The sequence below is a fragment of the Stenotrophomonas maltophilia group sp. LNF247 genome (assembly GCF_054083135.1).
The window spans coordinates 1-56344 of sequence record NZ_JBSRQL010000009.1 but is presented as its reverse complement, the minus strand read 5'-3'; the positions used below and the strand labels follow the sequence as shown (position 1 = coordinate 56344).

50 protein-coding genes (1 of these 50 cut by a window edge) are annotated in these 56344 nt (G+C 65.2%); 24 read left to right on the top strand and 26 right to left on the bottom strand.

Annotated features, from left to right (window positions below; translation table 11 throughout):
• A protein-coding gene (locus ACTXG9_RS10950; protein ID WP_111104535.1) for a TPM domain-containing protein crosses the window boundary here: on the top strand, positions 1-649 show its 3' portion. 764 nt of this gene lie to the left of the window's left edge; only the last 649 of its 1413 coding nucleotides appear in the window; its start codon lies off the left edge, out of view; its stop codon occupies positions 647-649.
• A 1-nt stretch (position 650) separates the two neighbouring features.
• Here the strand turns inward: ACTXG9_RS10950 and ACTXG9_RS10945 are convergent, their stop codons facing one another.
• From ACTXG9_RS10945 to ACTXG9_RS10935, 3 genes are read right to left on the bottom strand one after another with little or no spacing between them, the layout of a single operon-like run.
• A complete protein-coding gene (locus ACTXG9_RS10945) occupies positions 651-1322 on the bottom strand; it encodes a VOC family protein (RefSeq protein ID WP_111104532.1) in 672 nt (223 codons plus the stop codon).
• Positions 1323-1376: 54 nt separating this feature from the next.
• Positions 1377-2420, bottom strand: coding sequence for an alpha/beta hydrolase family protein (locus ACTXG9_RS10940; protein ID WP_428986930.1), 1044 nt, complete (start codon positions 2418-2420; stop codon positions 1377-1379).
• A gap of 49 nt (positions 2421-2469) precedes the next feature.
• Complete coding sequence (locus tag ACTXG9_RS10935) at positions 2470-3297, bottom strand: AraC family transcriptional regulator (protein WP_456115717.1); 828 nt, start codon at positions 3295-3297, stop codon at positions 2470-2472.
• Between the two features lie 201 nt (positions 3298-3498).
• Here ACTXG9_RS10935 and ACTXG9_RS10930 point away from each other — a divergent pair, with 201 nt between their 5' ends.
• A complete protein-coding gene (locus ACTXG9_RS10930; protein WP_111098647.1) occupies positions 3499-5901 on the top strand; it encodes a TonB-dependent receptor plug domain-containing protein in 2403 nt (800 codons plus the stop codon).
• Complete coding sequence (locus ACTXG9_RS10925) at positions 5901-7202, top strand: aminotransferase class V-fold PLP-dependent enzyme (RefSeq protein ID WP_111104526.1); 1302 nt, start codon at positions 5901-5903, stop codon at positions 7200-7202. The genes ACTXG9_RS10930 and ACTXG9_RS10925 overlap by 1 nt, the downstream gene beginning before the upstream one ends.
• A 128-nt stretch (positions 7203-7330) precedes the next feature.
• Here ACTXG9_RS10925 and ACTXG9_RS10920 read toward each other — a convergent pair whose 3' ends face one another.
• The 4 genes from ACTXG9_RS10920 to ACTXG9_RS10905 are packed head-to-tail and all read right to left on the bottom strand — an operon-like array spanning position 7331 to position 11203.
• Entirely contained in the window at positions 7331-8845 is a 1515-nt protein-coding gene (locus ACTXG9_RS10920) for an aminotransferase-like domain-containing protein (protein WP_111104523.1), read from the bottom strand.
• Positions 8846-8854: 9 nt separating this feature from the next.
• A complete protein-coding gene (locus ACTXG9_RS10915; protein WP_021201963.1) occupies positions 8855-9454 on the bottom strand; it encodes a DUF6436 domain-containing protein in 600 nt (199 codons plus the stop codon).
• A complete protein-coding gene (locus ACTXG9_RS10910; protein WP_021201962.1) occupies positions 9454-9732 on the bottom strand; it encodes a hypothetical protein in 279 nt (92 codons plus the stop codon). The genes ACTXG9_RS10915 and ACTXG9_RS10910 overlap by 1 nt, the downstream gene beginning before the upstream one ends.
• Positions 9733-9787: 55 nt before the next feature.
• On the bottom strand, positions 9788-11203 hold the full coding sequence (locus ACTXG9_RS10905; RefSeq protein WP_021201961.1) for an aminotransferase-like domain-containing protein: 1416 nt from the start codon (positions 11201-11203) through the stop codon (positions 9788-9790).
• A gap of 183 nt (positions 11204-11386) precedes the next feature.
• Between ACTXG9_RS10905 and cyoA the strand changes: the two genes are divergently transcribed.
• From cyoA to ACTXG9_RS10880, 5 genes are read left to right on the top strand one after another with little or no spacing between them, the layout of a single operon-like run.
• Entirely contained in the window at positions 11387-12292 is a 906-nt protein-coding gene (gene cyoA / locus ACTXG9_RS10900; RefSeq protein ID WP_010482114.1) for a ubiquinol oxidase subunit II, read from the top strand.
• Positions 12293-12297: 5 nt separating this feature from the next.
• Entirely contained in the window at positions 12298-14274 is a 1977-nt protein-coding gene (gene cyoB, locus ACTXG9_RS10895; RefSeq protein ID WP_006474876.1) for a cytochrome o ubiquinol oxidase subunit I, read from the top strand.
• Positions 14271-14906 carry a cytochrome o ubiquinol oxidase subunit III gene (gene cyoC, locus ACTXG9_RS10890; protein ID WP_005414759.1) on the top strand — a complete coding sequence of 212 codons (636 nt, stop codon included), beginning with the start codon at positions 14271-14273 and terminating at the stop codon, positions 14904-14906. Before cyoB ends, cyoC begins: the two co-directional genes overlap by 4 nt.
• A gap of 1 nt (position 14907) precedes the next feature.
• Positions 14908-15240 carry a cytochrome o ubiquinol oxidase subunit IV gene (gene cyoD / locus ACTXG9_RS10885; RefSeq protein ID WP_005411473.1) on the top strand — a complete coding sequence of 111 codons (333 nt, stop codon included), beginning with the start codon at positions 14908-14910 and terminating at the stop codon, positions 15238-15240.
• Positions 15241-15251: 11 nt separating this feature from the next.
• A complete protein-coding gene (locus ACTXG9_RS10880) occupies positions 15252-15932 on the top strand; it encodes an SCO family protein (RefSeq protein WP_180832738.1) in 681 nt (226 codons plus the stop codon).
• 106 nt (positions 15933-16038) lie between these two features.
• On the opposite strand, the gene ACTXG9_RS10875 is transcribed toward ACTXG9_RS10880, so the two are convergent.
• Together ACTXG9_RS10875 and ACTXG9_RS10870 are read right to left on the bottom strand one after the other, a co-directional pair.
• Complete coding sequence (locus ACTXG9_RS10875; RefSeq protein WP_180832739.1) at positions 16039-16617, bottom strand: DNA breaking-rejoining protein; 579 nt, start codon at positions 16615-16617, stop codon at positions 16039-16041.
• Positions 16617-18383, bottom strand: coding sequence for a S8 family serine peptidase (locus ACTXG9_RS10870; protein ID WP_049441989.1), 1767 nt, complete (start codon positions 18381-18383; stop codon positions 16617-16619). Before ACTXG9_RS10870 ends, ACTXG9_RS10875 begins: the two co-directional genes overlap by 1 nt.
• 309 nt (positions 18384-18692) lie before the next feature.
• Between ACTXG9_RS10870 and ACTXG9_RS10865 the strand changes: the two genes are divergently transcribed.
• Together ACTXG9_RS10865 and ACTXG9_RS10860 are read left to right on the top strand one after the other, a co-directional pair.
• Complete coding sequence (locus ACTXG9_RS10865; RefSeq protein WP_021201954.1) at positions 18693-19133, top strand: DUF2231 domain-containing protein; 441 nt, start codon at positions 18693-18695, stop codon at positions 19131-19133.
• Positions 19126-20436 carry a PQQ-dependent sugar dehydrogenase gene (locus ACTXG9_RS10860; protein WP_058978976.1) on the top strand — a complete coding sequence of 437 codons (1311 nt, stop codon included), beginning with the start codon at positions 19126-19128 and terminating at the stop codon, positions 20434-20436. Before ACTXG9_RS10865 ends, ACTXG9_RS10860 begins: the two co-directional genes overlap by 8 nt.
• Before the next feature lie 131 nt (positions 20437-20567).
• Here ACTXG9_RS10860 and ACTXG9_RS10855 read toward each other — a convergent pair whose 3' ends face one another.
• Positions 20568-21230 carry an exopolysaccharide biosynthesis protein gene (locus ACTXG9_RS10855; RefSeq protein ID WP_111098655.1) on the bottom strand — a complete coding sequence of 221 codons (663 nt, stop codon included), beginning with the start codon at positions 21228-21230 and terminating at the stop codon, positions 20568-20570.
• Between the two features lie 149 nt (positions 21231-21379).
• On the opposite strand from ACTXG9_RS10855, the gene yidA reads away from it, so the two are divergent.
• The 3 genes from yidA (at position 21380) to ACTXG9_RS10840 (ending at position 25405) form a co-directional block, all read left to right on the top strand.
• Positions 21380-22213, top strand: coding sequence for a sugar-phosphatase (yidA, locus tag ACTXG9_RS10850; protein WP_180876438.1), 834 nt, complete (start codon positions 21380-21382; stop codon positions 22211-22213).
• 381 nt (positions 22214-22594) lie between these two features.
• Positions 22595-24913, top strand: coding sequence for a TonB-dependent receptor (locus tag ACTXG9_RS10845; RefSeq protein WP_207048862.1), 2319 nt, complete (start codon positions 22595-22597; stop codon positions 24911-24913).
• 105 nt (positions 24914-25018) lie between these two features.
• Positions 25019-25405 (top strand): hypothetical protein, encoded by a 387-nt coding sequence (locus ACTXG9_RS10840; RefSeq protein WP_111104511.1) that lies wholly within the window; start codon positions 25019-25021, stop codon positions 25403-25405.
• A gap of 70 nt (positions 25406-25475) precedes the next feature.
• Here ACTXG9_RS10840 and ACTXG9_RS10835 read toward each other — a convergent pair whose 3' ends face one another.
• Both ACTXG9_RS10835 and ACTXG9_RS10830 read right to left on the bottom strand, forming a co-directional pair.
• Positions 25476-26141 (bottom strand): Abi family protein, encoded by a 666-nt coding sequence (locus tag ACTXG9_RS10835; RefSeq protein WP_111104506.1) that lies wholly within the window; start codon positions 26139-26141, stop codon positions 25476-25478.
• 163 nt (positions 26142-26304) lie between these two features.
• The gene (locus ACTXG9_RS10830; protein ID WP_111104504.1) at positions 26305-27804 is read right to left on the bottom strand and encodes a YifB family Mg chelatase-like AAA ATPase; all 1500 of its coding nucleotides are present in this window, start codon (positions 27802-27804) and stop codon (positions 26305-26307) included.
• A 539-nt stretch (positions 27805-28343) separates the two neighbouring features.
• On the opposite strand from ACTXG9_RS10830, the gene ACTXG9_RS10825 reads away from it, so the two are divergent.
• A complete protein-coding gene (locus tag ACTXG9_RS10825) occupies positions 28344-29267 on the top strand; it encodes an RHS repeat-associated core domain-containing protein (RefSeq protein ID WP_227852295.1) in 924 nt (307 codons plus the stop codon).
• A 587-nt stretch (positions 29268-29854) separates the two neighbouring features.
• On the opposite strand, the gene ACTXG9_RS10820 is transcribed toward ACTXG9_RS10825, so the two are convergent.
• Complete coding sequence (locus ACTXG9_RS10820; RefSeq protein ID WP_111104498.1) at positions 29855-30385, bottom strand: cold-shock protein; 531 nt, start codon at positions 30383-30385, stop codon at positions 29855-29857.
• A 45-nt stretch (positions 30386-30430) separates the two neighbouring features.
• Entirely contained in the window at positions 30431-30787 is a 357-nt protein-coding gene (locus ACTXG9_RS10815; protein ID WP_021201939.1) for a hypothetical protein, read from the bottom strand.
• A 642-nt stretch (positions 30788-31429) separates the two neighbouring features.
• Here ACTXG9_RS10815 and ACTXG9_RS10810 point away from each other — a divergent pair.
• The 3 genes from ACTXG9_RS10810 (at position 31430) to ACTXG9_RS10800 (ending at position 38752) form a co-directional block, all read left to right on the top strand.
• Complete coding sequence (locus ACTXG9_RS10810) at positions 31430-32032, top strand: DUF998 domain-containing protein (protein ID WP_111104450.1); 603 nt, start codon at positions 31430-31432, stop codon at positions 32030-32032.
• 457 nt (positions 32033-32489) lie between these two features.
• Positions 32490-34925: an RHS repeat domain-containing protein gene (locus ACTXG9_RS10805; RefSeq protein ID WP_146268438.1), complete on the top strand. Its 2436-nt coding sequence runs from the start codon at positions 32490-32492 to the stop codon at positions 34923-34925.
• Positions 34926-34936: 11 nt separating this feature from the next.
• Positions 34937-38752: an RHS repeat domain-containing protein gene (locus tag ACTXG9_RS10800; RefSeq protein ID WP_146268439.1), complete on the top strand. Its 3816-nt coding sequence runs from the start codon at positions 34937-34939 to the stop codon at positions 38750-38752.
• Between the two features lie 499 nt (positions 38753-39251).
• On the opposite strand, the gene arr is transcribed toward ACTXG9_RS10800, so the two are convergent.
• Positions 39252-39686, bottom strand: coding sequence for an NAD(+)--rifampin ADP-ribosyltransferase (arr, locus tag ACTXG9_RS10795; RefSeq protein WP_021201936.1), 435 nt, complete (start codon positions 39684-39686; stop codon positions 39252-39254).
• A gap of 126 nt (positions 39687-39812) precedes the next feature.
• Positions 39813-40064 carry a ubiquinone biosynthesis accessory factor UbiK gene (gene ubiK / locus ACTXG9_RS10790; protein WP_005419983.1) on the bottom strand — a complete coding sequence of 84 codons (252 nt, stop codon included), beginning with the start codon at positions 40062-40064 and terminating at the stop codon, positions 39813-39815.
• A gap of 155 nt (positions 40065-40219) precedes the next feature.
• Here ubiK and ACTXG9_RS10785 point away from each other — a divergent pair, with 155 nt between their 5' ends.
• Complete coding sequence (locus ACTXG9_RS10785; RefSeq protein WP_005411374.1) at positions 40220-40558, top strand: P-II family nitrogen regulator; 339 nt, start codon at positions 40220-40222, stop codon at positions 40556-40558.
• Positions 40559-40774: 216 nt separating this feature from the next.
• Here the strand turns inward: ACTXG9_RS10785 and ACTXG9_RS10780 are convergent, their stop codons facing one another.
• The 3 genes from ACTXG9_RS10780 to ACTXG9_RS10770 all read right to left on the bottom strand — a co-directional run bounded on the left by ACTXG9_RS10780 (position 40775) and on the right by ACTXG9_RS10770 (position 43103).
• Positions 40775-41584: a S1 family peptidase gene (locus tag ACTXG9_RS10780; protein WP_021201935.1), complete on the bottom strand. Its 810-nt coding sequence runs from the start codon at positions 41582-41584 to the stop codon at positions 40775-40777.
• A 94-nt stretch (positions 41585-41678) separates the two neighbouring features.
• A complete protein-coding gene (locus ACTXG9_RS10775; protein WP_258392476.1) occupies positions 41679-42326 on the bottom strand; it encodes a hypothetical protein in 648 nt (215 codons plus the stop codon).
• 117 nt (positions 42327-42443) lie between these two features.
• Complete coding sequence (locus ACTXG9_RS10770) at positions 42444-43103, bottom strand: RIO1 family regulatory kinase/ATPase domain-containing protein (protein WP_049417050.1); 660 nt, start codon at positions 43101-43103, stop codon at positions 42444-42446.
• Positions 43104-43538: 435 nt separating this feature from the next.
• On the opposite strand from ACTXG9_RS10770, the gene ACTXG9_RS10765 reads away from it, so the two are divergent.
• Positions 43539-44444, top strand: a complete 906-nt coding sequence (locus ACTXG9_RS10765) for an aspartyl/asparaginyl beta-hydroxylase domain-containing protein (protein WP_032954620.1) — start codon at positions 43539-43541, stop codon at positions 44442-44444.
• 122 nt (positions 44445-44566) lie between these two features.
• On the opposite strand, the gene speE is transcribed toward ACTXG9_RS10765, so the two are convergent.
• Entirely contained in the window at positions 44567-45421 is an 855-nt protein-coding gene (speE, locus tag ACTXG9_RS10760; protein ID WP_111104454.1) for a polyamine aminopropyltransferase, read from the bottom strand.
• Positions 45422-45612: 191 nt separating this feature from the next.
• On the opposite strand from speE, the gene speA reads away from it, so the two are divergent.
• Both speA and ACTXG9_RS10750 read left to right on the top strand, forming a co-directional pair.
• Positions 45613-47502, top strand: a complete 1890-nt coding sequence (speA, locus tag ACTXG9_RS10755) for an arginine decarboxylase (protein ID WP_021201931.1) — start codon at positions 45613-45615, stop codon at positions 47500-47502.
• A 44-nt stretch (positions 47503-47546) separates the two neighbouring features.
• On the top strand, positions 47547-47867 hold the full coding sequence (locus ACTXG9_RS10750; RefSeq protein ID WP_005411369.1) for a DUF6122 family protein: 321 nt from the start codon (positions 47547-47549) through the stop codon (positions 47865-47867).
• A 142-nt stretch (positions 47868-48009) separates the two neighbouring features.
• Here the strand turns inward: ACTXG9_RS10750 and ACTXG9_RS10745 are convergent, their stop codons facing one another.
• Genes ACTXG9_RS10745 through ACTXG9_RS10735 form a run of 3 tightly spaced genes read right to left on the bottom strand, consistent with a single transcriptional unit; the run spans position 48010 to position 50275 of the window.
• Positions 48010-49329: a sensor histidine kinase gene (locus ACTXG9_RS10745; protein WP_111104457.1), complete on the bottom strand. Its 1320-nt coding sequence runs from the start codon at positions 49327-49329 to the stop codon at positions 48010-48012.
• Positions 49326-49985, bottom strand: a complete 660-nt coding sequence (locus ACTXG9_RS10740; protein ID WP_111098669.1) for a response regulator transcription factor — start codon at positions 49983-49985, stop codon at positions 49326-49328. Before ACTXG9_RS10740 ends, ACTXG9_RS10745 begins: the two co-directional genes overlap by 4 nt.
• Complete coding sequence (locus tag ACTXG9_RS10735; protein ID WP_061480249.1) at positions 49985-50275, bottom strand: PepSY domain-containing protein; 291 nt, start codon at positions 50273-50275, stop codon at positions 49985-49987. The genes ACTXG9_RS10740 and ACTXG9_RS10735 overlap by 1 nt, the downstream gene beginning before the upstream one ends.
• Positions 50276-50426: 151 nt before the next feature.
• On the opposite strand from ACTXG9_RS10735, the gene ACTXG9_RS10730 reads away from it, so the two are divergent.
• On the top strand, positions 50427-50861 hold the full coding sequence (locus tag ACTXG9_RS10730; RefSeq protein ID WP_043401290.1) for a PepSY domain-containing protein: 435 nt from the start codon (positions 50427-50429) through the stop codon (positions 50859-50861).
• An 83-nt stretch (positions 50862-50944) separates the two neighbouring features.
• On the opposite strand, the gene ACTXG9_RS10725 is transcribed toward ACTXG9_RS10730, so the two are convergent.
• From ACTXG9_RS10725 to ACTXG9_RS10715, 3 genes are all read right to left on the bottom strand, one after another.
• The gene (locus ACTXG9_RS10725; protein WP_019661543.1) at positions 50945-51427 is read right to left on the bottom strand and encodes a hypothetical protein; all 483 of its coding nucleotides are present in this window, start codon (positions 51425-51427) and stop codon (positions 50945-50947) included.
• 126 nt (positions 51428-51553) lie between these two features.
• A complete protein-coding gene (locus tag ACTXG9_RS10720) occupies positions 51554-52762 on the bottom strand; it encodes an NAD(P)/FAD-dependent oxidoreductase (protein WP_456115718.1) in 1209 nt (402 codons plus the stop codon).
• 12 nt (positions 52763-52774) lie between these two features.
• Positions 52775-53269: a lipocalin family protein gene (locus ACTXG9_RS10715; RefSeq protein ID WP_021201924.1), complete on the bottom strand. Its 495-nt coding sequence runs from the start codon at positions 53267-53269 to the stop codon at positions 52775-52777.
• Positions 53270-53451: 182 nt separating this feature from the next.
• Between ACTXG9_RS10715 and ACTXG9_RS10710 the strand changes: the two genes are divergently transcribed.
• Complete coding sequence (locus tag ACTXG9_RS10710; RefSeq protein ID WP_021201923.1) at positions 53452-53700, top strand: hypothetical protein; 249 nt, start codon at positions 53452-53454, stop codon at positions 53698-53700.
• An 87-nt stretch (positions 53701-53787) separates the two neighbouring features.
• The gene (locus tag ACTXG9_RS10705) at positions 53788-56217 is read left to right on the top strand and encodes a DUF3772 domain-containing protein (protein ID WP_456115719.1); all 2430 of its coding nucleotides are present in this window, start codon (positions 53788-53790) and stop codon (positions 56215-56217) included.
• Positions 56218-56344 lie beyond the last annotated feature (127 nt).

Genomic DNA, 56344 nt, shown 5'->3' with positions numbered 1-56344 from the left:
GGTAACGGCAGTGATGGCCGCTGGGTTGGTTTCGGCGACGCTGCTGCTGCCGCGGCATGTGCTGCCTGCGCTGTTCTTCGTGCTGTTACCTGCTGTACCGGTGGCGGCGCTGCTGGGATGGTGCTGGCGTCGCAGCCGTGGTGTGCGCATCGTGCTGTGCGGCATGTTGGCCGTCAGTATCGGTTTCTTCGCGGTGATGCTGGTCCGTGGCCAGTTGCCGCCCAGCCTTGCCCTGCACACGTTGCTGAACCTGGCGGTCGCCCTTGCCGCCATGCTGGTGTTCTTCCTGGTGCAGGCCGGCCGCGCGCGCTGGCGCAGGAACCGCAACAGCTTCGCCGTGCGGCTGGTGGTACTGGTGCTGTTGACCGGCGCCTATGCGCTGGGCGCGCTGCTGGCCATCGACCGGGCCAGCGACGAGAACGCACGCGTGTTGGCGATGATCGTGTCCAGCGTAGGCACGCTGTTCCTGTACTTCATCTGGCTGTTCACCCTGCTGCCCGGCGAAAAAGCACGCAGCGGACGAAGGTCGTCCCAAGGTTACCGTTCCTCGTCCAGCACCTCGTCGTCGAGTTCGTCCTCGAGCAGTTCCGGCGGCTGGTCCGGTGGTGGTGGTCGCAGCGGCGGCGGCGGCGCTTCGGGCAGCTGGTAGCTCAGGCCGCCCACACCCGCCAGCCCAGCGCGGCATCGCGCAGTTCGCCGCTACCGTTCACATCACCCACCTGCAGCTGCACGCCCTGGGCACCGGGCAGGTCTTTCTGCTCGGGGAACCAGCGCCGGTCCGCAGCAACCACGATCAGCAGGCCTTCGTCGTCGCCCATCGGCGCGAACTGCGGCGACGGCGGGCTGATCGGCTGCAGGCCGAAGCGCTGGCTGGACTGTTCGCGCACCGCATCGACATCGTGGCTGGGCAGGCCAACCTCGCTCAGGCAGGTCAGCTCGCTGCCATGGAAGGCGCCTGCGCGCGTGCTGACTGGCAGACGGCGCCGGCCGATCAACTCGAGGATCAGGCCATCAGGACCGGTGAAGTACACCGACTGCGACTGCCAGCTGCTCTCCAGCGCAAAGTAATCCAGGCCCTCAGGATTACGTTGCAGCGGGGCCCGTTCGCGCAACCAGGCCATCGCCTCGCCGAAGCGGTTGTCCGGTACGTTGAAGGCCAGGTGCACGCCACCGACGGGGTAATCACCCGCCGGCTGCAGTTCGATGGTGCTCCAGCCGGTGTGCACATGGTTGCCGACCACGCGCTGCTGCAGCACATCATGGAAATACGCGGCCACGGAAGCGACGTCGGATACCGGCAGGGTGAGGTGCAGCAGGCGCATGATCGATTCTCCGTGGACGCGCCCACTGTAGCGCCGGGCCACGCCCGGCGGCCACTAGCGCAGTGAATGGTCGAAGAACCGCACTGCTGCGTCCACTGTCTGCGCGTGGGTCTTTGCCTTTGGCACTGACGTGCTGCAGAGGTCCTGCAGCCGCTGCTGCCCGGTCGGGGTGCATGCGGCGAGGAAATCGTAATGGCCGACACCTGGCAGCAGCTGCAGTGCAGCGCCCGCAATCACTGCACGCGCGGCCGCGCCATTGGTCTGTGGCGGCGCAACCGTGTCAGCCTCGCCAAGCACAATCGACACGGGCAGCCGCAACGAGGACAGCTGCTCGGGCGCGAAGGCCTGGATGATCGCCGGTGCCATCAGGAACACCGCGCGCACGCCGGGAATGGCGCGTGCGTCGTTGGCGTGGGACATCCACGGCGACAGCTCGGCCGACGCCGCAGCGGCAACACGCGCCTCCATCGTGTGCGTTGCCGCTTCCTGTTGAGGCCGGCAGACGCCGTCATCCGGATGCGCCGTGCAGAACGCCAGCAGTCGCTGCAGGTCCGGTTGCGCCCCAGCCGCCAACAGCGCGGTGTAGCCACCGGCCGAGAAACCGGCAACACCCAGGCGTTCAGGATCGACGTGCGGGCCCAGCACTGGATCGGCCTGCACGGCCGCCAGTGCCGCGCGCAGATCATCCGCGCGCAGCCAGGTCAACATGCTGCCATGGAGGGTCATCTGGTCGGCACCATTGTTGCCGGGATGATCGACTGCGATCACCAGATAACCTTTCCGTGCCAGCGCGGTGCCCAGCCAGCCCATCATGCGCGCGCTGCCGCCGTTGCCATGCGACAGCAGCAGTGTCGGCAGGCGAGCGCCTGCGGGCGGCGCATCCATCGCCGAGCGACCAACATCGAACAGGGGCGTGCCAGGCGGCCCGATGGTCACCTCGACTTCGCTGCTATCGGCCGGTGCCGGATACCACACCGTGTAGCGCAGGGTGCTGCGGTGCTGCGCATCGCGCACGGCGGCACTGGCCACCGTCGTGGTGCCATGGCGCTCGCCGGCTTTCCAGGTGTCGCCTGCGTGGGCGGAGAGCGCCGCTGCCATCAGCAGCAGCCCGACAATTGTGATGTTCACGCGCATCTTCAGCTCCATGTCAGCAGGGACGTTCGTCTACCGGCAGCCAGATCTCCACGCCGCCGTTGCCAGTGTGCTCGTTGAACCGGGCGTCGTAGCGCTCCAGGTCCGGCGCGTCGGCCAGGCTGAGGCCGGCGCTGGGCAGGTAGTGATCCAGCAACCAGAACCAGGTCGAGCGGATGGCCGAGATGTGCCCGCCGTGCCAGGCCACCAAGTAGCGTCGTGCGGGCACATCCACGCGCTGCCAGTGCGCGGGTACAGGGCCAAGTGAACCAATCGGCAGCGCGGCGATATAGTCGAAGCCGCCGTCGTCGTCGTTGTTGCAGCACACCCCAAAACTGACCGGGGCCGGCGCCGGCCATTCCCGGTTGAGCTGGGCCCACTGCCCGGGAATGGCACCGCCGCTGTTGCGGGTATGGCGCATGCCGATGCCGGCCAGCTGGAAGGCCGGGGTGTCGAGCAGCTGTGGCGCCTCAGCGCAGGCAACCGGCGCCTCGTCCACGCGGATCGCCTGCACCAGCGCCAGCCCATCGGTGCCCTGTTCGCGTACCCGTTCCGGTGTCTGCCCGAACTGTTCGCTGAAGGCACGGGTAAACGCGGCATGAGTGGTGTAGCCCGCGCCAATCGCCACCTGCAGGATGTCGCATGCGCCGTTGGCCAGCCGCTGCGCGGCCGTTGTCAAGCGGCGCCCACGCAGGTAACGGACCACCGACGTGCCGGTGCGGGCCTGGAACAGGCGCGACAGATGGAATGGCGACAGTCCCACCGCAGCGGCGATATCGGCCAAGGCCAGCGGCTGCTCCGCATGGGTTTCGATGTACCACACCGCCTTGCCTGCCGCACTCATCCTGTCGTTCCATGAATCCGATGCTGGACACAGTAGCGGATCGGCAGGCGCGGCGTTTAGCAGTTCTTGCGCCTGCGCGGACTCAAGCTGTCGCACTGACGTCATGCCTCCTTCACAGATCGCGCCGAGACTGCGCGCCTTGTCCAGCCCTGGGATATCCCTGCAGGTGCTGGCCCTGTCGCGTCCTCCCGGAGTCCTGCCGTGCATCGTTCGAAGCTTTCGCGTTCCATCCTCCTCGCCCTTTCCATGGCCAGCGCAGGAGGCGCGATCGCAGCGGAGGCCGATGCGGTCGATGCCGCAGGCGGCAGCCGCGCCGCGCCCACCCAGCTTGATGCAATGCTGGTCACCGGTACCCGTGCCTCCAACCGCACCCAGTTCGAAACACTGGCGCCGGTGGACGTGTTCAGCAAGGAAGACATCAGCTCCGTTGAATCCACCGACCTGAAGGACGTGCTTGCCCAGCTGGTGCCATCATTCGTGGTGCAGCGCCTGCCGATGGCCGACGGGCAGGTGTTCGTGCGTCCGGCCACCCTGCGTGGCCTGTCGCCGGACCAGACCCTGGTGCTGGTCAACGGGCGTCGCTTCCACCGCAGCGCGCTGCTCGGCAACCGTGGTGCACAGGCGGCCGACCTTGCACAGATTCCGACCAGCGCGATCAAGCGCATCGAAGTGCTGCGCGACGGCGCATCGGCGCAGTACGGCTCGGACGCCATCGCCGGTGTCATCAACATCATTCTTGAGGACGGCCCCGGCACCGGGATCACCGCCGGCTATTCGCAGTACGCGCAGGGCGACGGTGCCTCGCGCGACTTCAGTGCGCGCACCGGCTGGTCGCTGGGCGACTATGGCAGCCTGGTGCTGTTCGCCGAGTCGTCCAATTCAGACGCCACCTCGCGTACCCGCCAGCGCCCGGATGCGATCGCCTTCCAGGCTGTACATCCGGAGCTGGAGGTGCCCAACCCGGTGCAGCGCTGGGGCCAGCCGGAACTGGAGAGTCGCCGCGTCGGCTTCAACATGAAGGCCAACGCCAGCGACGCGCTGGAGCTGTATGCGTTCGGTCTTTACAGCCACAGCGATGGCGTCAGTGATTTCAACTGGCGCAATCCGGACACCACCACCGGCGCCTACCGCACCACCGTCATCTTCCCGGGCTGGAACCTGCGCTCGATCTACCCGGTGGGTTTCAGCCCGCAGTACGGCAACGTCCAGAACGACCTGCAGCTGGTCGGCGGCCTGCGCGGCGAGATCACACCGAAGCTGCGCTGGGACGTGAGCGCCTCGTATGGCCGCAACGCCATCGACTACAGCCTGAAGAACTCGATCAATGCCTCGCTCGGCCCGGCCAGCCCGACCGACTTCGATCTCGGCCGCCTGACCCAGACCGAGAAGAACGCCAACGCCGACTTCAACTATGAGTGGGACGTGGCCGCGCTGACCAGGCCGATCAACGTCGCCTTCGGTGGCGAGTTCCGCCAGGAGACCTACCAGGTGCGCGCCGGTGACCCGGCGTCATACGCGGTGGGGCCGGGCGCGGCTGCAGGCCTGGAGGCCAATTCCAATGGTGCGCCCGGTTTCTCGGCCAGCCAGGCCGGGCAGTGGAGCCAGCGCAGCAAGGCTGCCTACGTGGACATGGAGGTGCCGCTGGGCGAGCGCTGGAGCATCGGCGCGGCCAGCCGCTACGAGGACTTCTCCAGCTTCGGCAGCACGCTGGATGGCAAGCTGTCGGCGCGCTTTGCGATTACCCCGGACGTGGCCCTGCGCGGCACCGTGTCGACCGGCTTCCGCGCACCGACGCCGGCGCAGCTCAACACCACCAGCACCACCCAGGGGTTGGATACGCGCACGCTGCAGATCTTCACCAGCGGCCGCCTGTCGCCGAACGATCCGCTGGCGCAGCTGCTCGGTGCCAGGCCGTTGAAGCCGGAAGAATCACGCACCGCCTCGCTGGGCCTGACCTGGCGCACCGACCTGGGTCTGTCCGGCTCGGTGGATGTCTACCAGATCAAGCTCAGCGACCGCTTCAGCCAGTCGGCCAGTTTCGCCATTCCGGCCGGTACGCCCAATCCGCTGGGCTATACCTCGGTGAACTATTTCACCAACGACTTCGATACCACCACCACCGGCGTGGACGTGGTCGGCAACTACCTGCGCGACCTCGGCGCGGGCCGCATGACGCTGACCCTGGCCTACAACTACAACCGCACCCGCGTGGACAACGGCAGCACCTCGGTGGCAACCAATGAGACCCAGCGCGTGCTGTTCGAAGACCGCCTGCCCGAGCACAAGGGCAGCCTGACCGGCAGCTGGGACATCGGCGCCTGGTCGCTGATGGCACGCATGCGCTACTACGGCGCCTGGACCGATTCCAGCGGCAATGCGGTGGGCGATATCTACCAGCGCTTCGGCGCGATGAGCTTCCTCGACCTGGCTGTGGGGTATCGCATCAATGAGCATCACAGCCTGCGCGTCGGCGCCGACAATGTGTTCGACCGCTACCCGGATGAGGCCACTTTCCAGGCCAGTCGCGGCCTGGTCTACTCGCGCAACGCGCCGTACGACACCGACGGCGCCAACCTGTACGCGCAGTACCGGCTGAGCTTCTGATGGACCCGACCCGCCGCTTCCTGTTGCGTGCCGGCTCCTTGCTGCCGGCCGCAGCCGCACTTTCTTCACTGCCCGCCATGGCTGCCACGCGTTACGCTGCGTCCATGCAGATTCCCGCAACGACCGTGGCGCCGGACGTGCTGGCCCGCGATGAGAGCTACTGGGCCGCCGTGGCCAGCCACTTCGACATCACCGACGAAGTGAACCACCTGGAGAATGGCTACTGGGGCGCGATGGGCCGCGAAACGCTGGCCAGTTACCAGCGCCATACCGCTGAAGTGAACCGTGGCAACGCCTGGTATGGCCGTCATGCGTTCCCGGCGCAGTACATGGCGGTGCAGCGGCAGGTGGCCGGACTGCTGGGCGTGGGCGCGGATGAGATCGCACTGACCCGAGGCGCCACCGAGGCGATGCTGGCGCTGATCGGTGGCTACAACCGCCTGCGGCCCGGCGACCAGGTGCTGTACGCCGACATCGACTACGACAGCATGATCGGTGCGATGCGTTGGCTGCAGCAGCGCCGTGGCGTGCAGGTCGAGCGCATCGCGCTGCCGGTGGTGCCCGACCATGTGCAGATCCTGCAGGCCTACGAGGCCGCGTTCGCGCGGCTGCCACGCCTGAAGCTGGTGCTGCTGACCCAGGTCAGCCATCGCCATGGGCTGGTGCTGCCGGTGGCCGAAATCGCCGAACGTGCGCGGGCACGCGGCATCGACGTGATCGTTGATGCGGCGCACGGGTTCGGCCAGATCGACTACGCGGTGCCGCAGCTCAAGGCCGATTTCGTTGGCATCAACCTGCACAAGTGGATCGGCGCACCGGTCGGCGTCGGCGCGATGTATGTGCGCAAGGGCCGCGTTGCGGACCTCGACCCGTACATGGGCGAGACCGACGATGGCCGCGTGGGCAGCCGTGTGCACACCGGCACGGTCAACTTCGCCGCTTACCTGGCGCTGCCAGAAGCGATCGCGCTGCACCAGCGTATCGGCGCGGCCAACAAGCAGGCGCGCCTGCGCTACCTGCGCGAGCGCTGGACGGTGCCTGCGCGGCAGATGGCGCATATCGAAGTGCTGTCTTCACCGGACCCGGCGTTGGCCAGCGCATTGGCCAGCTTCCGCCTGCGCGGGCGCACCAGCGTGGCAGACAACATGGCGCTGCAGAAGCGCCTGCTGGACGAGCATCGCGTGTTCACCACCCATCGCGACGGGTTGGACTCCGGCGCCTGCGTGCGGGTGACGCCGTCGGTGTTCACCCGGCCGCAGCAGATGGATGCGCTGGTGCAGGCGCTCTCCGCCCTGGCCTGATCATGAACGGTAGTGCCGGCCGCTGGCCGGCAACCTCATGATCGTCGCCCACGAGCAGCTGCCGGCCAGCGGCCGGCACTACCGATCGGGTGGGTGCCGACCGTTGGTCGGCACATCCCATTCCACGCCTACCGCTCGATCGCCGGCAACGCATCGGACAACAACAACCGGTCAATCCGATGCAACGCACTCTCCAGCTGCCCTCGGTCCGCTGCCAGCCCCAGCGACAGACGCACGCCATACTGGTGCGAGACCCCCGGCGGACAAAACGCCGATGACGGCGCAATCGCCAGCCCCTGCAACTGGGCGGTACGCACCAGCGTGGCATCGGTCCACGGCGCCGGTATCCGGCACCACGCATGCAGCCCTTCCGCGCGCTGCAGCAGCGACGGTGCCAGCAGGTAACGCGCCATGCGCATTCGTTCGCGTGCCTCGGTGCGTACCTGGGCCAATAGTGATTGCGCCGAGCCATCCAGCAGCAGCTGGCTGGCCAGCGCCGACACCAGCGGATGCCCCATCAGTCGCGTCGCCCGCAACGCCGCCGTCATCGCCTCGGCGTGCACAGCGCTCGGGCATTGCACGAATGCGGTGCGCAGGCCGGGGCTGATCACCTTCGACAGCGTCGCCACGTAGAACACATGGCGCGGTGCCAGCGTTGCCAGGGGTATCGGTGCATCTTCGGCAAGGTGCCAGTACGGATCATCCTCGATCGCCAGCAGGCCTTCGCTCTCCAGTACACGCGCCAGCGCCTCGCGCCGCTGCAGCGGCAGGGTCAGCGCGGTCGGGTTCTGGCAGGTGGGGTTGAGATAGACCAGGCGCGCGCCGCTTTCGCGTGCCTGCCGCAGCAGCGCTTCAGGGCACATGCCGTGTTCGTCGCTGTCCACCGGCATCAGCCGACGCCCCAGCGCCGCTGCGGCCTGCAACAGGCCCGGATAGACCAGCGCATCGCACAGGATCGTATCGCCATCGCGGCCCTGGCTGACCAGGATCGCGGCCAACGCCACCTGCGCGCCTTCGGTCAGCAGCAGGCAGTCGTCATCCACGGCGCCCAGCATCGGCTGCAGCCAACGCGCCGCAGCATGGCGATCAGTGGGGTTGCCGCCACCCAGGTGATACGTCATCAGGTTCGGCGCGTCGCTGCGTGCAAGCACGGCGGCGGCACCACGGCGCAGCGTCTCTGCCAGCGCGTCGGCGTCGGGCACCGGCGGCACGTTCATGCTCAGGTCCACCACCTGGTCGAAGCCGGCCTTGGGCGGTGCGATGAAACTGCCCTGTGGCCCGCGCGCTTCGATCAGGCCGCGTTTGCGTGCTTCATCGAATGCCCGCGTTACCGTGGTCAGGTCGACGCCGAGCTGCTGCGCCAACGCGCGCTGCGAGGGCAGGCGTTGCCCCGGTGCAAGACCGCCGCGGCGCACCGTGCGCTCCAGCGAATTGACGATGCGCAGGTAGATCGGCCCGTTGTGCGCGAGCACGTCCTGCACCCATTCGCGGGCTGCGACATCCGGTCGCGGCATGTACGGAGCATGTCGGGGCGTATCGTTGCTTCCGACGGCGGGAGCCTGTCCATAACCATCGGTCGGTTCGGACAGGTGACCGCCGTTGTTGTTTGCGGCGGCCGAACCGGCCCGCGTCGGTGATGTCATTGCGCGTCCTCAGCGCTTGGCCTGCCAGGGGCAGTAGCAGCCCACGGCAAGCAGTCCTTTCGGGCGCACGGTTTCGCCGCGCACCAGTCTGTCCAGCAGCGGTTCGACGAAGCTGTTGGCCGAGTTGCAGACCATGCCGATGCTGTACGGGCCGGCATACGCCAGATGGCCGTGCCGGTCCCAGATCGCCACGGCAGGGCTGGCCGGGATGTGTTCGATACCGTCGATGGTCGGCAGGTTGATCACCTTGTTGCGCAGCGGCTCGGGCAGCGCGCCCTGCGTGCCAGGGCGGCGGATCGCGTAGAAGTCGATGCCGGCACGGCGGTACATGCTGATCAGGTAGCTCAGGTGCGCACCGGTCTCGCGGTTGCACACGCCGCAGGCCGGGTCCCAGAAATGCACCACGCGGATGCGGCCGGTATCTCCGGCCAGATCGGCCGGCAGGCGCAGCTGCGAGTCGTCGAAGACGATGGCCTGTTCGGTGAAGGTGGACTGCGCGCTGTAGCCGAAGTACTGCCACAGCGCAGCCGCCACGCCGGCCATGAACAGGCAGGCGAGGGCGATCATCGTCGGCAGCAGCCAGCGGCGACGCGGCGCGGCTGCGCCCATCAGGACGCGTCCCCGCCGAACTTGTGCACGTACTGCTTGCGCATCTCGCGGCAGGAGTCGGCCTGCGCGCGGCGCTGGATCTCGCTACGCGACGGATCCTCGCTGCGCTGCACGCACTGGTCGATGGCGTGGCGCTCGGCGGCCTTTACGTCCACGGTCTGCGGCTGCAGGCAGACCCAGGCCAGCGCGGCCAGCATCAGCACCACAAAGCCACCGCACCCGGCCATCACCAGGTGGAACTTCAGTTTCTCGGCGCGCATCGATGCACGTCCCTTCATCCATACATTGCATACAAAATATCATTTTGTATGGATTGGGCGCCATGCGTTCGGTTCAGACAATGGCGTTGTGCCGGGCCTCGGGAACTTCGGACAGGATCTCGTTCAGCTTGGCCAGCGCCCCGGCCAAAGCGCCCTGGTCGACCGCGCCGCCCAGCGACAGGCGGATGGCGTTGCCCGGCGGCGGCTCTTCCACGCTGAAGGCGTCCGAGCTGGCGATGCCCAGCCCCTGTTCCTGCGCGGCCTGGATCAGCCGGTACTGGTCCAGCCGTGGCGGCAGCGGCAGCCATACGTGCAGGCCGGCCGGGTGCGCCCGCGCGCGGGACGGCAGGTACCGCGCCGCAATCGCCTGGCGCTCGCGCAGCTCCTGCTGGAAGCGCCGTACCATGTCCTCGGCCTGGCCGCTGCGGATCCACTGTGAGGCCACCGCCACCATCGACTGGGTCGGCATCAGCGCGATCGCACGCAGGGCGTCCAGCACCGGTTCCATCGGTTCGCCGGCCGGCACCACCAGGTAGGCGGTGCGCAGGCCCGGTGCCAGGCACTTGGAAAGGGTGGAGATGTAGTAGACCGGGCAGCCGGCGTCGCGGTGGGCGGCCAGCGGCGGCGCGGCATCACCGGCCAGCAACCAGTAGGGATCGTCTTCGATCACGGTCAGATCGTGGCGCTTCGCCACCGCCAGCAGGGCCTGCCGGCGCTGCGCCGACATCGTTGCCGTGGTGGGGTTCTGGATGGTCGGCACCAGGTACAGCAGGCGCGGCCGGCGCAGCTGGCAGGCTTCTTCCAGCGCCTCGGGCAGCATGCCTTCAGCGTCCATCGCCACCGGCACCACGCCCCGCTGCAGCACGCGCGCGGCGGCCAGCAGGCCCGGGTAGGTCAGCTGTTCGGCGGCGATCAGCTCGCCCGGCTGGGTGCGGGCCAGGATCAATGCGCACAGCGCGGTCTGCGCACCGGGACAGATCACTACCTGGTCAGCGCCGACCGTACCCAGCATCGGTACCAGCCACTGTACGGCGGCGGCGCGGTCCTCGCGGGTGCCGGCGCCGACGTGGTAGCTCATCAGTTCGCCCTGGCCCAGCTGCTGGCCCACGTGCTGGAAGCCGGCCTCCATGCCCTGTGCGAACGGCGCGCTGCCCAGCAGCGGCGGGATGTTCATGCTCAGGTCGACCGAGGTGCTGCGGTTGCCGGCCGACAGCGCAATGAAGGTGCCGCCGGCGCCCTGCGCATCGAGCAGGCCGGCCTGGCGCAGCTCGGCAAAGGCACGGGTGACCGTGGTCAGGTCCACGCCCACCTGCTGGGCCAGGTCGCGCTGCGGCGGCAGGCGGTCGCCCGGGCGCAGCACGCCGTCATCCACCGCTTCGCGCACCTGCTGGGCAATCTGCAGGTACAGCGGGCCGGCACCCTCGCGGAAGGGGCGGACCCAGGTGCGATTGGGATGTTTCAGGCGGCGGCCGGCGGCAGGTGGCGTCATCGGTCAGATTTTTCCATACGTGCAGATGCACAAGTCCATACAATGTTGTATCTTGTATGGGCTTGATTGGAGTGGTTCGCCTGCTTGTAGGCGACCTCGTACCCACAGTGTAGCCGCTCCACGCCCGGGCGCTGCGCGCAGGCGAGCCGGTCAAGCGCGCTTCTTCAACAGGGTTGACCTCCAATGAATATCTGCTGGAACCGCATCCGCCTGGCGCTGGTCGCCCTGGCCTGCGTCGGCCTGTCGGGCTGTGACTGGGTGCTGCTGGATTCGAAGGGCATGGTCGGGCTCGCTCAGCGCGACCTGATCCTGATCTGCATCGGCCTGATGCTGATCGTGGTGATACCGGCCATCGTGCTGACCTTCGTGTTCGCGTGGCGCTACCGCGCCGGCAACACCAAAGCGAAATACACGCCGGACTGGTCGCACTCCACCAAGGTGGAGATCGTGGTCTGGGGCGTGCCGCTGATCATCATCGCGGTGCTGGCGGTGATCGTGTGGAAGTCGACCCACGAGCTGGACCCCTACAAGCCGCTGGACGTGGCTGGCGAACCGCTGCACGTGGACGTGATCGCCACCGACTGGAAGTGGGTGTTCGTGTACCCGGACCTGGGCATCGCCACGGTCAACCAGCTCAACTTCCCGGCCAACCGCCCGCTGGCATTCAACATCACCTCCAACTCGACGATGAATACCTTCTTCATCCCGCAGCTGGGTGGGCAGATCTACGCGATGGCCGGCATGCGCACGCAGCTGCACCTGATCGCCAACGAACCCGGCCAGTTCCGCGGCATGTCCGGCAACTACAGCGGGCATGGCTTCTCGAACATGAAGTTCATCGCCACTGCCAGCAGCAACGAAGACTTCGAGCGCTGGGTGGCCGAAGTGCGCAGCGCGCCCGACGCGCTCAGCTTCACGCAGTTCAAGGCGCTGGCCGCGCCGTCGAAGAACGCACCGGTGCAGCACTTCTCCAGTGTTGAACCGCTGCTGTTCAAGAAGGTCATCGACCAGTTCATCGGCGTCGGTGAGAACACCGCTGCTGCTACCCCGGCCGGCGCTGCCGGTGGTGCCCAGGTTTCCCAGGAGTAACGAACATGTTGGGTAAATTGACGTGGGAGGCCGTGCCGCTGCACGAGCCGATCGTCGTGGTCACATTGGCGGCCATGGTGCTGGGTGGCCTCGCGCTGCTTGGCGCAGTGACGTACTTCAAGCTGTGGGGCCCGCTGTGGCGCGACTGGTTCACCACCGTGGACCACAAGAAGATCGGCATCATGTACGTGGTGGTGGCGCTGGTCATGCTGGTGCGCGGCTTCGCCGACGCGCTGATGATGCGCGCACAGCTGGCCGCGGCCGGGCCAGGCAGTGACGGCTTCCTGCCACCGGAGCACTACGACCAGATCTTCACCGCGCACGGCGTGATCATGATCTTCTTCGTGGCCACCCCGTTCGTGGTCGGCCTGATGAATATCATCGTGCCGCTGCAGATCGGTGCGCGCGACATGGCGTTCCCGTTCCTCAACGCCTTCAGCTTCTGGATCTTCGTGGTCGGCGCAGCGCTGATGATGATCTCGCTGGGCGTTGGCGAATTCGCCATGACCGGCTGGGTGGCCTATCCGCCGCTGTCCGGCATCGAGTTCAGCCCAGGCGTGGGTGTTGATTACTACATCTGGGCGTTGCAGGCATCCGGTATCGGCACCTTGCTGACCGGCGTCAACCTGTTCATCACCATCCTGCGCATGCGTGCGCCGGGCATGACCCTGATGAAGATGCCGGTGTTCACCTGGACCGTGCTGGTCACCAGCGTGATCATCATCGCCGCCTTCCCGATCCTGACCGTGGCGCTGGGCGCGCTCACCCTGGATCGCTACCTGGACTTCAACTTCTACACCAACACATTGGGTGGCAACCCGATGATGTACGTGAACCTGGTGTGGGCCTGGGGCCATCCGGAGGTGTACATCCTGGTGCTGCCGGCGTTCGGCATCTTCTCCGAAGTGACCGCCACGTTCGCGCGCAAGAAGCTGTTCGGCTACAAGTCGATGGTCGGCGCCACGCTGGCGATCGGCATCCTGTCGTTCATCGTCTGGCTGCACCACTTCTTCACCATGGGCTCCGGTGCCAGCGTCAATGCCTTCTTCGGCATCATGACGATGATCATCGCCATCCCCACCGGCGTGAAGATCTTCACCTGGCTGTTCACCATGTACGGCGGCCGCGTCGAGTTCAGCGTGCCGATGCTGTGGACCATCGCCTTCCTGGTCACCTTCACCATCGGTGGCATGACCGGCGTGCTGCTGGCCATTCCGGGCGCGGACTTCCTGCTGCACAACAGCCTGTTCCTGGTCGCGCACTTCCATAACACCATCATCGGCGGCGCGCTGTTCGGCTACCTGGCCGGCTTCGCCTACTGGTTCCCGAAGGTGTTCGGCTTCACCCTCAACGAGCGCCTGGGCAAGTGGTCGTTCGCCTGCTGGGTGATCGGCTTCTACCTGGCCTTCATGCCGCTGTACATGCTGGGCTTCATGGGCATGACCCGTCGCATGAACCAGTACGACAACCCGGCGTGGACGCCGTACCTGATCGCTGCCTTCATCGGCGCGCTGTTCGTGTTCGCGGGCATCATCCTGATGCTGGTGCAGATCTACGTGAGCGTTCGCGACCGCAAGCGCAACCTGGACCTGACCGGCGACCCGTGGAATGCGCGCACGCTGGAATGGGCCACGCCGTCGCCGCCGCCGTTCTACAACTTCGCGGTGGTGCCCAAGGCCGATGAGCTGGACGCCTTCCACGAAGCGAAGAAGCGCGGCCTGCCGCCGCCGCCGAAGAAGTACGCACCGATCCACATGCCGAAGAACACCGGCGTGCCGCTGATCCTCAACATCTGGATCCTGGTGCTGTGCTTCGCCCTGGTCTGGCACATCTGGTGGATGGCCGCGGCCAGCTTCATCGCGATGATCGTGACCCTGATCGTGCGGTCCTACGACGAGGACGTGGACTACTACGTCAGTTCCGAAGAGGTGGCGCGCACTGAAGCGGCCAACCTTGCCAAGCTGAAGGAGGTACGCGCATGAACCTGTTGACCCGCCCCGAGCTGGCCAGCGACACGCAGGCGCACGAGGACCACCACGAGCACGACCACGGCCACGAACAGGGCGGCATGAAGGTGTTCGGCATGTGGGTCTACCTCATGTCCGACCTGGTGCTGTTCGGTTCGCTGTTCGCCTCGTACGCGGTGCTCAGCACCGCCTACGCCGGCGGCCCCACCGGCAAGGAGCTGTTCTCGCTGCCGTTCGTGATGGCCGAGACCTTCCTGCTGCTGGTCTCCAGCATCACCTACGGCCAGGCCGTACTGGCGATGCATCGCCACGACACCTCGGCGGTGCTGCGCTGGCTGGGCGTGACCTTCGTGCTCGGTGCCTCGTTCATCGGCATGGAGATCTACGAGTTCTCGCACCTGATCCACGAAGGCGCGGGCCCCAGCACCAGTGCCTACCTGTCGGCGTTCTTCGCGCTGGTCGCCACCCACGGCCTGCACGTGGCCAGCGGCCTGATCTGGATGGCGGTGGTCATGCACCAGGTCTACCGCCGTGGCCTGACCCCGACCAACATCACCCGTGTGTCGTGCCTGAGCCTGTTCTGGCACTTCCTGGACCTGGTGTGGATCTGCGTCTTCACCTTCGTCTATCTGATCGGAGCCTTCTGACATGGCCCACGTCGAAACCTCGCGCGCAGGCAATGCGCACGGCTCCACCAAGTCCTACCTGATCGGCTTCGTGCTGTGCGCGCTGCTGACCGTGGTGCCGTTCGCACTGGTGATGAACCCGGTGCTGTCGCGGCCGCTCACGCTGTTCCTGCTGGTTGGCTTCGCGGTGGCGCAGATCCTGGTACAGCTGGTCTATTTCCTGCACATGGACCGCAAGTCCGAAGGTGGCTGGAACCTGGCCAGCTTCGTGTTCACCCTGGTGATCCTGTTCATCATCGTCGCGTTGTCGGTGTGGATCATCTGGAGCATGCACTACCACATGATGATCAACTGAGCCTGCGAACCGTGAAAGGCATCGCGTTCCCCCAACGTGGCCTGCGGCTGGCCGCAGGCCTGCTGCTCGGCCTGCTGGCCGGTTGCAGTGCGCAGTCGCGCATGGACTTCTACTCCAAGGACATCGCCTGCGAAGAGCTCGGCCAGCACTGGTCGATGCCCGACAGCCGCGGCGCCTTGCGCGGGCCCAAGGACCTGCAGGGGCAGGTGACCTATCTGTTCTTCGGCTTCACCAGCTGCCCGGACGTGTGCCCGACCACCATGGTCGAGCTCAGCCAGGTCAAGCACCTGATGGGCAAGGATGCCGACCAGCTGCAGGTGGTGTTCGTCAGCGTTGACCCGGCCCGCGACACCCCGGAGGTTGCGCGGACCTACGTGGAAGCGTTCGACCCCAAGGCAATCGCGCTGGTCGGCAACGAAGCGCAGCTGGCGGCGATGGCCAGCGACTTCAAGGCGTTCTACGAAAAGGAACCCGGTCAGGTACCGGATACCTACACGATGAGCCACATTGCCGGCGGCTACGTGTTCGACCGCCAGGGTCGACTGCGCCTGTTCGCGCCCTATGGCATGCCGGTGGACAAGCTGTTTTCCGACGTGCAGCGCCTGCTGCTGGAGCCCGCTCATCCCGCCGCCGGCAACGACGCACTGGCCAGCTGCAGTCTCAAGCAAAGCGACACACTCGCCGCGCGCTGACGTCACCTCCACCGCGGTGGGTGCCGACCGTTGGTCGGCACTTCCCCACACACCCATCCCCCGGCCGGCCAGGAGAGCCAACCGGCCAGGGGCACCACTCAACGCCTTACTTGGTTTCTTCCCACTGCACCACGTCCGGCTCGGTGGCGCGGATACCGGCGATGGACAGCAGCCTGGTGGTCGCATCCAGCGCCGCGTTCACCGACGGGTACTCCACGATGGCCTGGCCTGAAGCCTTCGACACCTTCACCACGGTGCCGCCGGTGGCGGTAGCCGCACGCTGGGCCGATGCCGCATCGGTGAAGAACACCTTGACCCGCGACGTCGCCACCACCGGCGCGCCGTCACGGGAGACCGCCGCCGCGAACTTGCCGGCACCGGCATCAGCAGGCGCTGCGGTGGCGCCATCCAGCGAACGCTTGGTACGCGCGCTGGTGGTCGCCGCCGCCTGCGGGGTGATCGTGAACTGGCCGCCGCTGGCCTGCTTCACGGTGGCCGAGGGCGACAGCTGGAAACGCGTGCCGCCCACGTCGAACGAGCGGCCGGTAGCGGACGCCTTCAGTTCCTGCGCATCCACGGTCGACAGGGTCCTGGCCGGAGGGGTCTGCCCCGAGCTCTGTGCCCAGGCAGGGGAGGTCATCGCCGCGAAGGCGAGCGTGCTCAACAGAATGGTCGTCTTCATCATCAGTGCCCCAGAACGCGGATCTTGAAGAATTCGAGGTTGCCACGCGATGCAGCGGTCGCGGCCTGCCCCATGTCGGTCACTTCCAGCGTCCAGGTGCCCGTGGCATTCTCATCCAGGAAGGCATTGCTGGACAGCAGGTCCCAGCTGGTGAAGTTGCTCTGCGCGCCACCCGTGCCCGAGCCGATCGCGGTGAACGCCGGCTGCACCACGCTGCGGGTGCCGCTGGGCGACACCAGCACGAACTGCAGCTGGCGCGTGTTGCGGTGGTTGACCCGGAAGCCCAGCTGCACGCTCTCGATGTTGCGCGCGCCGTTGGCCAGCTGGAAGGTCAGGCGTGCGGCGGCGGCCGAGGTGTTGCCGATGGCCACGGTACGCGTGGTGTTGCGCCAGCCGCTATCGACCAGCGCACCGAGCGACTGGAAGTTCTCGGCCACCTGCACCGCGCGTGCAGCGTTGACCACGCCGAAGCCATACCAGTTGCTGTAGGCACGGCCGGCAGCATTCACCGTCCAGCCCGGCACCAGCGTGCGGCCGTCGGCCAGAGTCACCGCCGGCTGGTTCGGGTGGTTGCGGGTGGCGGTGGTGGCCAGGATGTACTTCACATCGCGATAGGACAGGTTCGGATTGGCTTCCAGCACCAGCGCCGCCACGCCCGAGACCATCGGCGCCGACGCCGAGGTGCCGTTCATCTTGGCGGTGTAGTTGCAGGTGCTGTCGATGGCCGACAGGTTGCTGTCCAGGGTGTTCTGGCGGTTGGTGTTCTTGTTGCTGCCCTGCGCGCACCCGGTCACGTCGGTGGTGACGATGGCCGGGTCGTAGGCGCGTGCCACCAGGCCGGGCGCGTACTGCGCCTGCAGGCCGTACTCGCCGCCAAAGGCCGAGACCCACAGCGCCGAGCCGGTGGACGAATACGACGAGCGCACGCCATCGGCGCGCACCGCGCCTACGGTGATGACGTTGAACAGGTTGTTGCGCGGGTCGCGGCCAGCCGGCACGCAGCCGGTGTTGCGGTTCTTGGTGTCGGTGGTGCAGACATCCTGGGTCTGGCTGATCGAGGCATTGTTGAAGTTGTTGCCGGCCGACTTCACGTAGATGCCGCCGCGGCCACCGCGCGTACCCGACAGCGCCTGCTCGTACGAACGAATCGTGTTTTCGCTGTACGCCAACGGCAGGTTCGGATTGCCCGGGCCGGCGCCCCAGCTGTTGTTGAACACCTGCACGTCGGCCGACTCCGCGCCGTCCCACCAGGCGTACTCGATGTTGCTCTGCTGGTTGCCCAGGGCCGAGCGCGAAATCGGGTTGAAGCCCTTCAGCGTCGCCGCCGGCGCCACACCGCGCACGCCCAGGTTGTTGGCGCCCACCGCGCCCGCAATGCCGCCGACCATGGTGCCGTGGTTGTCGACATCCGGGTTGGTCGGGGTGGGGTTGTTCGAGCCATTGGTGAAGTTCTTGCCGGCCACCGCCGCCACGTTGGCGGCCAGGTCAGGGTGCGCGATCTGCAGGCCGTCATCGACGATGGCGATGGTGACGCCCTGGCCACGGATGCCATTGCGGAACAGGCCATCCACGTTCAGGTCGTTGCCGGCCACCGGCAGTGTGTCAGCCGGGACAGTCTGCCCGGTGTTGAGCAGGTGCCACTGTATCCCCGCCAGTGGATCGGCCTGTTGGGCCTGGGCGGTGACGGCCAGGCTGCCCAGCACCAGGGCAGTGGCGAGGGCCAGGCGCGCAGAGCGCGGTGGCGCGGAGCGTTGCGTGTGTCGCTTCATACACGAATCCTTCTGTTGTGAATCGGCATGGCAGGACGGCGGGGCGGATCTGCCCCATCGCAACGAGCCAAACGCGACACAACGAAGAACCCCCTACCTCTTCACACACCCAATCTGCAGATGTGCCGATTGCGTCACAAACGCTTATGCCGCGGGGTAATGACGACTGCCGAGCCCCGCATCTGGTGGACGCCAACCTTGGTTGGCCCGCATATCCACGCATGGCGTGGATCTACCATGTGTCATCGCGCGCCCTCACATCGCGCTGTGCTACTACAGCCCGTGCACCCTTCCGCACGGAGCACGATGATGGTCAATCCGCTCGCCCAGGCCCATCGCGGCCTCGGCACCACACTGTTCAGCCTGTTGAACCCGATACCCTTCGGTTTCTTCGTCGGCGCACTGATCTTCGACGCGATCTACCTCAACAGCGCCGAGGTGATGTGGGGCAAGGCAGCCGCCTGGCTGATCACCTTCGGCCTGCTGATCGCCATCGTGCCGCGCCTGATCAACCTGTTCGCGGTCTGGCGCCGCAACGGCACAGCCACCCGCATCGACCGCATCGACTTCTTGCTCAACCTGGTCGCGGTGGTGCTGGCCATCTGGAACGCCTTCGTGCACAGCCGCGATGCGTACGCCGTTGCGGTGCCGGGCACGATCCTGTCGGCGCTGACCGTGGCCCTGATCGCCCTGGGTCTGATCCTGCTGTCACTGCAGCCGCCGGTGCTGCAGGGAGGTCGTCATGGCTAAGCACATCCTGCCCACCATGGGCGCCCTGGCGCTGGCCGTGATGCTGTCGGCCTGCGCAGGCAAGGCTGAATACCATCCCGCCGACCAGTCGGGCCCGCAGCCGCCGCTGCCCAAGCCGGCCAACTTCCTGATGCCGCCGATGCAGGTGCCCAAGGGCGTCGGCTGGGCTGATGGACAGACCCCCACGGTGGCCGAGGGCCTGAAGATCGAGCGCATCGCCGCCAACCTGCAGCATCCGCGGCGCCTGCTGACCCTGCCCAATGGCGACGTACTGGTGGTGGAAGGCAACGGCCCCGGCGAAGAACCGGTCACCACGCCCAAGCAGTGGATTGCCGGCAAGGTCAAAGCGCGCTCGGGCAAGGCCGGCAAGGGCGGGAACCGGGTCACCCTGCTGCGCCGCGCGCCGGGAACGAACACGTGGACCCAGCATGTCTACATCGAGGGCCTGCATTCGCCGTTCGGCATCCAGCTGATCGGCGACACGCTGTACGTGGCCAACACCGGCAACATCATGCAGTACCACTACGTGCCCGGCGAAACCCGCATGTCGGACAAGGGCCGCGAGTTCACCGACCTGCCCAGCACCATCAACCACCACTGGACCAAGGAACTGCTGGCCAGCCGTGATGGCCGCAAGCTGTATGTGGGCGTGGGCTCCAACAGCAACATCACCGAGAACGGCCTGGCCGTCGAATACCGCCGTGCGGTGGTGCTGGAAGTGGACGTGGCCACCCGTGGCAGCCGCATCTTCGCCTCGGGCATCCGCAACCCGACCGGCCTGGACTGGGAGCCGAGCACCGGAAAGTTGTGGGCTGTTGCGAACGAACGCGATGAGATCGGTGCCGACCTGGTGCCGGATTACCTGACCTCGGTGAAAGAAGATGGTTTCTACGGTTGGCCCTACAGTTACTACGGTCAGCACGTGGACGAGCGCGTGCAGCCGCAGCGGCCGGACCTGGTGGCCAAGGCGATCGTGCCGGACTACGCGATCGGCTCGCACGTGGCGCCGCTGGGCCTGCTGTTCTATACCGGCCAGGCACTGCCGGCGCAGTACCACGGCGGTGCCTTCATCGGCGAACACGGCAGCTGGGACCGTTCGCCACTAAGTGGCTACGAAGTGGTCTACGTACCGTTCAAGGACGGCAAGCCGACCGGGCGGCCGCAGACCGTGGTCAGCGGCTTCGCCTCGAAGGACGAGAAGACCCTGATGGGTGCACCGGTGGGCATGGCGATGGACGCCGAAGGCGCGCTGCTTGTGGCCGACGACGTGGGCGACGTGGTGTGGCGGGTGTCGGCGAAATAGCTGTGTAGCGTCGAGCCACGCTCGACTGCTGTGGATCCGGCCTTTGTAGAGCCGAGCCCATGCTCGGCTTACGCGCGCAGCGCGCGGGTTTCCGTGCACCGAGCGAACAGCAGCCGAGCATGGGCTCGGCTCTACAGTTCCGCAGTACTGCTGCGGAACCCGCTGAACACCGACTCGGCGGCAAACCCCACGCCGCCCAGCAGCACGCCGAAATACACCACCGTTGCCACCACGAAACCATAACCGGCCGCCACCGCCGCGCCATCGCGCTGGATGAAGCCAATCGCAAACGACATCAGCGCCAGTGCCGGCAGCGTGTTGCTGAAAGGAATCGGCCCGGCCGGCGCCATCAGCAGCAGGGTCGCGAACACCAGCATCAGGTTGTTCAGGCGCATCATCTTCTTCGAGCGCACCATCACCGCCAGCCGCATCGGCCGCGACAGCCGCTCCATGCGGTGCACCCACTTCAGCGCACGGCCGAGGTTGGCCTTCAGCTTGTCGGTGGCGATCTCGCGACGCGCCAGCTTCTGCGGCACCCACAGCGGGCGGTCGCGCACACGGCTCAGGCCGATGAGCAGGATCGAGGCGCCAAAGACGGTGCTCAGCCCTGGAATCGACACCGGGATGATGAAGATGGCCGAGAGCAGGATCACGATCAGCAGCAGGCCCTCATCGCCCAGCGCGCTGAGCAGGGTGCCGACGCGCACCTGGTCGCCGGGCAGCTCGTCGATCATCTGCTCGATCTGCTGGGCCAGGGGCGCGCTGTCATTGGTTTCGGGGGCACGGTAGGTCATGCGTCGCAAGGTTCTCCAGGGAAGGGCGGTCAACGGGCCGTCCTGCGGTGGGGGACGCACAGGCTCCCCCAGTATCCCGGCCAACGTGGGCAAAGAGGTGAACCGGGCATGAGGGGGTAAACTGGCGTGCCCCGCACGAGTTGAACGCAATGGACATGGGCCGCCGGCAATCGACCATCGAACTGGTCGCCATCGACATGGATGGCACGCTGCTGGACCCGTCGCACCAGCTCACCTCCCGCGCCAGGAAGGCCATCGCGCAGGCGCGGGCGCTGGGCGTGCACATCGTGCTGACCAGTGGCCGCCCGGTTCCGGGCCTGGCGCCGTACCTGCACGAGCTGGGCATCACCGGCAACGACGACTACTGCATCGCCTGCAATGGCGGCCTGGTGCAGCGCATCGGCACGCGCGAAACCGTGGTCGAATATCCGCTCAGCTTCGACGACTTCCTGTTCTGCGAGCAGGTGGCCCGCGACCTGGGCGTGCACTTCCAGGCGCTGGACAGCCGGCGCATGTACACGCCCAACCAGGACATCAGCTACTACACCGTGGCCGACTCGCATCTCTCGCGGATGCCGCTGTCGTATCGTCGCGTGGAGGACATGGATCCATCGATGTCCTTCATCAAGCTGATGATGATCGACGCGCCGGACGTCCTGGATGCCGCCATCGCGCGCCTGCCGAGCGAACTGACCGAGCGCTTCGCGGTACTGAAGAGCGCGCCGTTCTTCCTGGAAGTGTTCGACCACCGCGCCGGCAAGGGCCCGAGCCTGCAGAAGCTGGCCGAGCACCTGGGCATCGACCGCGCCAACGTGATGGCCATCGGTGACCAGGAGAACGACCTGACCATGCTGCAATACGCCGGTACCAGCGTGGCGATGGGCAATGCCATCGACGCGGTGAAGGCGGTGGCGCGGTTTGAGACCAGCAGCAATGCCGACGAAGGCGTGGCGCGCGCCATTGAGCGTTTCGTCCTGCAGTAACCGCGCGTCTCTATGCCCTGGTAGGTGCCCACCTCATCCGCCTCGGTGGGTGCCAACCTTGGTTGGCACACGAGCGCCGACCAAGGTCGGCCCCCACCACGCCGGGGCTATACCCACGTATAGCCCACCCATCCCCACCGCCATTGGCGCTGTACCACGGTGCAATGGCGGATGCGGCAGTGCGATGCAAGAATTCCGCACGTCGAAATCACCCCACCGAATCTCACGGCAGATGATCGTCTTCGTCTGCCACTGACCGGCACGCACCGCGCCGTCACGCCTTCAACGCAACCGCACCGCCAGCCAGGGCGCCGACACCGGTGCTGCAACGCGCTGGGCGTGCGCCTGCGCCGCTCTCTCCCTGCACCTGGATCTGCTGCCATGAACACCCCACCCACGACGCGCCTTGCCTTGGCGATCATCGCGGCCATCACAGCCCCTGCGTACGCCGCAGAAACGCACGATGCCGCGCTCGACACGCCCACTACACTTAACGCCCTGCAGGTCATCGCCACACCGCGCGGTGCGGCCGTGGCACCGACCCAGGTGGTCGGTCCCAACCGCTACATCATCAAGGCCGAAGATCTCGACGCGATGGTCACCGGCAACAACGGCCTGGCCACGCTCAAGCAGGTGCCCGGTGCCAGCTACACCGCCACCGATGGGCTGGGTCTGGATATCTCGGCCACCAGCCTGTTCGTGCGCGGCTTCCGCATGAATGAAATGGGCATCACCTTCGAGGGCGTGCCGCTGAACGACAACGGCTTCCTCTCGCTCACCGGCACCAGCGTGGTGAACGTGGGCGTGCCCGATGGTATCGGCGCGATCACGGTCAGCCCTGGCGGCGCACCGGTCAGCGTGTTCTCCAGCAGCATCAACGGCGGCAGCCTGGAATACCGCCTGCGCGAGCTGCAGGACACGCCCAGCCTGCGCGTGAAGCAGGGCGTGGGCAGCAACAACACGCTGGTCACCACCGTGTCCGGGCAGAGCGGCCAGCTCGGTGAGCATGGCCCGAAAGTGCTGGTCGACCTGCAGCGCGTGTCCGCCGACAAGTACCAGGGCGAGGGCTCGCAGAACTTCCTGCGCGGCGACCTGAAGCTGCAGCAGGACGTCGCCTGGGGCGATGTCACCGTGTTCCTGTCCGACAGCAAGGCCAAGGTCTGGGGCTACAACAACATCTCCTTCGACATGATCCGCAAGCTGGGCTGGAAGGCCGACATCTTCTATCCGGACTACGCTTGGGCCTGGTACGTGGCTTCGCCGGAAAACGCGGACAAATCCTGCGGCGCCTACACGTGCGGTGAGCTGTCCGAACTGATTCCGTACGACACCGGCCAGACCACCCGCGACCGCGTGTCATCGATCAACCATCGCTTCCAGATCACCCCGGCGCTGAGTGGCAACGTGCAGCTGTACAACGCCAACAGCCACACCCAGGCCACGCTGACCGACCCGACCGTACCGTCGCCCAACGGCGCACCGTTCTCCGAACAGGTACAGACCCCGCGCCTCAACCGCCTGGGCGGCATGCTCAACCTGCAGTTCGAGACCGGCGCGCATACCTTCACTGCCGGCTTCTGGCAGGAGAAGAGCAAGGCCGCGGCCAAGACCGAGTGGTACCAGCAGCCGTTGCTGGGCGAGGGCCCGCCGCTGAAGGCCACCGGTCCGTTCGATGTGTACGGTCCCGCGTTCAAGACCGACAACGCATCGAGCTGGGTGACCCGCTCGCGCCAGTTCTACCTGCAGGACGACATCGTGTTGAATGACACGCTGAAGCTGGGTGTCGGCTTCAAGGCTGTGGACTTCCGCACCAGTGGCGGCGGCCTCGGCGATGCCGAGGATCGGCCGGTGAATGGCACGCTGCGCGCGAAGAGCAACTTCCTGCCGCACGTCTCGCTGTTCTGGAGCCCGACCGAATCCACCGATGCCTTCATCGACCTGGCCAACACCATGAACGGCTACCGCGTGGCCCAGCGCGGCAACATCGGCTACACCGCCTCGGCGTGGACCATCACCGACCAGGAAGAGTTCGACCGCGTGGCCGGCACGCTGCGCCCGGAGAAGAACTGGAACCTCACCGTGGGTGCGTCGCATCGCTTCGATCGGCTGACGATCACCGGCGACGTGTTCTACAACGACATCCGCAACCGCCTGCTGTCGGCCGCCATCGGTACCCAGTTCACGCAGATCAACACGGTTCGGCTGATGCCGAAGATGCATGTGATCGGTGCCGACCTCGGCATCACCGCCGACCTGACCGACCACCTGCAGTTCTATCAGGGCGTGGCCGTAGCCCGTTCGTACTACGACAGCGATTTCGTGGTGGGCGACACGGTGTACCCGATCAGGGGCAATGCTCAGCCGGGCTACCCGCAGATCTCGCTGGTCAGCGACCTGTCCGTCCACTTCGGTGACTGGCGCTTTGGTGCCACCAGCACCTCCTACCTGCGCCAGCCCTTCACCTACGAGAACGACATCCGCGTGCCGACCTTCTGGCAGGTCAACACTTATGCCGCCTACCGCTTCGGTGCGGACAGCGCGGTGCCCGGCCTGGAGCTGCGGCTGGACGTGAGCAACCTGTTCAACCGCCACAACATCGGCACCGCCACTATTGCCGGCTCGTCGTTCTCTGGGGATTACCAGACCCTGCAGCGCAGCGCGCCACGGCAGCTGATGTTCAGTACCTCGATGACCTTCTAGGTAGATCCACGCCATGCGTGGATGCACTTGGCGGCCCCCCAAACCCACCTGGCCCCCCTTGGGCAATCAACAGGGATTTTCTGGCGGCGACGCAAGGTTCCCACAATGTTGCTGGGTCATTCTGTTGGCATGGCACAGCAGACCCCGCCAACCCGGTTGTTCGGCATCCGAGGCCCAGTACGGCCCCGGCAAGCGCTGTCCGTGGCGCTCGCATTCGACCTGCGGGCCGAATACCAGTTCTGGCAGGTCTACGAACGCATGGTCCGCCCGCTACCCGGTGGGGGGCTGCGGCTGGCCTGGCTGGTGTGCCAGAAGGTGTACCGGGACCGGTGGCAGCACCCGGACGACAGCGACGAGGCGGCGTTGTCGCGGGTGCTGTTTGGCGGGAACATGACGGCTGACCGGGCGTCGGAGCTGGCGGAGCTGCACGCGCTGGTCAGCCGTCGGGTGGCGCTGCTGGCGAAGCGGGGACGGTTGCATTCGGCAGCCTGATGCCTGCCCTTGGTGGGGTCGACTGTTAGTCGACCGCTCTTCGCACCCGGCTGCAGGAGGACACGCGCAGTCAGCGTCTATTCGACTCGGGCGAACATACCAAGGTGATTCCGTCTTCCGGGTATGCCTGGGGAAAGCGGTTGTTCTCACGACACCATGTCGCGGCGGGCGGCGATAGCCATTCGATCAGCGTCAGAATCTCATCGTGGTGCCCGCGCAGGTTCCAGCCGCGGATCGGTTCGTGATGGGCGATGCGGTTGCGTAGCACGCGTATGCGAGTCAGCGGTCCCGAAAAGCTCCTCCTCTTCAGTCCCCTGGGCGCACTGGGGTCCGCAATCCGGTGAAGGATCTGCTGCCAAAGGGCCTCGTAGTCCTTGTTGAACATTGTTGTCCAGAAACTGAAGGTGAGACTGGCGACCACACCGCCTGCTGTTACCGTCTTTCCCGCTCTGACCAATTCGTTGACGGCTTTGGCGACCTGCTCGAGTTGATGAGCAACCTTCAGGGCGCCAGCGCCTCGGCCGTACCACGCCTCGCCCTTGGCCTGGGTCAGAACGGTGTAGATGCGGTTTCGCAGTGCCACTTCCAACGTCCGCAGTGGTGCGTAGAGGCTTTCAGACAAGTGGGTATTGCATCCATACAGGGCGATGGCTCGGCTACGGTCGCCCCCCGCCCAATCCAGGTAGCGGCCAAAGCGCTCCAGGGAAAGGGCTTCTTCGAATCTGTCATGGCTCATCGCTGCCTGGACGCCTCCACTGATGCCGATTGCAGTGTGCCGCCGTGTGGGGTACGGTGGTCAGGTACACCCCGGTACCGTCTCTGTCCTTCTGGGCACGCGGCCGGGGTATTTTTTTGATTGTTGCTGCTCCCGTGCGGACGAGGGCTCCCGGCAATCAGGCTCATGCATTTCCCCGATCCAACTGCCGATAGCCAATCGCCTCAGCCAGATGCGCGGTCTGGATACCCTCGCAACCCGCCAGATCCGCAATCGTGCGCGCCACGCGCAGAATCCGGTGCATCGCCCGTGCGGAAAGCTGCAGACGTTCAATCGCCTGCTCAAGTAGATCCTGATCGGCCTCGCTCAGCTTCGTGCACGCCCGCAGCGCCGCCGGCGGAAGACGTGCATTGAGCCCGCCACGTGCCTGCTGCCGGGCATGGGCGGCTTCCACCCGTGCACGTACCGCAGCACTGGGCTCACCCAGTGGCGTGCTCTCCCGCAGCTCCACCGCGTCCATACGCGCCACGCTGATATGCAGATCGATGCGGTCCAGCAACGGACCGGACACGCGCGCACGGTAGCGGTTGATGCGTTCGTCGCTGCACAGGCAGCGGTTGCTGCGGTCGCCGGCCCAGCCGCACGGGCAGGGATTCATCGCAGCCACCAGTTGGAACCGCGCGGGGTACTGCACGCTGCGCGCCGCGCGGGCGATGCGGATGTGGCCGGATTCCAGTGGCTCGCGCAGGGTTTCCAGCGCGCTGCGGTTCCATTCTGGGAGCTCATCAAGGAAGAGGACTCCATGGTGGGCCAGTGATATTTCACCGGGGCAGGGCGGGTTGCCCCCACCCACCAGCGCCGCCGCGCTCGCGCTGTGATGGGGCGCTCTAAAGGGCCGCTGCCGCCAACGTCTTGGGTCCAGCCCTTCGCCACTCACCGACGCAATCGCGGCAAGCTGCAGCGCCTCAGTCTCTTCGGTATCCGGCAACAGGCTGGGCAGGCGCGAGGCCAACAGTGTCTTGCCGCAGCCAGGACTACCGATCAACAACAGATGGTGCCCACCGGCAGCGGCCACTTCCAACGCGCGCCGTGCATGCGCCTGCCCGCGCACGTCAGCCAGATCCGGCAGCGGCAACGGCGTCGTGTCCACGCGCTCCACGGGCGGCAACAGGCGCGGGTTGCCCAACCCGGCGCAGCATTCCAGCAGCGTGCGCGCCACACGCACATCCGCGTGCTCGGCCAACGCAGCCTCTGCGGCATTCCCTGGCGGCACCACCAGGATGCGCCCGGCTTCAGCGGCCGCGATCGCCGCCGGCAGCGCGCCGGCTACCGGCCTCAGCTCGCCGGTCAGGCCAAGCTCACCCAGGAACTCGTATTGCAGCAGCGACTGCGGATCGACCTGGCCACTGGCCGCCAGAATGCCCAGCGCGATGGCCAGGTCGTAACGCCCGCCTTCCTTGGGCAAGTCGGCGGGCGCCAGGTTCAACGTGATGCGCCGCTGCGGAAAGTCGAAGCGCGCGCAGAGCAGGGCGGCGCGCACGCGCTCGCGCGATTCGCGCACGCTGGTCTCGGCCAGTCCGACAATCTGGGTGGCAGGCAGGCCGCCAGAGAGGTGCACTTCCACCCGCACCAGCGGGGCATCGACCCCGGCGCGGGCACGGCTGTGGACCAGCGCCAGGCTCATGTGTGGTTTCCTGCAGAGGGATGCTTGATGGTGCGGCAGGCGTTCCGCATGGGATATCGGGAATTGCTGGTGAAGCGGCTAGGGGGATTCCGGCAGACGGTTGGGGCATGCCTTCCTCCTCTGCGGAAGCAAGATTCGGCCATCAAGTGAACGATGGACGCCAATTCGCCGTGCTACTCAAATTGACGTGCTACTCAAATTGAATGGCGTCGGTTACACATGGCCACGCATTTCCAAGCGCTACGCCAATTCCACTTGGGGCATCCAGGTGGTGCAACCATGGATGCTTCTGGAAAAACAGCGTGGCAACAGCCACCGCTTGATTCACGTCGACTCGCACTGGTTTTCAATGTGACTTCCCCAGCCATCGGGGGCTGTGATATGAAGACGGAATCTTGCTGGAAGGCTCTTTCAAGGGGATGGGGGGAATGGAAACGTTTGAGGAGGCTGATCGTCGTGTTTCCCTCGTCCTTTGGGGGTGGCGAAGCGCATTCCCGAACGGGGCCCCGTGGGGGGCCTGGCTCTGTTGCACACTAATGATGAGCCTGGCGCTGACGCCATCGGCAAGTGCCGAGACGGTCACCTACATTCATACCGATGCGCTTGGTTCGGTGGTTGCCGAGACCGACGCCAATGGCAACGTGGTCAAGCGCTATGACTACGAACCCTATGGTGCCGTTGTTGGCGGGCAGGTTGCGGATGGACCTGGATATACGGGACACGTGAGCGACGCTGCCACTGGGCTGAGCTACATGCAGCAGCGCTACTATGATCCCCAGTTGGGACTCTTCCTCTCGGTGGATCCGATCTCTACGCATTCAAGCACGAAACACTTCAATCGATACAGCTACGCTTATGGCAATCCGTACTCCTTCACCGATCCGGACGGAAGGGTTCCGGTAATGCCATTCATCTACGGCGCCGTCCTGGGCGGCCTCGCAGACATCGCGGTCCAGAAAGCCATGAATCCGGATAAGCCTATCGACAAAGTGGAGGCTGGCATTGCTGCTGCGGTTGGCTCAGTCTCCGGAGGCGCTGGTGGAGTGGCCGTTGCGGCAGTGGGTTCCGGCACGATTTCGGTAGGGCGTGCGGTTGCCATACAGACCGTGGTCAATGCGGTGGCGGGCGGTGCTGGCTCCGCCGCAGAGAGCGCAATCAAAGGGCAACCCATCACGGCGGAGGGCGTCGCTTCAAATGCGATTGGCAGTGCAGCGGGTGGATTGGCAGCCTCCGGGGTTGGCGTTGCCATGGGTGATTTCGCAGGCCCAGCTGCGCGCGGATCACTCCAACGGCTGAGTCAATCCCGCGGCCCAGGTGGGCCGAACATGGCAAGTGCCACTGCGTCAACCGGAACTGCCATTCCCAGGCAATCGGCACTCCAGGGTGCGGCGTCCCAAGCGGGTCAGGGCCTGGCGGGAGCAGGGGCGACTATCGTGCAGAAGGACCTGGAGAAGAAAAAATGAGTCCCTTGCTGAAAGGCCTCATAGGCACTCAGCTTCTCGCTGCGGTCTTTGGCGTTTCTTACTTCGCAGTTCTCACGTACCGCAATTACCCGGACGCTATGCATACGGGATTGCGTATTTGGGGCTACTTCGCGGTGATCTTCCTATTCCTTCATCTGTTTCTTGCGCTGAAGCAGTGGTGGGAAAATTCGCGTCGAAGGCGATAGGCGTGCCCCCTTCCGTGATCTCGTTTGCACTAGAGAACAAGTCGCCCAATGGGCGGCTTGTGCTTTTTGCGGGGAGGTTCACCGGCGTTCAAGTGAAAGCATGCCAATCTCCACATTGGCTGCTGGAAAAGCTGCGTTCACTTCAAGTCCCTGGGGGCTTGCGAGTACTGATGGCCCTCTCGCTCGCCATGGGCCTGCCGGGGTGCGGGGAAGAGGTGGAGAGTTCAACGTATCCCATTGGCCAGACGGGAGAGACGTGCACCGCCTACAAGGGCTTCGACCGCCAGCCTCCTGAAGTAGTTGTGGCGGAGCTTGGCCCCTCGCGATCGAGCATCGGGCGGCCCCTTGCTGTTCAGACGCAGCGCCACTGTGAGCGTCAGCCTACGATGGCACTTCAGCGCTGAAGTAGTTGGTGGGATCGGCTTGGCGGTGTCCTCGGGCCCCAAGCAGACACCGCTGCTCATCCTGCACCAACCCATTGAAGCGCCCAAACCGGGCCTCAACCCACGAAGGCCCCGCGCTTTCCACCAGCAACCGCCCTTGGCTCTGGTGCAGATCCAGCCAGCGCTCGAAGCTGATGCGCAGACGTTCGATATCCGGTGCCCGCCAGCGGGCATCGGCAGGCATGCGGATCAGCACGCGCGACGGCGCGTTCTCCACGTCCATCACCACAACGCCCCTGCAGCGGATCTCGAAGGACGTTGCGCCGGCATGGCGCGCATGCAGTTCAAAGCCCTCGTGGGCCTTTGCGGTCACAAACCCGCGCGCATCACTGTGCAGCAGACGGTAATCGGCCGGCTGCAGCTTCTGGTAGGCCCACACCTGATCGCCAGTGGGCTCGGGCCACTCCACCAACATCGCGCCGATCACCGCGATGCACACCACCGCAGCGGCAAGGCCGTGCATCTTCATTCGTCACCCCGCACACAGGCAGAAAACTCCGCGCCATAAGCGCGCTCAGTCCTTGGGTCGCATCCGCTCGTGGATGAAGGCGGTCAGCGCCAGATCGGCCATCACCAGCCCCTCCATCACCCGGTCGCCCACGTACTGCTCCGGCTCGCCGTTCTGGCGCGTGCGCTCGGCCGCCAGCAGGATCTCCTGCACGATGCGCTGGCCGGTGAGCGCGCAGTCGGCGTCGGACAACGCCATCTGCCGGCTGCGCAGGTGGTGCCGCTCGGGCCAGGGCTGGCCGTCGGCCGCAGCGCCCGCACCGATGGCGTGCAGGATGGCGATGAGGCTGTTGGGGTCCAGCGCAGGCGCGGGTGACGGTGCTTCCTGGATGGGGCGTGGAGGAGGGGAGTGCGGTGTGGTCATGGCGGGCTCCGTGCAAGCAGGCGGACGCCGCCACCGATAAAGGTGGCGGGCAGAGCGTGGCTCGAAAACCGGATGTTGGGAACCGGCGGGTACAAGACCCCCACGCCCCGCCCGCCATAGCCGGCAGACGGATTGCCAGCCGGCACCACGCGCGGTGGTGCCGGCTGGCAAGCGCAAACTACTTCCCAACAAAACGGGCTTTCGAGTCCCGACCACCGATGCACGGTGGCGCAGTAACGATTACCTGCTGTTGTTCGGAATGCCAACGGGTAGGGTCAATGCCGCCAAAACCCGAGACGCTTTTGGCATTGTCGCATAGCGGAGAAAGCGGCGAGAGCCTTGGCGTGCTTGGCGCAGCAGCACTTCTGGAACAGAGTCGTCAGAACCTTCCGTCAGAGATGCAAGGCGCGGCAAATGCGACAGCACTCGCCCATCGGGCATGCGTGATCGCTCATGCAACCGAACCGCTGCGACACCCGCTGGATGGTTTAAATGACTTCTTGCCTATTGAACCCATCGAGTGCCGCGCGCAATCTGACTACTGCTGTAGTCACTGAGGGCCGTCCTGCCCGCAGCAGGAAGGTTTTGCAGCGTTCGATTGGATTCCACCCACTGGCGCAGGCCAAACAAGGACCACTGCACGTGTCACGCCGCAGCCGACTGCTTCTCTGCGCGGGTCTGGTCCCGCTTCCATGGTTCCTGTTCTGGACCAGCGTTGCCGCCGTGTTTGCGCCGGGCTACAACCCGCTTGCACAGCACGCCAGCGAGCTGCTGCAGACACCAACGCTTGCAAGCATCTGCGCTAGGATTGCCCCCATCGGCTGCGGCGTGGGCTTCGTGGCGTTTGCCATCGGGGTATGGCGAGAGTCCGGCTGCCGGATTGCCGTAGGCGCGATCTGCTGGATGATCTTTGGCATCTCCATGCTGACCAACGGGCTCTGGCCCATGGGCCATCCGATGCACGGCTTCTACACCATTGGCATCGCAAACATCATTGCACCGGCGATGTCGCACATCGAATTGAGCGCGTGGTCTGCCAACCGAAGGGCGTACGCCGTGACCGCTGTGGTGAGCATCGGGGGCATCGTCTATCTCTGGTTGAACGTGGTGGGGGCGGATCCGGAGGGGTTCAGGGGGCTGACCCAGCGCGTGTTCTCGTCGATCAACTCGCTGTGGCCGTTCCTGGTTGCGTGGTACCTGGTGCGCCGGAGCTTCAATGAGCTGACGACGCATACGGTGAATTGAGGGGTAGGCATGGGACGGACATGGATGGCCATTGAGCGCGTGGAGCTGAGAATGTGGTGAAGATTCTTCGCCGTTGGCTGATCTACGTGCGAGTGCATCAGGATAACTTTGCTGCGTGCATCGTCGCTGGGTACGGAACCACTCGAGGCTAGCGCTACGCCCTTGGCAATAGCGGGCGCTTGTCAAGGACCTTTCTCCCCTCAGACTACGGCTAAGTACCCAAGCTGATGCCGGCTGGCATGCGCGAACCTCATCACAACGGCGCGCTTTCGAGTCCCTACTGCCGTTGCAGGGTGGAAGTGGCGATTATCTGCCGTTGTGTGGAACGCCAAGGATTTGGGCGGAGACCGCCAGGGTCCTAGTCGCTTTTGGCGTGGGCGCATAGCGCGGAAGTTGTGCAGATTCGTTGGGGACCCGTGTTTACGGATCCTGGAAGTAGGGGAATTCCTACAACGAGTTGCGGCGTTCACTGACCTGTGCCTATCGAAATCTCAGTGCAGAATCGGCGTCGCTGCATGAACGGATTGTTCATTTTCGCCAGGGGAACGTTATGGGATCCAGGTGGTTGCGGTTCGCACCAGTATTGCTGTGCCTCGTTGCTTCGTCTGTTGCTGCCCAGCAGCTTGTGCAACCAGAATCGGAGTACGCGAACAAGGTGGGCAAGGCACAACAGATGGGGCGCCTTGACGAAAAGACCTTCGGCGAGAACATCTCACTGTTCAATGGTCAGCTCAGCTTTTCGGTAACCGACATCGCGATCCCAGGAAATGCCGGACCTCCAGTGGAACTGGTTCGGAAGCGCTCGATAAGCGAGCGCTATCTCTATCAAGACAGCAAACCTGGCGATCTTGCCGGCTTCTACGATTGGGACATCGATATTCCGCATCTTGAGGGCGTGTTCAGCAGCCGTGGGTGGGTGGTTGGGCCCGACGACGACGCTTCGCGCTTTCAAAGGTGTTCCCAGCAGAAAAAGCCCTACATCGGCGACGGCATGGGTAGTTTTCCGGAAGCCGCATTCTGGAATGGATATGGATTGAATCTCCCCGGCGATGGAACATCGCAGTTGTTGGTGGCTTCGGCTGGCGTGCCAATGCCTGCCGATGGGCTGACGTATGCATGGGTAACGACGGGTAATGTCCGGATCCGTTGTCTGCCGCAGACGCAGAATGGAGTACCGGGCGAGGCCTTTCTTGCATTGGCGCCGGATGGGACCAAGTACTACCTGAACTGGGTGGTCACCCGGGAAATGCCGTTGTTCAGCTACAGGGACAATCCGCTGGCACCGACCCGCGTTCTTTCGCGCAGCCATGTGTTCTTCCTGGCGACTCGGGTTGAAGATCGCTTCGGCAACTGGGTCAACTATGCCTACTCAGGCGACAAGCTCACCTCGATCAGCAGCAGTGATGGGCGATCGATAAGCATTGCCTACAACGGCGAACGAATCTCCAGCGCTTCGGCAAATGGTCGCACGTGGACCTATCAGTACCGCGAACCAGGTGCCCTTGGATCGGGCATCGACGGTGGCTTGGCGGCGGTTGTGCAGCCTGACGGCACTCGCTGGACCTACACGGTTACAGGCACCCTCAGGCCGCCCACGTTTGGTCCTACACAGGAAGGGTCAGAATGTGATCCGCGAATGGGAACCGTATACGGACCCTACAGTTACACCGTAGGTCACCCATCAGGTGCCACCGCAGCCTACTCGCTTGCCTATCGCTATTTTTACCGGGCGACAGACATAAGCCCCTGCTCGTCGCCGGAACAGATTCCCTATACCGGCGTCTGGAGCCTGCAGCAGCGCACGATCACGGGTGCCGGCCTGCCTACGATGGCGACGTCCTACTCCTTCCAAGACGGATTCTCCGCCGGCGGTCGATGGACGACGATTACCCAGCCGGACAGTAGCGTCGTGAGCTATCGTTTCGGGGTGCGGCCGCGCATCGATGAAGGAAAGATTCTGGAAACGCGCACCGCCAACGCTGCAGGAGCCACGCTGGAGGGTGTGACCTACCAATACCTGGCCAAGGAAGACGCCGCAGGGCAGTTCATTCCTCTAGTGGGGCAGTCGCTGAGCATCATGACGCCCGCGGAGGGCCTCATCCAGCCGCAGAAGCTGGCAGTAACCCTCCGCGAGGGGACGTCCTACACCGAACGGGTAGATCGCTTCGACGCATTCGCAAGGCCGGTGGAAACCTATAGTGGCAGCGATGTCGGTGTATCCAAGGACCGGACTACGTTCCATGACGATCTCTCTTCCTGGACATTGGGTCAGAAGGCGCGTGTCGTCGATATCGACACGGGGATCGAGCAAAGCCGGACTGAGTACAATGCCCAATCGCTTCCACAAGCAACGTGGCTGTTTGGCAAGCTGAAACAGACGCTTGCGTACGACGCATTGGGAAACGTGGTGCAGGCGAAGGATGGCAACGGCAACATTACGCAGATGCAGGACTACAAGCGGGGTACTCCCCGCCGTGTTATCTACGCGGATGGCACCAGCATCTCTGCCACGGTAGACGACAATGGCTGGTTGCTGAGCAAGACCGACGAAACATCAGCAACGACGGTATTTGCCTACGATGCGATGGGACGCGTGAGTCTGATCCGCTATCCGTCGGATGACACCGTTGGCTGGAACGATACCGTCATCAATCACCAACGTACTGCCGGTACTGAGCGAGGCTTGGCTGCTGGTCATTGGCGAGAAATCGAGGCAACAGGGAATGCGCGTCGGATTACCTATCGCGACGCACTCCTGCGTCCAGTGCTGAGGGAGGAGTACGACGCGACAAGTCGAAGCTCCACGCTGATGCAGGTGATTAGCGCGTACGACCACGCTGGAAGAACCACCTTCCAGTCCAATCCGGGCCGCTATCGTCTGGGGGAGCCGTGACGAGCATCCTGATGAATTCGGCGCTCACTGAGCGACTGGGCTGGATTCGTGCCATGGCAGTGGTGGTTCTGGTTCTGGCAGCCAGCCCCGCCGCGTATGCCCAGGCATGGGTGAAGCTCACCGGGCCCGCACAGACGGTGTATATCGCGCCCGCTACCGTCAGCATGACGGTCGGGTATGGCAGCACCAACGGCGGATCAAAATCGGAGTACATTGACAACGTACGCCTGACACAGAACGGAGTTCTGCTCAGCAATTTCGCCAACGGAACCTACACCGTTTACGGACTCCCACCTGGTACGTACCAGTACATGCTGACTGCCCAGGGCATCCGCAATCTCAACGGTGAGGAAATTGTCCGGTCGTTGCAGAGCGGACCGGTGGTCATCACGGTCAATCCACCGCCTGCACCCGTGGATTCCGCTGAGAAGGTTGCTGCGTCGCTCAATACAAATCGGGTGGTCGCGGGGCAACCGTTCGTCGCAACTGTGACCATGAGGAACACGGGTGAGACCACCTGGTCACCGGAGGGAGGCTATGCGCTGAGCATGCCGGACAACGGGCTGGTCTACTGGAACGCAGCGAGCTCAGCCGTTCCTGCGGTCATACCTCCCGGTCAAAGCGCCACTTTCAACGTCACGCTTACACCCAGCACAGGGGCTGCCAATGGAGGCTGGTATGGCGTGACTTTCCAGATGCAGCGGAATGGAAGCTGGTTTGGTCTGAGCACGGGCCAGATTGGCTTCTTTGTGTGGCAGCCGGTGAACAGCGCCGAGTTTCAGAGTCAGAGCGTTGCGCCTGCAATGAAAACGGGTAGCACCCAGACGGCGTTTGTTAGGATGAAGAACACGGGCGATACGGTGTGGCAACCGGGTAGCCATTGGTTGGGGGCGCAAAACCCGACCGATTCCACCCAATGGGGAGCGGCGCGTACCGCGCTCCCACGAGCCGTAGCGCCAGGGGAAGTTGTGGATATCGCTGTCCCGCTGCAGGCGCCAGCGACGCCAGGAAACTACAACTTCCAGCGGCAGATGTGGGCGGATGGCAAAGGATGGTTTGGCCCTGCGACGTCGAATGTAGTGATCAGTGTGGCGGCACCGGTAAACAATGCGCGTACGGAGGAGGGAGGAGGCATCCCGGTTGAAGTGCAGGCAGGGAGCACTGTCCAGATGCGTCTTCGCTTTCGAAATACTGGCGAGACGACCTGGAGCAGTGGTGCAGGCTACAGCCTTGCAACGGAAAGCCCTTCGGACAATACCGTCTGGGGTGCAGCGCGAATCCCCCTGCCGCATGATGTTCCACCGAATGGAATCGTCGAGTTCCTGTTCTCCATCACTGCGCCATCAACGGCAGGTCAGTACCCTCTCCAGTGGAGGATGAATCAGGAAGGCGTTGGACGCTTCGGAGACGCTACCGCCAACACAAACACTCGCGTCGTCCTTCCACCATTGAAGGGTGTCTGGACCGAATACGATGCACTGGGGCGGGTGACATCGATTTCAAAGGATACTGACGCGGGACTCGCAACGACCGTTGTGGCCTACGAGCCCGGGAATCGGAGAGCGACGACCGACCCTCGGGGAGCCACTACGAGATTCCAGTATCAGGCTTTCGGTTCCCCTATCCAGTCGGCTGTGATCGCAATCAGTGCGCCCGAGGGGCAGTTTACTGATATCCCCCGCGACAGATATGGGCGCCCGACGGCCATTGTGCGTAGGGATGCTACTGGCAGCATCCAGTTGCGCAGAACTCTGGTTTACGGCGAGGGCGGAAGCCTGTGCAAGTCGATCGAACCGGAGTCTGGCAGCACAGTGATGGGATATGACGGCGGGGACAATACCATCTGGACAGCGAGCGGCTTGGACCTTCCGGATCCGGGCAACTGCGATATAGCTGCCGCCCATGGCTCGCCTCGTCGTGTCGATCTGACTTATGACGCTCGCAATCGGGTGTCTACGCTCTCCTTCCCGGATGGCAATGGCAATCAAATCTGGACCTATGCCGCAGATGGGTTGCCTGCGCGCATCTCTACGGCTAATGACGGAGGAGCAAATCACACCATCAATGCCTACAGCTACAACAAGCGCAGGCTGCTGATTGGAGAGTCGAGTTCACAGGAGGGATGGTACACGTGGGGACTTGGCTATTCCTACGATGCCAACGGCTCGCGTAGCGGGATCCAGTATCCCAGTGGCCTGTATGTGGCCTTGGCGCCTGATGCTCTCGGCCGGGCAACCCGGGTTGGAGACTACGTGCTTGGCGCGTCCCATCACGCGGCAGGTGTTGCAAGCCGCTTCACGTATGGTAATGGCATCAGGTTCGAGCAGGACCTGAACGTCCGAGGGCTCCCGGCGCGCCTCAGTGCGCTTCCGAATGTCAGTATTCTGAACTACGACTACGATCTGAATGGAAACGTTGTCACGATTGCCGAAATCGGACAAGGAAGCCGTAGCCGCACGATGATGTATGACGGTTTGGATCGTCTCACCCAGGCCACCTCCGCCGCCTTTGGGGGTGATGGTGTTGTTCGTTTCACGTATGACGTCCTGGACAATATGCAGAGCGCAAAGCTTGCGGGTGGCAAGGATCATTCCTACTACTATGACCAGCACAATCGTTTGACCAACGTCAGATCCAGTGCTGATGCGACAACGATGGGGCTGTCCTACGACGTGCAAGGCAACCTGTCGATGCGAAACGGGCAGAGCTTTGTCTTCGACATAGGCAATCGAATGAGACTGGCGCCGGGTCCTGAGACATACCGCTACGATGCGCATGGTCGGCGCGTACTGGCATGGTTGCAGGGTAGTGGTTCCATTCACTCGATGTACGACAGGGAGGGAAGGCTCCGTCGCCAGCAGAGCGAGCGTGATGGGACATCCAGAGAGTACCTCTACCTGGGAGAGCTGCTGGTCGCGACATTGGAGACTGGAAGTGATGGCGTGACCCGCCCCAAGTACCAGCATCTCGATGCGCTGGGATCGCCCGTTGCGGTCACAGACACGGCCGCAGCCGTAGTCCAGAGAAGCGTTTACGATCCTTATGGGGAATTGCTGGAGCGCCCTCTTGCTGATGGCGTCGGCTATGCTGGCCATGTGAGCGACAGCACTAATGGTCTGTCCTACATGCAGCAGCGCTACTATGATCCGCAGGTGGGGCGGTTTCTGTCAGTGGACCCAATCGCTGCCCATAGAACTCCAGCGGGATCGTTCAATCGTTACTGGTACGCCGACAACAATCCGTACAGATATATTGATCCTGATGGCCGTTCCAGCATGAATCTGTTCGGCGACCACGATCCGGCGGGATTAAGGAGGGCTGGAGACGCGGTAGATTCACGCTCAATGTTTACGCTCACCGCTCACGCAAATCCAGATCTGGTACAGGACCAGCGCAACTCAACGCGCTACACGGACTTCAAATCGTCGGAGTCCCTTGATCGCGCTCGAAGTGACTTCGGCTTGAAACGTGGGCAAACCGTATTCATGGCTGCGTGTCATTTAGGCGTGGCCCCAACAGGATTGAACAAGTCAATTGGCCAGCTATGGGCCGATCTGAACGATTCCACCGTCTATGCGCCGAGTGGTTTTGTCATGTATCCCACAAACTACTCAGGTGGCCCTGTTACCCTGCGTGTTAACATGCAGCAGGACGGCAAGGGCGCGCCAGGTGTCTGGAATCGATTGACTCCAGGCGGTACTGGAAGTTCAGGCCCAGCCATCAAGACGATTCGATTCAATGCAAACGGCTCGACGACCATAACATTTGCTGGATCACAGACTGGAAGTAGGCTTCCTCTTACTCAGACCATCGGAAAACCAAAATGACAAGCCTTAAGGCTTCGTTGCCAGCTTGGCTGATGTTGCTTTTTTCGGCATGTGGCAATTCCGGAGGAGCCTCTTCCGAGAAAGCCACAGGCGATGTGATCGCAGGGAGCAGAAGCGAAAGCTACGGCCCCGAATCCGCAGCACAGATGGAAGCCAGGGCCCGCTCTGGCGATGGGCACGCTCAGGCGTTGGTGGAGAATCACTACCGCGAGATAGGCAATGCAGCCCTCTATAGGCAATGGATGGAGGAGGGGGTTTCGAGAGGAGATCCTGCGGCGATGCAGCGCCTCGCTTCCCATCTCATTTCGTTGGGGGGGAGGGAGAATTGCCGCCGGGCTGAGGTGATGCTGGTGCGGGCGCGCGCGCTTGTGACAGACGACGATGCGTCGTTCCTTGGAGCGCTCGACTCCACGATGCGACGGCTGAAGGGCGAGCTACCGGGTAGCACACCCTGCAAATAGCGGCCGCAGGGAAGCGCTGATCTTCCTCCTTATCAGTGTCAGTTGATGATCTCCCCACTCCCCGAAGCAACAAACGCCTTCAACTGCCGAACGAACTCCGCGCCGTAGAGCTCCCACTCCACAATCTCCCCCACCACCCGCAACGGCTGCGCACTCCGATACGACCGCGTCGGGTTCCCGGGAAACTTCTTGTTGGTCACGTTCGGGTCGTCCTCGAACGGCCCGGTCGGCTCCACCACATACACGCGCGGCCGCCCCTCACCCTTGGCCATCTCCGCAGCCAGCCCGGCGCCCTTGGCAATCGTGGTGAAGTAGATGTGGTTCATCACCACGCTGTCGCGATAGTTGGAGCGGAAGCCCGCGCTCAGCAGCTCGCCCATCGCCAGATCAGCGCGGGTGCCGTGATAGAACGGCCCGGCGACCTGGTCGCAGGTGTCATGCGAAACGGGTGTCCAATCGGTGTCCTGCGCCATCGCTGCTGCCCCTCTCTGCCCTGCCGGATCGACAGGCCGGCGAGTCTAGGGCGTCCGGTGGGCCTTGCTGCAAGGCCCCATCCGGGAAATAATCTGTAAACGGGAGGCGCAGTGCGCCTCCTTTTTTCATTCTGCGGCGCCGCGCCCTTCCAGCTCGCGCACGGCCGTTTCCAGCGCATCCAGCTTCTGGCGGGTCTTCAGCAGCACGGCGCGCTGCACTTCGAACTCCTCGCGGGTGACCAGGTCCAGCTTGGCCAGGCCGGCCTGCAGCGCGCTCTTGAAGGTGGCCTGCAGTTCCTCGCGCGATTCGCGCAGGCCCGGCGGCACCAGGTCGCTGAGGCGACGGGCGAGGTCATCGATTTGGTTCAGGTCGATCATGGGGTGCTCCGTGGGGGTGGGCCCGTGCATCCGGCGCGGGCAGGCCATTCGGGCACAAGGATACTGCTGGCACCCACTGCCCGGACAGGCCGCAGCGGCTTCGCACGGACCACGTTCAGGCGCTATCCTCCACGCCGGAAGACAGGAGATAGACGATGAAGATGGTCATGGCGGTGATCAAGCCGTTCAAGCTCGACGACGTGCGCGAAGCGCTGGCCGAGCGTGGGGTTACCGGGATCACGGTGACGGAAGTGAAGGGCTTTGGTCGCCAGAAGGGCCATACCGAGCTGTACCGCGGCGCGGAGTATGTGGTCGATTTCCTGCCGAAGGTGAAGCTGGAAGTGGCGGTGACCGATGACCAGGTGGAGGCGGTGGTTGAGGCCATCGTGAAGGCCGCCGGCACCGGCAAGATCGGTGACGGCAAGGTGTTCGTGTACGACCTGGGCAGCGTGGTGCGTATCCGTACCGGTGAACTGGACGCGGACGCGTTGTAAGTGCAACGCAGGATGCGCGAACGCGACTGGTCCCGGGAACACTTCTGGGTAGAGTCGACTGTTAGTCGACTATCGCGCACAGCGCGGGCATTTCGGTCACGGACGGGAAGAGCAGTCGACTAGCAGTCGGCTGTACCCCGTCAGGCATTCAATGCCACCAGGCTATACGGCTCTGTCGCTTGGCCGGCGGGTTGCTTGAGTCGAGCAGGCTCGACTCTACGGCGCGGTGCGTATCATGGTGTCGATCCAGTCGGCATAGCGCGAGATGCGCACGTTGTGCACCACCTGCCCGTAGTAGCCGGCTTCAAGCGCATGCTCCGGCACTGCGGTAATCCACGAGCCCAGGCCGATCAGCTCCCAACCATGAGCGCCGTGGATCATCAATGGGCCGCCGCTGTCACCGCTGCCGAGCACGCCCTCCAGTGGCAGGCCGCCGTCGGGCCCGTCGAATCGATACCAGAGGTAACGACTATTGCCACCTGTCACTGCGTTTTCGGCGCGGCGCAGTTCGCCGCGGTGCGGCCCACCCGGCGCCAGCCCGGTCATGCCGGTGCCCGTGGCCCCCTTGCCGACCAGAGTAGCGATCTTTCCCGCTTCGGCCTGCCCGCGATAGAGGCGAACCGGCGCAACGTCGCTGACCGGTGCGGCCAGCTGAATCAGGGCGATGTCATCGGAGGCGGCGAGGAAGGCGTGGATGGGGCCTGGGTTCCCTGACGCCAGCGCTGCCTGGCCAAGCGCTTCGGGCATGCGCCGGTAACCGGGATGCACGAACACGCGCTCGACACGGTACGGGCGACCGCTAATCTGCACCTCGGTGTCCATGCCTTCCATGGGCGCGGCGTGTGCGGCGGTCACCACCCAGCGCGGCGCGATCAGGACGCCGTGGCCCTCCCCGGGCAGGTCGGCCAAGGCCGGGAACGCGGATGCCGGTACGCGGTAGGCGCTGTCATCCACATCGCTGCGGATGACAATGGCGTCGGCGGAGAAGGGCAGGGTAGCCCAGGCGAGAAGGAGCCAGCGGCGCATGGTTCGGTGCAGTCCTGTGCGTGGAAGGCGATGACCCTAGCCGGGATCGGGAGGCGCGAATACCCGTGTGCGACGAAGTGCCCTCCCGGTGTGATCAACCGGGCGGAATGAGGGGTGACGACCGCCACTCCGGCAGACCGAGCGCGCGGCGGGTGCGCGTCACGATGGCGCCGATCTCTGCCTCGAAGCCGCCATCAGGTTGCAGCAGCGGCGTGAGTTCGGCACAGCGTTGCTTCAGCACATCGACCCATGGCGCTGGGTGGGTCTCCGTAGCGGCCAGTGCCAAGTGCCTGCGACCCTCGTCGTAAGCGCCCGCCAGCCCGGCAGTGATGCCCGCATGGATGTGTTCGCGGATGCCCGGTTTGGGGTGATGACTCATCAATGTACGCACGTGCCCCGGGGTGGGAAAGCGGTCACGCAGGGCCATTACCTCGGCTGCGGCCTGCTCGGCCAGTGTCTGTGCGGCCGAGGCAAACTCGGCGGTCTCGGTGAAGGGTTGGAATCCGGCAACGCGGCCGCCCACGTCGAAGGACAGGTAGTCCTTTTCTTCCCAGAGCCAGCAGGCGCCGACATTGAGATAGCTGCCCCTGTCCCATGCCGAAGGCTGGAACTCGACCACCCCGACCCACCAGCCCTGGTCGTCAAGCCAGGTGCGCGAACGGCCTTTCTGCACGCAGCCCAAGGGGCGCAGTATGGATCTTGCGGCTGCAGTCAGCAGGTGGGTGTGTTCAGGTGTCGGCATCCCCAGCGTCCTTGCGAGTGGCGTGCCGACGAGTATCGCAGAGCACATCGGGCGTGTGGCCCGGGGCAAATGCAGGGGCAAACCGCAGTCGCGCAAGCAATGCAGGGCGAACAGCGCTTACCGCCGCTTGGCCCACTTGTAGAACCGCTTCCAGCCCTGCCGCACCGCGGCCACCCAGCCCGGGTCGGCCACCAGCGCGGCCTGCGCGGCACTCGGGGCCTGGCCGGTCACGCGCTGGCGCATCTTCAGCAGGTTCTTCATGTCGCTGCGGCGCATCTGCCGGCTCAGTGGATTGCGGCGCAGCCAGCGCGGGGCGCGCCAGGCCGAGGTGAAGTCCAGCAGCACCGGCACGCCGCCGCTGACCACCACGTTGGTGCCATGCAGGTCGTTGTGGGTGATGCCGGCTGCGTGCAAACGGCTGAGCGCGTGCTGCAGCTGCTCGAACACTTCATTGCCCACCGCCTGCGCGGTGCTGAGCGTCTGGCCGGGGATGAACTCCATGCCCAGCGCCAGGCCGCCCAGGGTGCCGAGCAGTGCGGGGGCATGCTTCCAGCCGCCGAGGCGCTGCAGCATGCGTGCTTCACGGCGCACCATCAGTCGCGCGATCAGCGAAACGGGAGTGCCGCGGTAGCGGGAATAGTCCTTGATGACCGCCTCGCGCCCGTCCAGGCAGGTGCGGTAGACATCCGGGGCCAGGAAACGCTCGCCGCGCTTGAGCAGCAGCGGGGAGGCGGCGTCATCGCCGCAGGAGGAGGATGGCAGGGCAGGAAGATGCATGTCGGGGTCTCGGACGACCCGGTGGGTGGCGCAAAGCGTCAAGCGAACCGGTGTTACAGGGAGTTACTAAGTTTTCGTTAATTTTAGTACTCGCCAGTTCGCTATTCCACGATTTGTCGGAGAAATGTCGGGGTCGTGGCTGGAACAGTTCGTCGCGCAGAGTCGGACAATTCTGTCTCATTTATTCCAGTTGGCCTTTAGCATCAACAGCTTGCGCGCCCAGCCCTGCGCCTCCTTCGCAACCGGATGAACACGGCGCACGGGCAACTTGACCCCGGCGCACGGCCTGCCGACCATAAGCTGTTAATCCGCGACATCGGCGGCCGCCCCCTCCGGCACGTCCCCGTCCCCTGCCGCGTTCCCCACCGGTGCTGGCTGCCTGGCCGTGCATCGCCCCGTTTCCCGTTCCGGCCGCGGCTGGAGGAAAGTGCTTTGATCATCAAAATCGTCATTGCAGCGCTGTTCGTGGCCTGCGTGCTGTACATCCACTTCCGTGGCAAGGTCCGCGCGCGCTGGTCGCGCCAGCTGCTGGACCACTCCAGTTTCATGGCCCCGATCAACGTGGTCATGTACATGTTCTCGAAGGTACCGACCACGCCGTTCCTGGACCCGGGCAAGGAGTTCCCGCAGCTGGAGCCGCTGCGCCAGAACTGGCAGATGATCCGCGACGAGGCGCTGGCGCTGCGCGACGCGCAGAAGATCGCCGCCTCCAGCACGTTCAACGATGCCGGCTTCAATTCGTTCTTCCGCCGAGGCTGGAAGCGCTTCTACCTGAAGTGGTACGGCCCGTCGCACCCGTCGGCGAAGACGCTGTGCCCGAAGACCACGGCGCTGATCGAGTCAATCCCGGATGTGCGTGCGGCGATGTTCGCGCAGCTGCCGCCGGGCAGCGAGCTGCGCCCGCACCGCGACCCGTTCGCCGGCTCGCTGCGCCTGCACCTGGGCCTGAGCACGCCCAACGACGATGCCTGCTACATCGAGGTGGACGGCATCAAGAAGAGCTGGCGCGACGGCGAGTGGATGATGTTCGACGAGACCTACATCCACCATGCGCACAACGAGACGCAGCAGGACCGCGTGATCCTGTTCTGCGATATCGCCCGCCCGCTGCGCTTCGGCCTGCCGGGGCTGTTCAACCGCGCGGTGGCGGCCACGCTGCTGGCCGGTGGCGCCTCGCCGAACCTGCCGGGTGACCCGACCGGCGGCGTCAACAAGGCCTTTGGCAGCGTCTACAAGGTGCGCCTGAAGGCCAAGGCGCTGCGCGAGCGCAGCGTGGTGGCCTACCAGCTGATCAAGTGGGGCCTGGTGGTGGCGGTGATCGCGGGTATCTGGGCGCTGTGACTGTAGAGCCGAGCCTATGCTCGGCTTGATTTATCGCAACCTGTCCGAAGAGCAGCCGAGCATGGCTCGGCTCTACAGAAAGCAAAAACCCGCGCTGTCGCCAGCGCGGGTTTTTGTTTGGATCAACCCTTCAATGCAGCCTGTACGAACGGCGGGGTCACCAGCACGCCGGTGTGCAGCGCGGCGGTGTAGTACAGCGTGTTGAAGGTCTTGGCGGCCGAGTCGGCCTGGCGGAAGTCGAAGCTGCTGTCGCCCTTGCGCGCCATGGTCACGCTCCACCAGCCGGTGGGGTAGCACGGCTGCGGGAACGGCAGGGTCTTGAACGAACCGAAGCCAGCCTTGCCCATCTCGGTGCGCATTTCGTTGATCAGCTCCAGCTGCATCAGCGGCGACTCGGACTGCTGCACCAGGATGCCATCGTCCTTCAGGGCCTTGAAGCAGCTCTCGTAGAAGGCTTTGTTGAACAGGCCTTCGCCCGGGCCGACCGGGTCGGTCGAATCGACGATCACCACGTCCACGCTGCCCGCCGGGCAGTTGGCCATGTAGGCCACGCCGTCGTCGAACAGCAGCTCGGCGCGCGGGTCGTCGTTGGAGTCGCACAGTTCCGGGAAGTGCTTGCGCGCCATCACCGTGACCTGCTCGTCGATATCGCACTGGGTCACGCTCTCCACGCCGGTGTGCTTGAGCACTTCGCGCAGGGTGCCGCAGTCGCCGCCACCGATGATCACCACGCGCTTGGGCGCGGCGTGGGTGAACAGCACCGGGTGGCTGATCATCTCGTGGTAGAAGAAGTTGTCCTTGCTGGTCAGCATGATGGCCCCGTCGATGGTCATCAGGTTGCCCCAGTCGGTGGTCTGGAAGATCTCGATCTTCTGGAACGGCGACTGCACCTCGTCCAGCTTGCCGGTGATGCGGTAGCCGATGGCCGAGCCGGTGCGCTCGAAGTGTTCGATGTACCAGTTGTTGCTGTCAGTCATTGGAAAACAGTCCTGTTCGGAGGGGTGGAGCCGGGCTGGCGGGCGGGGCCGCGTGGCACAGATGCCACATCCGGACGGATCGGCCCGTTCAGGTTGGAACCTGTCACGGGCGCGGGCGCGCATGATAACGAACCTGTGGGCACATAGGCGTTATCATGCCCCCCCTTTTATTGCCAACAAGGCCGACTGAAATGACCGATTGGTCCCTCGACCAAGCCCGCAAGACCTACTCGATCCCGCATTGGGCGGACGGTTACTTCGACGTGGATCAGGCCGGGCACATGGTGGTGAGACCGACCGGGGCGGACGGCCCGGTGGTGTCGCTGCCCAAGGTGGTCGATGCGGCGCGCGCGGCCGGCGCCAAGCTGCCGCTGCTGGTGCGCTTCCCGGACATCCTCGGCCAGCGGCTGGGCAAGCTGCAGGCGGCCTTCGCCCAGGCCCAGCAGGACTGGGAGTACAGCGGCGGCTACACCGCCGTGTACCCGATCAAGGTCAACCAGACCCGCGGCGTGGCCGGCACCCTGGCCAGCCACCACGGCGAAGGCTTCGGCCTGGAAGCGGGCAGCAAGCCCGAGCTGATGGCCGTGCTGGCGCTGTCGCGCCCGGGCGGGCTGATCGTCTGCAACGGCTACAAGGACCGCGAGTACATCCGCCTGGCCCTGATCGGCCGCAAGCTGGGCCTGCAGACCTTCATCGTCATCGAGAAGCCGTCCGAGCTGAAGCTGGTGCTGGAAGAGTCCAAGGCGCTGGACGTGAAGCCGGGCCTGGGCGTGCGCATGCGCCTGGCCTCGCTGGGCGCCGGCAAGTGGCAGAACAGCGGTGGCGACAAGGCCAAGTTCGGCCTGTCGCCGCGCCAGCTGCTGGACCTGTGGAAGTCGCTGCGTGACACCGAGTACGCCGATTGCCTGAACCTGCTGCACTTCCACATGGGCTCGCAGATCTCCAACGTGCGCGACATCGCCAACGGCATGCGTGAAGCCACCCGCTACTTCGTGGAGCTGTCGCGCCTGGGTGCGAAGATCACCCACGTCGACGTGGGCGGTGGCCTGGGTGTGGACTATGAAGGCACCCGTTCGCGCAGCTTCTGCTCGATCAACTACGGCCTGCATTCCTACGCCAGCAACATCGTGCAGCCGCTGGCCAATGCCTGCGAAGAGTTCGGCCTGACCCCACCGCGCATCGTCACCGAGTGCGGCCGTGCGATGACCGCGCACCACGCGGTGCTGATCGCCAACGTCTCGGAAGTGGAAGAAGCGCAGGAAGGCCGCGTGCCGGACCAGCACGACGACGAACCGGCGGCGATCCGCCACCTGCGCGAAATCCACGACGAGCTGGACGTGCGCCCGGCGGTGGAACTGTTCCAGGAAGCCCAGCATTTCCATGCCGAAGGCCTGGCCAGCTACGCACTGGGCCAGATCGACCTGCCGCAGCGTGCGCGCATCGACGATCTGTTCTACGCCATCGCCCACGGCGTGCGTGCGCGCCTGAGCTATGACGAGAAGAGCCATCGCCCGGTGCTGGACGAACTGAACGAGCGCCTGGTCGACAAGTACTTCGTCAACTTCAGCGTGTTCGAATCGATCCCCGACGTGTGGGCGATCGACCAGGTGTTCCCGATCGTGCCGATCGAGCGCCTGGACGAGACCCCGGACCGCCGCGGCATCATCGCCGACATGACCTGCGACTCGGACGGCATGGTGGAAACCTATGTCGAGAACGAGAGCCTGGACAGCTCGCTGCCGCTGCACAAGATGAAGCCGGGCGAGAGCTACCGCATCGGTTTCTTCATGGTCGGCGCCTACCAGGAAATCCTGGGCGACATCCACAACCTGTTCGGCGATACCGACGCGGTGGAAGTGCTGGCCGATGCCGATGGCTACGCCATTACCCAGCAGCGCCGCGGCGACACCACCGACGTGATGCTGGACTACGTGGGCTACCGCCTGGATGAGCTGCGTGCGACCTATGCGCAGCGCGTGGCTGAGGCCCAGCTGTCGCCGGAACGCGCGCAGGAACTGTCGGACGCGCTGGAAGCCGGCCTGACCGGTTATACCTACCTGTCCGACGAACCGCTGGTCTGAGGTAAACGCGAACACCGGGCATAGGCCCGGCGCTACCGGTCCCGATGAGCGCGCGCGCGATCTTCCACCTGTTCCTGCATGCCGCCGTGCCAGCTTTGCTGGCATGGCTGTTCTGGCGGAAGCGCTTTGCTTCGGCGTGGCTGCTGATGCTGCTGGGTTGGATCATCGACCTGGACCACCTGCTGGCCGACCCGATCTACGCACCGAACCGCTGCAGCATCGGTTTCCACCCGCTGCATACGGCCCCGGCCATCGCCGTCTACGCGGGGCTGTGCGTGCCGAAGAAGACCAGGTTGTTCGGCATCGGTTTGATCATCCACATCGTGCTGGACGCGATTGATTGCTGGTGGATGCATCACCGTTGATGGGGAACTGAAATGCCCGGCGAAGGCGGTAGAGTCGACTGTTAGTCGACTGCTCTTGGCTGCGGTGCCTGGAAATCCCGCGCTGCGCGCGAAAGTCGACTAACAGTCGACTCTACCGGCCTGGCGTTCCAGCGTTGACGAGTCACCCCACCGGCAACCACAACGTTGCGCGCAGGCCGGGCTGCGAATTCTCCAACGCCAACCGCCCGCCGTAGCTGGCGGCGATATCGCCCACGATTGCCAGGCCCAACCCGCTGCTGCCTTCGCGCTCATCCAGCCGCACGCCACGCTGTACCACCCGCGCCAGCGCCTCTGCCGCAAGACCGGGGCCGTCATCGCGCACGTCGATGCGCAGCCGCCCTTCATGGATGTCAGCGCCGACGCTGACCTGCTGCCATGCCCATCGCCCGGCGTTGTCCAACAGATTACCCAGCATCTCCTCCAGATCCGCACTGGCACCGGCGAACTGCAACGCTGGATCGATACCTGCGGCCGTGAACGCAATGCCGCGTTCGCCATGCACGCGTGCCATCAACCGGCATAGCGCCTGCGCGACAGTCGCAACGTCGCTGCGCTGGCGATGGTCTGCGGCCAACCCTGCCGCCAGGTAACGGTCAACACTGGCCTGCATGCGGGCGCTCTGCTCGCGCACGGTGGTCCGCCAGTCCGCGCCGTCGCCGTCAGCCTCGGTGGCCAGCACGCTCAATGGGGTTTTCAATGCATGCGCCAGGTCCTGTGCACTGGTGCGCGCGCGCGCGACCATGCGTTGCTGGTGCTCCAGCAGCGCGTTGAGTTCTTCGCCCAGTGGCGCGACCTCTGCCCCCAGTCCCTGCGTGTCGATGCGTTGCGCGTCGCCGCGCCGCACCCGTTCCAGCTGTGTACCGAGGCGGTGCAGCGGACGCAGGCCGAAGTGCACCTGGCTGGCCAGCACCGCCAGCCACGCTGCGACCAGCACACCCAACGCGATGGCGGTGCGCTGCCGAAACGCGGCAACATCGGCATCCAGCGCGCTGCGGTCGGTGGCGACCACGGCCACGAACGGTTCACCGGCACGTGGCAGGCGCACCTGCTGCACACGTGCGCGCAAGGATTGCTGCAGCGGCCCGGCCAGGTTGCGGGTGGCCGGGCCGGCGGCCGCGGCCGCCAGCGTTTCATCCCACAGCGAGCGCGACTGCAGCAGAACGCGGCCATCGGCACCGGCTATCTGCCAGTAGGCACCGGAGAACACGCGCTGGAAACGCGCGTCGTTGGGTTCCTGGCGCAGCTGCAGCTGGCCGTCGGAAGCAACTTCCATCTGCGCGACCAGCGTCAGCATGTCCTGCTGCAGTTCGTGATCGAGGCGGTCGCGCGCGCTGCGCTTGAACAGTTCGCCCAGCAGCGCGCTGGCCAGCAGCGAGACCAGCAGCAGGCCGACGCCGCCGGCCAGCAGCAGGCGCCGCCGCAGCGAGGATTGCCGGCTCACGGCGCGGCCAGCCGCCAGCCCTGGCCGCGCACGGTCTGGATCAGTTCGATGCCGAGCTTGCGGCGGACCCGACCCAGCAGCATGTCCAGCGCGTTGGAGTCCGGGTCGTGGCCGCCTTCGAACACCTGCTCGCCCAGACGATCACGGCCGATCACCTGGCCGCTGTGGTGGATGAAGTAACTGAGCAGGCGGAACTCCTGCGGGCTCAGCGCCAGCGGCTGTCCGTCCAGTTCGAAGCGGCCGGCGTTGACGTCCAGCTGCAGCGGCCCGCAGTGCAGGCGCGGGCTGGCATGGCCATGGCTGCGGCGGATCAGGGCGCGCATGCGCAGCACCAGTTCGTCGGCCTGGAACGGTTTGGTCAGGTAGTCGTCGGCACCGGCGTCGAAGCCGGCCAGTTTGTCGTGCCAGCGCCCGCGCGCTGTCAGTACCAGCACCGGAAAGCTGCGGCCATTGCCGCGCCAGCGCTCGATCACGCTCAGTCCGTCCAGCCCGGGCAGGCCGAGGTCGACGATGGCGGCCTGCAGGTCTTCGATCTGGCCGATCTCCTCGGCCTGGCGACCATCGGCAACCAACTCCACCACATAGCCGGCCTGTTCCAGCAGGGGCACCAGGCGCTGTGCCAGTGCGGCATCGTCTTCGGCCAACAGGATGCGCATCAGTCGTCGAGCTCCGTCTTCAGCAGCTTTCCGCTGCGCGCATCATAGTCCAGCTCCACCACCACGCCGTCGCCGCGCAGGATCTCCACTTCGTAGACACCATCGTCCAGCTCCACTTCCAGCAGCTGGCCCGGGTAGCGCTTGAGTGCATCGCGCACCACGCTTTCCAATGGCACGTAGCGGCCCTGCTGCACGGCACGGCGCGCGACCTGCTGCGCCGGGTCCTGGACGGGCGCGGCGGCGGTCGGGGCGTTGGCCAGGGCCAGCAGCAGGGGCAGGGTGGAGAGCATCGGGGCGCAGGGAGGGCTGTAGGAACAGGCGTGAGTGTGCCGGGGGTGACTAACAGCTGGCTAACAGTGCCGGCTAAGGCGCTGTTAACCACGGGGTGCATTGTGGCGTTGCCGGGATGGTCCGGTCACGAACACGAACAGGAGAACCCCCATGTTGAAGTCGCTCACCCTCGCCACTGTTGCCCTGCTGACCGTCGCGCCGGCCGTACAGGCCGCGCCGCTGGGCATGGCCCAGGTTGAACAGACCCTGCGCAAGGCCGGCTACACCCAGATCCACGAGATCGAGCGCGATGACGGCCTGTGGGAGGCCGACGTGAGCCGCGCTGATGGCCGCTTCAGCGAGGTCTATGTGGACCCGAAGACCGGCGAGATCTTCGACGAGCACAGCGGCCGCGCGCTGCTGACCACCGAGCAGGTGCTGGCACGGGCACAGGCGCATGGCCTGCGCGAGATCCATTCGCTGGAACGCGATGGTGCGACCTGGTCGCTGGAGGCCCGCAATGCACGCAACCAGAAGGTGGATGTGCGCCTGAGCGGTTATGACGGCCGCATCCTGCACAGCGAGCGCGATGGCTGGCTGGATTGACGTTTGCCCATGTAGAGCCGAGCCCATGCTCGGCTTTGCGGCCAACCGTAGCCGAGCATGGGCTCGGCTCTACAGGAGCTGGCTTACCAGCCGTACGGCGGCGGGTAGTCCCAATAGCCCGGGCCGCGGCCGTAGTAGCCGCCATACGGACCGAAGAACCCCGGTCCCTTGCCTTCGCTCACGTGGATGTTGACGTTGACCCCGTGGGTCTTGCCCTCATCGGTGGTGTAGTTCTTGCTCAGGTTCAGCGTGGCCGCGTTGTAGTGGCTGTTGCCACCGTTCTTCGAATAGCCGATACCGGTGGTGAAGCTGCCGGACACCTTGACCTTGTCGTCGGTGACGTCGGCGATCTTCGCGTCGTCGTGCACGCGCGGGCCGCTCTTGTCACCGTAATAAGTGCCGGGCGGGTCCTGCTGCAGGGCCGGGTCGTTGAGGTAGCGCATTGGCGCCTGCGGCAGCGTCAGGTCCAGGCCAGCGGCCTGCGGCGCAGTGGCGCCAGCGGCGGACTGGGCCAGCACGGTTCCCGGCAGGGCCAGGCACAGCAGCAGGGTCAGGGGGCGGATCATGACGGCGCTCCAGCGGACAGGTGGCCACGCAACACGCGGCGGTACAGGCCGACGCTAGCAGGGGTTGCTTGAATGATGCCTGTCGGCACCGGATTGGGGTAGAGCCAGGCCGTGCCTGGCCGCAGGTCACAACCGCCCGAATCCGAACAATCCCTCCAGCGCATGCCTGCGCCGCTCGATCCGGGCCCGCAGCAGCTGCGCGCCGATCATCGAATAGGTGATGCCGTTGCCGCCGTAGGCCATGGCGAAATGCACCCGCGCCCCCCACTGGTCGTGCGGGCCAAAGAATGGCAGGCCGTCGGCGGTTTCAGCGAAGGTGCCGGCCCAGGAGAACGCTGGTACCGGATCCAGACGCGGGAACCAGTGCAGCAGCTGATCCATCAGCTTGTCGGCCTTGTGCTGCACGCGCCGGTCGCGGCGAGCCGGAATGTCCATGGCGTCATCCAGCCCGCCCACCAGCAGGCGGCGGTCGCCGGTGGCGCGCAGGTACAGGTACGGGCGTGCGCTCTCCCACACCATGGTGTTACGCAGCCGGCCGAGCGCGCCCGCATCAATGGGATCAGTGATGAAGGCATAGCTGCTGCGGTTGCGTGCGACCCGCTGCTCGAGCCAGCGCTGGCTGGCGTAGCCCATCGCCAGGACCACATGGCGGGCGCGGACCGTGGCGCCGGCCTCGGTCATTGCGGTTACGCCCTGCGCGCCGGGCTTGAGCGTGTGCAGCACCGTGCGGTCGTGCACATGGCCACCGCGCCGGCGCACCCGTTTGAGCAGGCCGTAGGTAAGGCAGTAGGGGTCAACCCGGGCCGCCTGGCGGGTCAGCAGGGCGCCACCGGCGTCCACGTCGAAGCGTTCGCGAAGGGCTTCGCGGTCCAGCCAGCGGGCGTCCAGTCCAATGCCGCGGCGCGCAGCACCTTCGGCCATCAAGCGCGGCACGTCGCGCCGCCGGCTGGCCAGATACAGGCTGTCCATCTGCCGGAAATCCACGTCCTTCAGCCCACGTGCCACTTCGCCCAATGCCGGGATCGCATCGGCACAGGCACGGTAGGCCAGGGCGGCCGCATCGTTGCCATAGCGCTGGGCCAGCTCCAGCAGGTGGGTGTCGATCTCGTACTGCAGCAGCGCGGTGCTCGCGGCCGTGCTGCCCCAGCCGATGTCGCGCTGCTCGATCAAGGCCACGTCATGGCCATGCCGGGACAGCTCGTCGGCGATGAGTGAACCGGTGATGCCGCCACCGACCACCAGCACGTCGCAGCGCAGGTCCTTTTCCAGCGGCGGGAACGCCTGGATCAGTCCGTTGCGTATGGCCCACCACGGGTAGCCACTTTTCAGGTCCATGAAGTGTGCTGCTCAGGCGGTCGGGTGGCCGGTATGCGGGGTCTGGATCAGTTCGGACAGATCGAAGCCCTGCAGGCGCGCTGCGGCCAGATAATGTTCCTGCACGGTGGCGTCCAGCTGCGGCTCGCGTGCCAGCAGCCACAGGTACTTGCGATCCGGGCTGCCCACCAGCGAAACGCTGTAGTCCGGGGCGATCTGGATCACCCAGTAGTCGCCCTTGGCAAACGGCAGCCAGCGCAGGCCCTTGGGCAGGAAGCTGACTTCCAGGCGCGCGCTGTCGTTGTCGACGGCGCAGGCCTCGCCGGTTGCCTCTTCGATCTCGCCGTCCATGCGGCAGCGGTTGGTGACGCCGACGTTGCCGTTGTCGAGCAGGGTGTAGTGCGCCGACACGTCGGTGCAGCCTTCCGGCTCGTGGCGCATCGGCAGACGGGCGATCTCGTACCAGGTGCCCAGGTAACGGGGCAGCTTGAGGTCGGCGACGGTCTTCAGCGGTGGGTGGTCGGTCATCGGCAGTGGTGGCAGGGGTGGGTCTCCACGATGCCGATGGGCTCGCCATGGGCGGGTGAAGCCGGGGCGATGGCTGTGTCCAGAACGTTCCGTCGCCGCTGCGACGTGCCTGTTGCCACCGGCCTGGCGGTATCCTGCCGCCAGCGCCGTGTTTTCCTGATCCAACCGAGGTGGAGGTGCCGATGTACCAGGTGATCCTGTTGAAGAGTGAATCCGCGTTCGCGCGCGAACAGTGGCCGCAGGTCGATGACCTGGTCGACTACGAGGGCGTGAGCTACAGCCTGCGTGCCGGCCCGCGCCAGCCGCTGCCGACCGACCACGACTGGTACCCGGTGGCGGTGTATGCGCCCGATGAGATTACCGAGGAAGAGTTCCAGGACTGGTATGCCCTGCAACAGCCGACGGTGGAAGAGTTGCGCCTGAAGTACTGACGCGCGACGCTGACGGGGCCGCCCATCCGCTGTTGACCGCCTGTGCCGTATAGTCGCGCGCAGGCGCGGTGGTCCGCGCGAACTGGTATGTCTGGCGTGTCTTCTTTCCTGCGATCGATCCGTGCACGGGGGCCCTGGTGGGTCCTGATGCTGTGCACCGCCCTCCTGCTGTCCGCGCCGGTGCTGGCACAGGATGAAGACCCTACGCCAAAGCAGCAGCTGGCGCAGATCGAGTCCAGCCTGAAGGAGATCGATCGCAAGCGTGGCGATGCTGAAGCCATCGAGACGCTGGCGATGCTGTCGGAGAATGCCTCGCAGGTACGGCGTGACGCCGAGGCGCTGGAAAAGGCGCTGCAGCCCCAGCTGGTTCGCCTCGACGAACAACTGGCGCAGCTGGGCGCGCCTGCCGAGGGCACCACCGAGCCGCCCGAACTGGCGGCGCAACGGCGCAACCTCAACAAGCAGCGCGACGGCCTGGCCGCATCGGTGGCGCAGGCCAAGACCAGTGCCGTGCGTGCCCAGCAGCTGGCAGCCGACATCGACCAGCAGCGCACTGCGCAGCGCGCCGAAGACATGGGGAAGAAGGTCGCCTCGCCGTTGTCTCCGGCACTGTGGAGCAAGGTGGCCGAGCGCCTGCCCATCGATATCGCACGCGTCGCGCCGTTGGCCGAGCAGGGGCGCGATACGTTCGTTGCCGGCGTCCGGGCCAATGGCTGGGGCACGCCGTTGCTGGGCCTGATCGCCGCGCTGGTGATGATGTTCCCGCTGCGGCTGTGGCTGCGCCGCTTGGGGCGGCAGTTCGCCGCGTCCGATCGTGCGCCTGATGGACGCCTGCGCCGTTCTGGCCTGGCCATGTGGTTGCTGCTGGTCGGCACGTTGCTGCCCGGCTATGCCGTGGTGGTGCTGATGGCGGCGCTGGACGCCATCGATGCCATCGCGCCGCGCCTGCAGATGGTGGCCGACGGCCTGGAGACGGCCACCTTCCGCGCCGCCTTCATCGCTGCACTCAGCGCCTGCATGCTGGTGCCCAAGCGCCCGTCATGGCGGCTGTTGAACCTGGACGACACCGCCGCGCTGAAGCTGCGCAAATACGCCTGGGGCGCGGCGGCGCTGGCCTGGCTGAGCACGGTGCTGGTGGCCCTCGACCAGGCTACGCGCACCAGCGACGTCACCACGGTGGCGTTGGACGGCCTGATTGCCCTGACCTACCTCGGCCTGATCATGGCCATGCTGGTGACCCTGGCGCGCCTGCATCGGCGGCAGACCGCCGAAGCCGAGGCCAAGCTGGAGGCACAGGCCGATGGCGTGGGTGCGGCAACGCCGGTGCGTCGCAGCAGCTGGCTGGTACTGGCACGCGTAGCGGGCAACGTCGCGGTGGTGGCCGCCATCGCCGCGACGTTGATGGGCTACCTGAATTTCGCCAAGTTCGTGAACCAGCAGCTGATTGGCGGCAGCATCGTGGTGCTGGCGGCGACCCTGCTGTTCAAGTTCGTCGATGACCTGAGCACCTGGATGCTAAACGCCGACAGCAAGGTCGGCCAGACCATCCTGCTCAGCACCGGCCTGAGCGTATCGCGGCTGGAACAGGCGGGCGTGCTGCTGTCCGCGGCGTTGCGCACCATCGTCGTACTGATCGCGCTGCTGGCGCTGGTGGCACCGTTCGGCAACATCGGCGCGGTGGTGGAGCGCTTCTCCTCGCTGTTCACCTCTGGATTCGACATTGGCGGAACCAAGCTGGAGCCGGTGCGCATCGTGCTGGCGGTGCTGGTGCTGCTGGCTGGCCTGGCCGTTACCCAGCTGGTACAGCGCTGGCTGACCGACACCTACCTGCCCAAGACCGAGCTGGACCTGGGCGCGCGCAATTCGGTGAGTACCGTTGCCCGCTATGTGGGCATCATCATCGCGGTGATCTGGGCGCTGTCGGCGATGGGCCTGCAGCTGAGCAAGCTGGCATTGCTGGTCAGCGCGCTGTCGGTGGGTATCGGTTTCGGCCTGCAGGTGATCACCCAGAACTTCGTCTCCGGCCTGATCCTGCTGGCCGAGCGCCCGGTGAAGATCGGTGACTGGGTGAAGCTGGGTGACCAGGAGGGCGACATCCGCCGCATCAGCCTGCGATCGACCGAGATCCAGGTGGGCGACAAGTCGACGCTGATCGTGCCCAACTCCGAGCTGGTCACCAAGACCGTGCGCAACATGACGATGGGCAACAACCAGGGCCGCATCCAGATCCAGTTCGCGGTGCCGCCCAGTACCGACGTCGGCTCCCTGCGCCAGGCGCTGCTGGATGCGTATACCGCGCACGTCAACGTGTTGCAGCAGCCGGCACCGACGGTTTACATCGACAGCATTGGCGGTGGCCAGATCACCATCAACAGTTTCGCGTACGTGGCCAGCCCGCGGCAGGTCTACGCCACCCGCAGCGATCTGTACTTCAGCCTGCTGCAGATCCTGGCGGAGCGGAACATCCCGCTGTCGACCCCGACCGACATCCACATCACCCGCGACCCGCAGGAGTAGGGGGGTGTTCTGCAGGGCTGCGCCCTGCACCCGCGGTAGTGCCGGCCGCTGGCCGGCAACTTCAACAGCAACAGCAAAGGCTGGTTTCCTGAGGGATGGCGGGGTGGGTCCGGTTGCGGGGGACGCT

Excerpts from the sequence above, each read along its gene's own strand:
- ACTXG9_RS10770 (WP_049417050.1), bottom strand. The coding sequence starts at position 43,103 with ATGCATCTTCCTGCCCTGCCATCCTCCTCCTGCGGCGATGACGCCGCC.
- ACTXG9_RS10925 (WP_111104526.1), top strand. The coding sequence starts at position 5,901 with ATGGACCCGACCCGCCGCTTCCTGTTGCGTGCCGGCTCCTTGCTGCCG.
- ACTXG9_RS10710 (WP_021201923.1), top strand. The coding sequence starts at position 53,452 with ATGTACCAGGTGATCCTGTTGAAGAGTGAATCCGCGTTCGCGCGCGAA.
- ACTXG9_RS10735 (WP_061480249.1), bottom strand. The coding sequence starts at position 50,275 with ATGCTCTCCACCCTGCCCCTGCTGCTGGCCCTGGCCAACGCCCCGACC.
- ACTXG9_RS10820 (WP_111104498.1), bottom strand. The coding sequence starts at position 30,385 with ATGAAGATGCACGGCCTTGCCGCTGCGGTGGTGTGCATCGCGGTGATC.
- ACTXG9_RS10825 (WP_227852295.1), top strand. The coding sequence starts at position 28,344 with ATGAGCCTGGCGCTGACGCCATCGGCAAGTGCCGAGACGGTCACCTAC.
- ACTXG9_RS10865 (WP_021201954.1), top strand. The coding sequence starts at position 18,693 with ATGGTCAATCCGCTCGCCCAGGCCCATCGCGGCCTCGGCACCACACTG.
- cyoB (WP_006474876.1), top strand. The coding sequence starts at position 12,298 with ATGTTGGGTAAATTGACGTGGGAGGCCGTGCCGCTGCACGAGCCGATC.
- ACTXG9_RS10740 (WP_111098669.1), bottom strand. The coding sequence starts at position 49,985 with ATGCGCATCCTGTTGGCCGAAGACGATGCCGCACTGGCACAGCGCCTG.
- ACTXG9_RS10915 (WP_021201963.1), bottom strand. The coding sequence starts at position 9,454 with ATGGGCGCAGCCGCGCCGCGTCGCCGCTGGCTGCTGCCGACGATGATC.
- cyoD (WP_005411473.1), top strand. The coding sequence starts at position 14,908 with ATGGCCCACGTCGAAACCTCGCGCGCAGGCAATGCGCACGGCTCCACC.
- cyoC (WP_005414759.1), top strand. The coding sequence starts at position 14,271 with ATGAACCTGTTGACCCGCCCCGAGCTGGCCAGCGACACGCAGGCGCAC.
- ACTXG9_RS10870 (WP_049441989.1), bottom strand. The coding sequence starts at position 18,383 with ATGAAGCGACACACGCAACGCTCCGCGCCACCGCGCTCTGCGCGCCTG.
- ACTXG9_RS10705 (WP_456115719.1), top strand. The coding sequence starts at position 53,788 with ATGTCTGGCGTGTCTTCTTTCCTGCGATCGATCCGTGCACGGGGGCCC.
- ACTXG9_RS10750 (WP_005411369.1), top strand. The coding sequence starts at position 47,547 with ATGAGCGCGCGCGCGATCTTCCACCTGTTCCTGCATGCCGCCGTGCCA.
- ACTXG9_RS10720 (WP_456115718.1), bottom strand. The coding sequence starts at position 52,762 with ATGGACCTGAAAAGTGGCTACCCGTGGTGGGCCATACGCAACGGACTG.
- ACTXG9_RS10940 (WP_428986930.1), bottom strand. The coding sequence starts at position 2,420 with ATGGCAGCGGCGCTCTCCGCCCACGCAGGCGACACCTGGAAAGCCGGC.
- yidA (WP_180876438.1), top strand. The coding sequence starts at position 21,380 with ATGGACATGGGCCGCCGGCAATCGACCATCGAACTGGTCGCCATCGAC.
- ACTXG9_RS10840 (WP_111104511.1), top strand. The coding sequence starts at position 25,019 with ATGTTGCTGGGTCATTCTGTTGGCATGGCACAGCAGACCCCGCCAACC.
- cyoA (WP_010482114.1), top strand. The coding sequence starts at position 11,387 with ATGAATATCTGCTGGAACCGCATCCGCCTGGCGCTGGTCGCCCTGGCC.
- ubiK (WP_005419983.1), bottom strand. The coding sequence starts at position 40,064 with ATGATCGACCTGAACCAAATCGATGACCTCGCCCGTCGCCTCAGCGAC.
- ACTXG9_RS10730 (WP_043401290.1), top strand. The coding sequence starts at position 50,427 with ATGTTGAAGTCGCTCACCCTCGCCACTGTTGCCCTGCTGACCGTCGCG.
- ACTXG9_RS10875 (WP_180832739.1), bottom strand. The coding sequence starts at position 16,617 with ATGATGAAGACGACCATTCTGTTGAGCACGCTCGCCTTCGCGGCGATG.
- ACTXG9_RS10845 (WP_207048862.1), top strand. The coding sequence starts at position 22,595 with ATGAACACCCCACCCACGACGCGCCTTGCCTTGGCGATCATCGCGGCC.
- ACTXG9_RS10715 (WP_021201924.1), bottom strand. The coding sequence starts at position 53,269 with ATGACCGACCACCCACCGCTGAAGACCGTCGCCGACCTCAAGCTGCCC.
- ACTXG9_RS10945 (WP_111104532.1), bottom strand. The coding sequence starts at position 1,322 with ATGCGCCTGCTGCACCTCACCCTGCCGGTATCCGACGTCGCTTCCGTG.
- ACTXG9_RS10910 (WP_021201962.1), bottom strand. The coding sequence starts at position 9,732 with ATGAAGGGACGTGCATCGATGCGCGCCGAGAAACTGAAGTTCCACCTG.
- speE (WP_111104454.1), bottom strand. The coding sequence starts at position 45,421 with ATGACTGACAGCAACAACTGGTACATCGAACACTTCGAGCGCACCGGC.
- ACTXG9_RS10815 (WP_021201939.1), bottom strand. The coding sequence starts at position 30,787 with ATGACCACACCGCACTCCCCTCCTCCACGCCCCATCCAGGAAGCACCG.
- ACTXG9_RS10830 (WP_111104504.1), bottom strand. The coding sequence starts at position 27,804 with ATGAGCCTGGCGCTGGTCCACAGCCGTGCCCGCGCCGGGGTCGATGCC.
- ACTXG9_RS10905 (WP_021201961.1), bottom strand. The coding sequence starts at position 11,203 with ATGACGCCACCTGCCGCCGGCCGCCGCCTGAAACATCCCAATCGCACC.
- ACTXG9_RS10775 (WP_258392476.1), bottom strand. The coding sequence starts at position 42,326 with ATGCCGACACCTGAACACACCCACCTGCTGACTGCAGCCGCAAGATCC.
- ACTXG9_RS10785 (WP_005411374.1), top strand. The coding sequence starts at position 40,220 with ATGAAGATGGTCATGGCGGTGATCAAGCCGTTCAAGCTCGACGACGTG.
- ACTXG9_RS10935 (WP_456115717.1), bottom strand. The coding sequence starts at position 3,297 with ATGAGTGCGGCAGGCAAGGCGGTGTGGTACATCGAAACCCATGCGGAG.
- ACTXG9_RS10855 (WP_111098655.1), bottom strand. The coding sequence starts at position 21,230 with ATGACCTACCGTGCCCCCGAAACCAATGACAGCGCGCCCCTGGCCCAG.
- ACTXG9_RS10835 (WP_111104506.1), bottom strand. The coding sequence starts at position 26,141 with ATGAGCCATGACAGATTCGAAGAAGCCCTTTCCCTGGAGCGCTTTGGC.
- arr (WP_021201936.1), bottom strand. The coding sequence starts at position 39,686 with ATGGCGCAGGACACCGATTGGACACCCGTTTCGCATGACACCTGCGAC.
- ACTXG9_RS10860 (WP_058978976.1), top strand. The coding sequence starts at position 19,126 with ATGGCTAAGCACATCCTGCCCACCATGGGCGCCCTGGCGCTGGCCGTG.
- ACTXG9_RS10800 (WP_146268439.1), top strand. The coding sequence starts at position 34,937 with ATGAATTCGGCGCTCACTGAGCGACTGGGCTGGATTCGTGCCATGGCA.
- ACTXG9_RS10920 (WP_111104523.1), bottom strand. The coding sequence starts at position 8,845 with ATGACATCACCGACGCGGGCCGGTTCGGCCGCCGCAAACAACAACGGC.
- ACTXG9_RS10780 (WP_021201935.1), bottom strand. The coding sequence starts at position 41,584 with ATGCGCCGCTGGCTCCTTCTCGCCTGGGCTACCCTGCCCTTCTCCGCC.
- ACTXG9_RS10725 (WP_019661543.1), bottom strand. The coding sequence starts at position 51,427 with ATGATCCGCCCCCTGACCCTGCTGCTGTGCCTGGCCCTGCCGGGAACC.
- speA (WP_021201931.1), top strand. The coding sequence starts at position 45,613 with ATGACCGATTGGTCCCTCGACCAAGCCCGCAAGACCTACTCGATCCCG.